Below are 57,671 nucleotides of genomic sequence, written 5' to 3' on the forward strand. Positions count from 1 at the left end.
AGCAACCATTAGTAAATACGATTTTTTCACCGCGCTGGCGCGCTAGCTCAATATGGTGTAGCACTTCTTCAGCTGGTGCTTGATATTGCTCACCGGTATCGCGTAAATACTGGGTTAATTTTGCACTTAACTCTTCAGGTGAAACCGTTGCTGCACCCAATTTTGCAACTACAAGCCCCGCTGCAATATTTGCTATTTCAACCGCTTGTGGTGCTGGCATACCAGTACTTAACATTACCGCCAGTGTTGCAATTACGGTGTCACCTGCGCCCGTTACATCAGACACTTCATGAACTTGCGCAGCAAAATCATGTTTTTCACTTGGTGTTATAAGCGACATGCCCTGCTCAGAGCGAGTTAACAACATCGCGCCTAAACCACATTCAGCCACAATGGTGCGCGCACTTTGTGTAATGATGTCTTCATCACCAACCACGCCACCAGCAGCTTTAAACTCGGTAAGATTTGGTGTGATAAAATCAGCACCACGATAATCGGCAAGTTGCTTTGATTTTGGATCCACTAATACCGTTTTACCAGCAGCTTTAGCCACTGCGATCATTTCTGAAATTAAGTGCAGTGAGCCTTTGTTGTAATCAGAGAAAACAACAAGGTCAAAATCACTAACTATCGCTTTCAACTGTTCAAGTAATAACTGAGAATGTGCTTCGCTAAAGCGCTCTTCTAGATCTAACCTGACTACTTGTTGATGGCGACTAATTACACGCATTTTTGCGATTGTTGGTGCTTCTGATTGGCGAATAAGCAGCGAGTCAATATTTTCAGATTTCAGCAAAGCTTCTAGGCTCTGCCCATTATCATCCTCACCAATAATACCGAGTAAGCTTACTTTACCGTCAAGATGCGCAATGTTTTTCGCAACGTTTGCTGCGCCACCGGCTTTATCTTCAAGGCCACTCACCTTCACAACAGGTACTGGTGCTTCTGGTGAAATACGCCCTGTATCGCCATGCCAATAGCGGTCAAGCATGACATCGCCAACAACTAAAATTTTGCTGCTAGATAATCGATTAAAATATGACAAATCCATAATCAGTACTTAGCTCTTTTGGGCAACTAGCATATCGATGGCTTCACATAACCAATGACCAATAAACATATGCGCTTCTTGAATACGTGCAGTTTCATCGTTAGCAATGATAATCGGCAATGTTGCAATGTCTTTTACCTGACCACCGTCACGACCAGTTAATGCCACAGTATAAGCGCCAATTTTGTTAGCAGCGGCTAAGGCAAGATTAATATTCGCACTGGTACCTGATGTTGTTAAACCGATCACTAAATCTTCTGGTTTACATAAAGCTAAGATTTGACGCTCAAACACGGTGTCAAAATGATAGTCGTTTGAGTGCGCTGTAAGAATTGAGGTATCAGTTGTTAGCGCAATAGATGCGAGTGGTCCACGCTCATTTTTATAACGAACTACAAATTCAGCGGCTAAATGTTGTGAGTCAGCTGCACTGCCGCCATTACCAAACCAAATAACTTTACCACCCTTTTCCAATGTCTCTTGGCAAGCTTGTAAAAGAGAAAGTGATTGCTGTTGATATTGCTCCATAATGGCGAACACATTACGGTGACGTTCTAGGCTGGCTAAATATGAGTTTGTTATCGCTTCCATAGGCCTTTCGATAATTGCTTTTTTTGAATAATTGGCATCATTTTATACCTAATCCACTCAAAATGGCGAGGTTTGTTACCTTTTCTTACCTTTCAGTTTGTTAAATTTTTAAGATCACTACACTTGCCCTAAAGTTGTTTGGTACAATTTAGGCTCATGCGCAGGGAGAATTAAGTGCATTACACAAAGCAATTAACCAATTTGAATACACACACACCAGAAATAACGCTGACTAAAGAAAGCAAAGTCTTGTATATGACTCACCTAGCATTGGGTGATTATGTCTATCAAGGCGCTTTTTTAAAAGCGCTTGCTGATACCTATCCAGGTGTGCAAATTGACGTGTGGATGGATGATTGCCGAAGTCACCAAAAATCATGGCATAGTGGCAGAAATGCTACTCTGCAGCAGTGGCTTACCAAAGAAAGTCACCTCAATGCAATTTACCCAATTGCGCATTCAGAACAACATCGTAATGAACTAATTTCAAAAGCTTCAAAAGAGCAATACGATGTCATTGTATTTGTTGCTACAACCCGTGCGCCTGCTTATTTAAAAGTAGCAAAAGCAATTAATCCTAATGCGCAAGTCGCAGGCACAACACCAAAAGATACGCTGTCACGCTTACTTTATCGCAGCCAATTTAAAGCGCTGAATGTTGCTATTGATTCTAACGTCCTTTCAAAATGTCAGCATATTAGTGATTTTTATAATCATGTGTTTTCGCGGTTATTTGCTGTTTCGCTGGATGATCAACTGCGTTCACGAGAAATAACACCAAACGATACACTCAATGAAAAAAGCAAACAGCAAATTGCGCTGTGGCGAAATCAACTAGGTTTAAGCCAAGGCAATACACTTTTTATTAATCACATTTCAACAAATGAAAAGCGTGATTGGCAAAATACACAACTTGCCGAATTTGCCCACCAGCTTACAAAGCAAGCACCCAACACGCTGTTTGTTTTAAATACACCACCGCATAAATTAGATGAAGTAACAGCTTGGTGTGCAGAGCAAAAAGACATCGCTGTAATTGCCTTTTCAGCAACTGACGATTTTTTTGAACTACCCAGTATGATGTTAGCGTGTGATTTAGTGGTTTCCGTAGAAACTGCCATAATGCACTTAGCCAGCTGCCTTTCATTACCGCAAGTAGCGCTTATCAGAAAGTCGGCTTCAAACTGGCGCCCTTTGCAGGCAAGTAAGGTATTAACAGGGAAGAAACGAGTGGATAATATTGCTGTATCTGAAGTTGTTAAAGCAGCAAGTCAATTATTGTAGCTAGGCCCAGCAAGCACCGAGCCTAACCCATCTTTTACCAGAACATAGTTACAGATAAATAACCATAATCCTCGTCATACACATTTTTACCACCAGTTAAGCTGGTTTCAACACGATACTCACCCACTTTACGGCTGTTAGTTAACGATAAAGAATAAGCTCGCTGATATGCTTCACCATCATTATTTTGTGTACTTGCCTTAAACTGCCAAGAGCTCAGTACTGATTCAAAATAATCGTAATTAAGTGTGTGTACATCTGCAGGCACGCCATCAGCAAAGTTGCGATTATCTGCGCCAAAATGGCCAAATGTGAATCCTTGGTTGGTGTTACCATTTTTGTATAAATGGTGCACATACCAAAGAGTATTCCATTTATTGTATTCGTATCTTAAAGATGAGTTATGCGTAAGCTTTGGTAAATATGTACCAAACGAAATGGTTTGATTGCCAAATTTAAAGTTGCTCTTATGCAATGTATCTTCCGCACCGTATTCAGCGTAAATTTCAACCGGCATACCCCAATCAAAATATACGCTTGAAGTGAATGAGATCATTTGATCGCCAAATTCATCATCGGTACTTAAATCGCCATCCGCATTATCGTTACCTGATGGATCAAAAAACGCTTTAAAAATATCGCTAATATCTGTTTTGCGTGGGCCACCACCAAATTGCATAACGCGATTAAAGCCAATTTTCCAGCCTTGTAACGGTTCAATTGAACCATGCATACCTACTAGCTCTGGGCTGCCATCATGCCACTCGCCTTGATATTGAATACCGTCTTTCACTTCATCTAATTCGGTATAAAACAAATCAAAATCTAGATTCCACCAGTTATTTAGTGGCACAACTGTACTGAGTGAAATACTCATAGGCATTTGTGCATTGTTCGACATAATTTGCGCCGAATTTTTAAAAGGTGAATACCAATGATCTTTGTAGCCAATATCTAGCTGAAGATTAGCCGCAGCCATACTCAACGTTGAGTTATACGCTACTAAGTCTTGTTCTTTAACCCGATAATCAACACCCACTTGCGCTAACATAAAATCATTAGGTCGCCAAACGCCCTCAAAAAAGCCCTGAGCATACTCTTCGCTTGTTAAACCACGTTGATTAGCTATTGGCATTTCATCGCCTGTATTTATGGTTGTACGGAGACCATAACGACTGATTTTATCATTGCCACGGTAACGCTTTAGTTCTGCAACTAAATAACGATAGAGCTGACTATCTTTGTTTTTAACTTGCTTAAGTGCAATATCCACTTCGCTTAATGCATAAGGTTTATGCATTGGCGTACCACGAGTTAATACAAACATGCGGTCGAGTTGACTTTCGAGGTGGGCATCAATGCCTAAAGGTAAATAAACAGTAGGTTTTGCCATGCTTTCAGTAGCAACAAAAGCACTGGCAACTAACAATAAATTACGGAGTTTCATAAGCGCAAAAGTTATAAAATTATGCAACCATGATAACAAAAGGCGATCACTAATCGCAGCAAAAATTGTATAAATATGTTATAACTCGCGGCGATACTGGTTGAGGTAACTATGGCGCGTTTAATTTACAGCTTTGTTTTATATATTCTTTCACCCTTAGTGTTTTTACACCTTTGGTTACGAGGAAAAAAAGCGCCTGAATATCGCAAACGTTGGGCAGAAAGGCTGGCTTTTTATAACGCACATTTAAAACCAGACAGCCTAATTATTCACTGTGCCTCTGTAGGTGAATTGATGGCTGCAAGTAAGCTTATCCATCATCTTAAAGACAATTATTCAATTACACTTACCTGTAATACCCCCACTGGCTCAGCTGAAATTCAAAAGCAATTTGGCAATACTGTGCAGCACGTGTACCTACCGCTCGACTTTCCCTGCGCTATTAGGCGATTTTTTAAAGCTTTAAAGCCCAAAGCCATAATTATTTTAGAAACAGAGCTATGGCCAAATTTAATTATTAAAGCGCAGCAACAACATATACCTGTGTGTGTTATTAATGCCCGTTTATCTGAAAAGTCTCTAAAGGGCTATCAACGTATTTTGCCACTAAGCAAACAAATTATGCGCAGTATTAACCTACTTGCAGCTCACAATAAAGAAGATAGCGAACGTTTTTTACAACTAGGGTTACCGTCAAAAAATAGTAAAATTACTGGCTCAATTAAGTTTGATATTGAACTTAATACCGAGATTGAAGAAAGAATTAGCGCTTTCAAGCCGCAGCTCTCATCTCACGATTTTACTTGGGTTGCAGGCTCTACTCACCCTGGTGAGTATGAACAAGTAATTAATGCACACTTATTACTACTAGAGAAAAAACCAAATGCGCTTTTAATAATTGCACCGCGACACCCAGAGCAATTTAATAAAGTTGCTGATTACCTTAAGCAAAATAACATTTCATTTAGTCAGCGCTCTAAAGAAGAGCATACTGGGCAAAGTGTATTACTTGCCGATACCATGGGTGAAATGTTGGTGTTGTTTGGTGCTGCCGATTGCGCCTTTATTGGCGGTAGTTTGATAGCGCGAGGAGGTCATAACCCATTAGAGGCTGCCGCATTTAATATACCTATTTTAACAGGACCTAGTTACACTAATTTTTTACATGTATACCCACAATTAATTAGTAACAATGCCTGTATTTGTGTTGATTCATCAAAAGCTCTTTTTGACAATTTATTGTCGCTAGCCAACGATGCAGAAAAAAGACAGACACTTGGTAACAACGCATATCAAATTTTAGAAACCAATCGCGGCGCACTTAAACACACCATAGCGCTTATTGAAAATGAGATTTCACATGACACTCTCCCCCGTTGAGCAAACAAAAAACTGGGTTAGCCAAGTTATTGTTGGCTATAACTTTTGCCCATTTGCAAAAAAAGAAGTGGTAAATAACACCATTGAATATGTCGATAGCCAAACTGAATCGCATGAAGATGCGGTGATTGAAATGCTGTCACTGATACAGCAGATGCGTGAAAACGACGAAATAGAAACCTGTTTACATATTTTTAGTAAAGGCTTTCAAAATTTTGACGATTTTTTAGATTTAGTGGATTTAGCCAATGCCATGTTAGTTTCAAGTGGCTATGAAGGGTTTATTCAAATTGCCAACTTTCACCCAGACTATGTATTTGCTGATAGCGATGACAGTGATGCGGCTAACTATACTAATCGCGCACCGTACCCAACGCTACATTTAATCAGAGAAGCATCAATGGCGCGAGTGCTTGGTATTCACCCTGATCCAGAAGGCATTCCAGAAACGAATATCAAACTTGCGAGAGAAAAAGGCATTTCATTTTGGCAGCAATTACTTAATCACTGCCAAACTGGAAAGAAAGATTAAGCGACTGCTTTTTCCACTTCGAGTTGTTTATTTAAATATTCTTGTTGTAGCTTTTTCAACTGTTCAAGCCCTTCGCCGCGGGCATAAGGTTTGAACAGTAATATCACTTTTACAATACCACCAAAAATATCTTGTTTAGTTAGCGAACTATCTTTGCTATGCGCTTTCACATAAGGAGTCCAAAAACTTACCGTCAGCTTTACCATATGAGCAAGCTCTTCAATATCGCAATCATCAATAGCAATTACTTCGGCATATTTTAAACCGTTAATTACAGCAACAACTTGCTCAACTAATTGCGCTTGGTGTACAAGGTATTGCGCTTTCAACTCTTTATCGCGACCTAAAATATCCGTTAAATTGTTATAGAAGAAATTAAATCGCCACATCAACTCAACTAACGAATCAAGGTAGCCCGCAAGCTGCGCCATCACATCCAAATTTTTATCCATTGGGGTGAAGTTTTCTTTTAAATGACTTTGGTACAGACCAAAAATATGACGCAAAATATCTTCTTTATTTTTAAAGTGATAATACAAGTTACCTGGGCTTATACCCATTTCTGATGCGATGTGGTTTGTTGTAATTGCGCGCTCACCATGTTGGTTAAACAACGCAATGCTGGTTTGAATGATCTTATCCTTGGTACTCATAACTATCCTAATTACGCCTGTATTTATACGCCGCAGTATAAACAATCTCACTATGAATACCAATTGGCAAAATAGTCCATCCAGTTAATTGGTATTCCATTTAAAGCTTGATAAAATGCCTGCATCATCACTTAGTTACAAATAACATGAAAGTAAAAGCAATTTATCCAGGCACTTTTGATCCAATCACCAATGGACATACAGACTTAGTTGAACGCGCAGCAAAAATGTTCGATGAAGTTATTTTAGCGGTTGCTCACAACCCAAATAAAAAGCCATTTTTCGAATTAGAACAACGTGTTGAAATTGCAAAATCTATTTTATCGCATCTTGAAAATGTAACTGTGATTGGCTTTTCTGGCTTGCTTGCCGATTTAGCAAAAGAACAAAACGCACCGGTTTTAGTGCGTGGCTTACGCGCTGTTTCAGACTTCGAATTTGAATTTCAACTGGCTAATATGAACCGCCGTTTAAACAAAGAACTTGAAACCGTGTTTTTAACGCCAGCTGAGAAAAACTCGTTTATTTCATCAAGCTTAGTTAAAGAAGTGGCTATTCATGGTGGTGATGTAAGCGAATTTGTAGACCCTATCGTTGTAAACGCCCTTAAGGAAAAGTTGGCAAAATGAAGTTAACCCATATTGCTGCCTCATGTAGTTTAGTATTTGCAGCAAACGTATTTGCCGAGCCTTGGATTGGCACTGACGACCCTTTTTTACGCGCTGCAATCGAACAACTTGTAAGTGAAGGTGCTATTAATCGCCCGGTAAATAGTTACCCACTGATGTGGCAAGGCATCGCACAAGACCTATCTCAGATTAATCGTCAAACCCTCTCTGAAGATGGGCTTTTTGCGCTTCGAAAAGTACAACATGCCCTAAATGTAGCCAAATCTGGTAGTTATTCATCAGTCAGAGTGAGCGGTAATAGCGAACCAAACAGCTTACAAAGTTTTGGCCAGCGCAATAAACATAAAGGCAATATTCAAGGTACTTCGGTACTAATGGGCGACCGCGTAACTGCAAAAGTGTCTATTGGCTATAACAAAGATGCCACCAGCCAAAAAGAACTAAACTATGATGGCTCTTATTTGGCGGTTCTTTATGGCAATTGGAGCGTAAGTGTTGAGCAGGTCAATAAATGGTTTGGCCCAAGCAACGACAATGCACTTTTACTTTCTAACAATGCCGACCCTATTCCGGGGTTGCGCCTTAGCCGTTTAAATACTGACTATTACGGCCCCAAGTTTCTATCATTTATTGGTGCTTGGAACTTCTCTGCTTTTGTAGGGCAAGATAAATACCCAAAAAACGATGATAAAGACAATTTATTTTGGGCGATGCGCTTTTCATCTACGCCAATTAGCGGCTTAGAGATTGGTATCAACCAAACAGCACAGTTTGATAGCCCAAATGCCAACCATGGTTTTGGCGCACTAAGTGACGTAATACTGACTAAAAATAAGCTCGATGATGCTGGCGTTAATGAATACAACCAATTAACAAGCATTGATGCTAAATACAGTACACGACTATTTAATCAATCTGTTGCATTGTATGGTGAATATGCTGGCACTAATGAGCTTAGTTTTTTACCTGAAGATGCCATGTTTAGTATAGGTGCAGAGCATTTCTTTGGCTCTCAAGATTATTTAGTGAAAAGTTACATTGAATATTCCGATACCGAATCAAACTGCACTTTTATTAACGATGTAAACCACTGCCAGTATCAACACCAATACTACGATCAAGGTTATGCTCACTTAGGTGAAAATATCGCAGCCAGTATCGGTGGCAATGTAAAGAGTATCGCTCTCTCAACGAGTTACCAAACAACAAACGGTTATGCGGGTTTTGTTAAATTACGCACGTTAGATTTTGCTAATAAAGGCGAAGCTAATCCAGATACAAATGTATCAGAACGACTGCAACTTGAAGTCGGTTATCAACAAGGGTTATTTGATGGTTTACTAAAACTTAAAGCAACCACATGGCGCGATAAGTTTGAAAGTAAGTCAGAGACAGAGTTTGCAATGAGTGGCAGTTGGGAATATCGTTTCTAATCGCTGTATTTAAAACGATTGCAACTGTAAATAACGAAAAGCGTTTAAGCTTGTAGCATAGCTTGTGACAAACGCTTTTCTTTTTGGGTTTCAATAAAACGTTCTTTTTTAGCAATTGCTTTATTGCGAATAAAGCGGCCAAAACGTACTAAACCAAGCCAATCTCTACCCACAATTAATGTAATAACCATTACATAATCAACAGTATTTACACCAAAAGAGTATACAGTCCAAAACCACCAAGGATCTTGATTGGCTAGAACTTGAATATCTACCCACATCAGATAGAACATTAAACCATTTAATGTAAGGCCAAGATACACATAGTAAGAAGCACGGTGATGTTTAATTTTAAAGATTTTATGGACAATTAAGATAGTGGCTATTGTGAGGATATCTTGTGTCATCCATTCAAGGTATATACTTGTTGTACGAGAGAAATCTACAAACTGCTCACTAAAAAAGTAGGACATGAATACGAGCAAGGCTGTAATGATAATTGAATAACTATCTTTAAAACCTACGACCTTTCCGAACACATTAAACAAAAAAGCAATTAAAAAACCCCATGTCATAAATGCGCCAAAAAAAAAGGCCAAATTCATTTCAAAAAACATTCATGTCCTTAACGGATTAGTCTTCCTCGCGTTTAGTGATAACTTCCCCACCACCGCGACGTAATTCAGGAGTCAAACTCATTGCCTCCGCCGATAAAGTTACCTTATCACTTTGTAGGGTATTTTGTGAAGACTCTGATTTAACTGTATTTGTTTGAGTGTTCTGCATTTGCGCATATTGCATAGCATTTAAGCTGTTTGTACCGTTAATTTGCATTTTTCTATTCCTTATAAAACTAAATTTTAAAGATGACCCTAAGCGTCCTTATTATTTCTTGTTTGTACTCCTAACAAGCCTAGGGGCCTTTAGCTGTCATTTTTCTGACAACTAAACATCAGGTGCACAGTAGTAGCAATTAGCGATCCAGAAATGCGAATGAAACTCAATATACGAACAAAGGATTAATTTTAATTAACTGATTTATATGACCATTTAACAAAATGGCATATAAAACTCAGCGATTAAATTTAGCTATCTCACGCTCGCTACACGTCCCTAATTATTGTACAAACAAAATAATCACCTTAAATAAAACGCAATAAAAAAGCACAACAGTTAACCTGTTGTGCTTTTAATGGCGTTAAATAATAAAGTTTGAAAAATTACTTAGGCAACATTACGGCATTCGATGCGTAATTCATTTGGCTTTGCAATACGGTAGTCCATAGCCACTTCATCGCAGTTGTCTTTTCTAAGGCACAACTCGCAATCTTTCATTACCTTTTCTGGTAACTGAGATTTATGGCTATCGGCAAAACCTAACTTAGTAAAGAAGCCCGGAACCCGAGTAAGTACGATAATCCGTCCTAATGCAAGCTTAGCGCCTTTTTCAATTAAGTGATTTACCAGCGCTCGCCCTTGCCCTTTTACCTCGGTATTCGGGTCTACCCCGAGAGAGCGAATTTCTGCAAGGCCTGTGTCGTAAATATAAAGTGAAGCACACCCTGTTACTTTGCCGTTAACTTCTGTTACTGCAAATTCATTAATGCTGTGGATCATATCGCTTTTTGCGCGCGGTAGGTTTTCGCCTTCTCGTGCCCAATATTGAATAAGCTCAGCGATTGCCTCAACATCGTTAAGTGTTGCATCTCTTACCGTAAATTCAGCGTTTTTTTTTGCGTTGCTAATAGCATATTGAACTTGCGTAGGTGATGTACCACCAAGCGCTAAACGGGCATCTAAACATGCTTGTAGTTCAAGTACAGGATACACATCGTCATCAATCACATCGCACACAGCTTTAAATTGCGAAAGCGATAATTCTTCAAGGTTTTTGCCTTCAGAAATAGCCACTTGTACCAGTTCACCGACAATATGATGCCCTTCGCGGAATGGAATACCTTTGGCAACTAAGTAATCAGCAAGCTCTGTTGCATTAGCATGGCCACCTTGCGCCGCAGCTTTAGTTTTCTCAGCATTAACCTTCACACCTTTAATGCAGGCCTCAGCCATATGAATACATGCAAGCCAGGTTGGCATTGCATCAAAAAGCCCTTCTTTGTCTTCTTGCATATCTTTGTTATACGCAAGCGGCAACGCTTTTAATGTCATCATCATCGCACTGAATGCGCCAAAAACACGGCCGGTTTTACCGCGAATAAGCTCTAACGCATCTGGGTTTTTCTTTTGTGGCATCAAGCTTGAACCTGATGTCACGCTGTCAGCAAGTTCAATAAAACCCGCTTCACCCGAGTTGTAGAAAATCATATCTTCCGCAAGACGCGATAAATGCATCATTGAAATAGATGCGCAGCTCAATAGCTCCACAACAAAATCACGGTCAGATACAGCATCAAGGCTGTTGCGGCTTGCTCTATCAAAACCTAAATTAGCAGCTAATTGTTCACGGTCGATAGCATATGCAGTACCAGCCAGCGCGCCTGAACCTAGCGGACATACATTAATGCGACTAAGCGCGCTTTCTAAACGCGCTTCATCGCGCTCAAGCATTTCAAAATACGCCATGCACCAATGGCTGAACAGCACAGGTTGTGCACGTTGCAAATGAGTATAGCCAGGTAACACAGTACCAAACTCTTTTTCAGCAAGAGTAACTAAGGCATTTTTTAATGACGCTATGGCCGCAAGTAATTGCTTCGCAGTTTTTCGACTCCACAAGCGAAAATCAGTGGCAACTTGATCATTTCGGCTACGACCTGTGTGCAGCTTTTTACCAAGATCGCCCACTTTTTCAATCAGCTTCGCTTCCACGTACGAGTGGATATCCTCATCCCCAGCCGTCGCAATTGCATTTGGATTTTGCTGAACTTCAAATAATAGTTCATTCAATCCTGCCACCAATTTTTGATGTTCTTGTGTTGTAAGTACATCAACCTGCTGTAACGCGCCAGCCCACGCAATTGAACCAATAATATCCTCTTCTGCCATTTGGTAATCAAAAGGTAACGAGTCATTAAATTGCTTAAATGCGTGATCTGGTCCCGAAGAAAAACGTCCGCCCCACAGTGCCATAGCTCAATCCTCTAAAAAATACTCGGCAAGATTACTTGTTATTCATTGCAGAAATTCTACTGCTTAATGAAAATAGACGAATAAATCCTTCGGCATGTGATTGATCGTAAACATCATCTTCGCCGAAAGTGGCAAAGTCTTCGCTGTACAACGAGTTTTGAGACTGCTTTTGCACTGCTGTAACTTGGCCTTTATAAAGTTTCAATACCACTTCGCCTGTTGCCAGTGTCGAAAATGCTTCTGCTGCCGCTAAGATTGAATCTTTCAGTGGCGTAAACCAACGACCATCATAAACAAGGTGCGAAAATTCATTGGCTAGGGTGTCTTTCCACTTACGGCTGGTTTTATCAAGCACTAACTCATCAATCGCTTGTAGCGCCGCCATGATTACTGTGCCCCCTGGGGTTTCATAACAACCGCGTGACTTCATACCCACTAAACGGTTTTCAACAATATCAACACGGCCAATGCCATGTGGTGCTGCAATTTCGTTTAGCGTAGTAAGCACTTGAAACGGTGACATTTGCTCACCATTGACCGCAACTACTTCACCATTTTTGACACTTAACTGCACAAACTGCGATTCATTAGGCGCTTGCTCTGGTGAATTTGTCCATGTCCATACTTGGTCGCTTGGTTGACACCACGGATCTTCAAGCTCTCCACCTTCGTGTGAAATGTGCCATGCGTTTGCATCACGGCTATAAATTTTAGTAGCCGACGCTGCACATGGAATATTACGTTCAGCAAGGTAATCAAGCAGAGATTCACGGCTTGATAAATCCCATTCACGCCAAGGCGCAATCACTTTTAAATCAGGTGCAAGGGCTGCAAAACAACTTTCAAAACGTACTTGGTCATTACCTTTACCGGTACAGCCGTGAGAAAGTGCATCAGCACCTACTTTACGCGCAACTTCAACTTGTGCTTTTGCAATAATTGGGCGCGCCATTGACGTACCTAATAAGTAGGTACCTTCGTAAATCGCGCCAGTTTTAAGTGTTGGGTAAATATAATCAGCAACTAGCTCATCTTTTAAATCAACGATATGACATTCAGATGCACCTGATGCAATCGCTTTTGCTTCTACGCCTTCTAATTCTTCAGCGCCTTGCCCTACATCGGCAACAAATGCCACTACTTCGCAGTTATAGTTTTCTTTTAACCATGGCACGATAGCCGATGTATCAAGACCACCTGAGTATGCTAATACAACTTTTTTAATAGAACTCATGTTACCGATTCCTTACACAAAATTTGGATTTAATAAACTAACAAGCAATGCATTTTGCGCATGCATACGATTTTCTGCTTGTTGTATTATGAATGATTTGTCACCGTCCATTACCTCTGAGGTAATTTCAAATTCACGGTGTGCTGGCTGACAATGCAGTACGCTTGAGGCACCTGTCATATCAACCAGTTTTTGATTAATTTGGTACGGCATGTACTTTTCTTTTACTTGTTCAAGTGGCGTGTTATCGCCCATTGATACCCAAGTATCAGCATAGAGTGCATTTGAACCAACTGCCGCTTCAATACGGTCACTTACCAGAACTGATGCGCCATTTTGCGCTGCAATTGCTTCTGCCTGTTTGACAATTTGTGCATCAGGTGATGCACCTTTAGGGCACACAGCCACAAAGTCAGTACCGAGACTTGCCGCTAGTAACATCAGCGAGTGTGTTACATTGTTACCTTCACCTAAATAAGCCAGTTTTAATTGGCTAACGTCGCCGTAAATTTCAGTTAGTGTCAAAAAATCGGCGAGTGCTTGGCATGGGTGGTATAAGTCACACAAGCTGTTCACCACAGGCACTGATGAAAACTCACTAAGTGTTTCTAATGTACTGTGCGCCATTACCCGAGCCACAATGCCATCTGCCCAAGTAGAAATATTAAGGGCAAAATCTTTTACTGATTCACGCTGCCCCATGGCACCATTTTGTTGATCAAGATACACCGCATGACCACCGAGCTTGTTAATACCAATATCGAATGACAAACGGGTGCGTAAACTTGGTTTTTCAAACAAGGTTACTACAGATTTACCTTTTAGCGATTCAGCGAAATCCGTTGGGTTATTTTTAATTTGTAGTGCTAAGTTAAGTAATTTTAAGTTGGCTTCTTTGTTTAGTTCTAAGCCTGTTATAAATTGTTGAGTCATTATTTTTCCTATGGCGTAATCTTGGTTCCAACATGCTCACCATTGAGCAATGCGATTAAGTTTTCTGGCTTTTGCCAGCTCGAGATATAAACGCCACGTCGTAAATGTTGAGCAGCTTGCAAGCTGGTATTTACTTTTACCTGCATGCCGCCTTTAATGACTCCTTCTTCAATAAGTTTAGAAATTTCATCACTTGATAACTGATGTAATGGATTGAGTTTATGATCTAAAACTGCTTCCACATCTGTCATAAAAATAAGTTCTGCATCAAGCAATTGCGCAATACTGGCTGCTGCTTCATCAGCATTCACATTGTACCAATTGCCTTCTAAGTCATAACCAATCGAGCTCACAATTGGAAAACAGCCCGCATCGAGTAACGACTTAATCACGCTGGCATCGTTTTCAACACAGGTGCCCACTTGGCCAAGGGCTTTAAGTTTTTGTTCGCTAACAAGACCCGCTTCAAAAAGACTTAAACCAACAGGTTTAAAACCATTACTAATTGCAGCGCCCATCAGTTGTTTATTTGCACAACCCGCTAACGCACCCACAATGTAAGGCATTTGTTCACGCGGGCTAATACGCAGACCAAGGTGTTTTGAGGTTACAAACCCTGCATCGCTTAACCAGCTATCAACAAGCGATCCACCGCCATGCACTAAAATAAATTTGTCTTTTGGCTTTTGATGTAATACATCAATAAGTGCTTTTGCTGCATCAATGTTATTTAATACGGCACCGCCCAGCTTTATTACCCAGTTAGCCATGTTTCACTCCTTGAAAGCCAGTATGAGCTGGCAAGCCTAAAGTTAAATTAATGCATTGCAGCGCTTGGCCAGAGGCGCCTTTAAGTAAGTTATCTATCGCAGAAATAACAATGAGTTGGTCGCCCTGTAGCTGCCAGCCAATGTCAACAAACGGCGTGTTTTCAACGCCTTTAATTGATGGAATAACATCGCCAAGTAAGCGAATTAAAGGTTCATCAGCAAGCACTTGATATGACTCTGCAATTTGCTTTGCAGTAGTGCCTGGTTTTACTTTGACATAGATGGTTTCAAGAATGCCGCGTTTAAAATTGCCTAAATGCGGTGTAAACAGCACCTTGTGGCCAAGGTATTTTTCAATTTCAGGGCCGTGTCTGTGATTAAATAAACCGTAAGGCTTTAGGCTCACTTCGCAAAAGTGGGTTGCCACATTAGCTTTTCGACCAGCACCCGTCACCCCAGAAACCGCATTGATAATCACAGTATCATCAGTAAGTAAACCGGCCTGTTTTAATGGTTTAAGGGCATTGAGTGCAGCGGTAGGATAACAACCAGGTACCGCAATCAACTGCGCATCTTTAATTTGGTCTTTTTGCCATTCAACTAGGCCATAAACGGCTTGTTCTAATAACTCAGGGCTGGTGTGCTTAAAGCCATAATAGGTTTCATAATCATCATTTAAAGACAAACGAAAACCTCCTGATAAATCGAATACTTTCTTGCCCATCGCTAAAAACTTAGGCGCAAGTTCCACGCTTACTGAATGTTCAGTACACAGGCAAACAGCATCAGCATGTTGATTAATATAGTCAAACGCCTCTGGCGTAAGTGGCGAAAGTGCCCCTTCCACTACGCCATTTAATTCAGGATAGAGGCTGGCAAGCGTCTTACCTTTATCTAGGCTATTTTCAGACACAAACATGCCCGTTAAATTTAACAAATCATGCAGTGATATTAATTTGGCAAGTTCAGCACCTGAATAACCGCTTGCACCAACGATAACGATATTCATATTTACTCCAAAAAACTAAAAAAGGGTTATTAATACAAATTTTAAAAAAGTGTTATCGTCGTAAAGTTGATTTATGCATGCTGTTAGTCTCGGTACTAATTATTTCAAAATAATGAATTGAATCGCAGAATAAACCAATGTAAATTTATATTCAACTTTTTTGCATAATTATTTATAAACTTTTTGAGTAGATAATGTCACACATGAATTTTATGGAAATGTATCGCGCGTTAATTGCAGCCCCCTCAATTAGCGCCACGGTGCCATCACTCGATATGAGCAACCGCGAAGTGATTAATTTGTTAGCCACTTGGTGCGAGTCACTTGGCTTTACAATTGAAATAACAGAACTTGAATCAAGCCCAGGAAAATATAATTTAGCGGCAAAATTGGGTGATGGTGATGGCGGCTTAATGCTTGCAGGTCATACCGATACAGTGCCATTTGATGATAGTCGATGGCAGTTTGATCCGTTTAAGCTCAGTGAACAAGACAATAAACTTTTCGGTTTAGGTAGCATTGACATGAAAGGATTTTTTGCATTTGTTATTAATGCATTGCAAGAAATTGATGCTGAGATAGGAATTAAAAACATCAAGCAACCTATCACGCTTTTAGCGACCGCAGACGAAGAAACCACAATGTCTGGTGCAATTGAAATTGCCAAGCAAAACAAATTAAGACCTAGCCGCTGCATTATTGGTGAACCAACTGATATGGTACCTGTGTATACACACAAAGGGCATATGTCGACGGCCATTCGCATTACAGGCAAGGCAGGTCACAGTTCCGATCCTGATGCAGGTCTAAATGCGATTGAAGTTATGCATTTAGTAATAGCACAGCTATTAAAATTAAAAGAAGATATAAAGAATAAATATTCATTTCCAGACTTTAAGATTCCTTACCCAACATTAAACCTTGGACATATTCATGGTGGCGACAATGCCAACCGCATCTGCGGCTGTTGTGAACTGCACATTGATATGCGGCCGATACCGGGCATTAGTATTGCTGAACTTCAAGCCATGTTGTTGCAGGCGGTTGCACCTATCAATGACAAATACCCTAATGCCGTTGCGGTTATTGATTTACACGACCCAATTCCGGCGTTTTCTGGCTCTACCGATAGTAGTTTAGTGAAGCTTGCTGAGAAGCTCTCAGGTGAAAAAGCACAAGCGGTTAATTACTGTACCGAAGCACCTTTTTTACAACAATTAGGCTGCGAAACGATTGTTATGGGGCCTGGTTCAATCCAGCAAGCGCATCAGCCTGATGAATTTTTAGCGATGGAAAAAATAAAACCCAGCCAAGAAATAATTAAGCAATTGATTTTTCAGTCTTGTTTTGAATAGCTCATCAAATAGCTTGTTCATGAAGCTTTAAAAACGCATTAAAAATTAGCTCATCAATATCACAAAATGGTGAGCTATCTATTACGCCTGTAATGAACTCAATTTTGTTATCGTAGTTTTTTGCATGACTTAATTGATTTAACTGCTTTACTAAATCATTAACTTTGCTTTGCGTATTAATTTTATTTGCATTGCTAACCAGTGCCACAAAACTATTCTCATCATAATGGGCGATTAGATCAGTCGCACGTAAATTAGCTTTAAATACATCCGCAGTGGTGCGTAAAAACGTATTATACTTTTCGATATCTTGCTTGTAGCTTAATAACCCCTTCATAAAGAGATACACCACTGATACCTTGAGGTTTAATTTCTGACAAACCTTCAAACTAACAGGAGCTAGCAATTTAAAACCAGCCTTATTTGAAAGACCCGATACTTCATCCATGGTATTTGCAATCTTATGAACAAGCTCTAACTCAACTAATACAGCCAGCTCACGTAGTAACGAAATATCATCTGTGCTGAAATCACGAGGTTTTGTATCAATAATGCATAAGGTTCCCAAACGCTCGCCATTATCATGGGCAAGCGGTATGCCAGCATAAAAACGAATAAACGGCGCACCTGTTACTAACGGATTATCTGCAAAACGAATGTCATTAAGCGTGTCATTCACCACAAACGCTTGATCACTCAAGATTGCATGGCCGCAAAATGAAATATCACGCGGAGTTTCATTGACTTCTAGCCCAATACACGACTTAAACCACTGTCGTTCATTATCAACTAAGGATACTAACGCGATTGGTACATTAAACATATTGGCAGCTATTTGGGTAATTCTATCCAAACGTTCTTCAGCAGGGGTGTCGAGCACATTCAAACTTTGCAGCGTTTTTATTCTAATATTTTCATTGGCCAGAGTGTCAGGTGGCAGCATAAAAAGTCCTCTTTTTTCAATACATCAAGTATAGACTGTGTAAAAAAAAGACAACAAACGAAGTTCTTATCATTCACTTTAAAGTATGATCGTGCTATTATCTCAAAAAATAGAACGAGCGTACTTTTATGAGTAAAGGCCAAGAAACCAAACAGCAAATTCTTGCTACGGCTTTAAAAATCGCAACACAGTCAAGTTTAGATAACCTCACTATTGGCGGTCTTGCAGTTGCTACTGGCATGTCAAAATCAGGGTTATTTTCACACTTTAAATCTAAAGAGACATTGCAACTAAACGTGCTTGAATTTGCTAACGATCTATTTCAAAACATTGTTATAAAACCAATAGATCGCGAATTAGATCCACTTAACCAATTACTTTCATTATGTAAAAACTGGTTAGGTTGGTACGAAGAGCAAGCAAAAACCTGCATTTTTATTTCAGCTGCGGTTGAGTTTGATGATCAGCCTGGCGCAATTCACGACCAAGTAAAGCAAGACCTTGCGAATTGGTTAAGCTATTTAACTCACAAAGTTAACTTGGTTATCAAAAGCGGTCAATTCAAAGCAGATGTAAACGCAGAGCAGTTTGTATTTGAACTATACGCCCTTTATTTAGGCAGCCAAAGTATGTCGTGGCTCGGTGTTGAAGATGAAAATCACAGCCGCTTTAACCACGCATTTAATCAACTTATTGAACGTCATCGAGCTTAAACTATTATGAGCAGTAAAATTTATTTTTCTTCTTCGGCAAATAGAAAACCTTTTGCCTATTATTTGATTAAAGCGGCATCGACTTCGGCTTTAAAAATTGCACCAAACTTTGCTCTTAAGCAAACAAAGAAGTTATTACTAACACCAGCAAAAAGGCGCAAGCAAGCAAAGTTAAAGTCACCTTTTTTAGAACATAAATTGAAAACAGACTATGGCAATCTTAATCTGACTTCAATTGGTCAAGGCCCTGAAATCATTTTTACACACGGCTGGTCTGGCAGTGGCAGGCAGTTTTTACCATTGATGGAAAAAGTAGCTCAAGCTGGCTTTAAAGCAACCGCATTTGATCATTATGCACATGGCGAAAGTGAAGGGAAATTCGCTAATTTACCGCTTTTTATCAAAGGCCTACGTTCGGTGATAAATAGTATCGAAAGCCCTAAAGCGATTGTTAGTCATTCGATGGGCACAGTTGCAGCACTCAATGTGAGTAAACAACTCCCCCATTTACTAATTGCACCCACTTTTGGTTTTTACGATTCATTTGAACAGCGCATTTTAAATTCGGGTATTAATAAACGATTGTTTAAAGGCGTGCTATCAAGTGTTGAACAAGAGCATCAAATGCAATTTGAACAAATTTTGCCTGAGCTCCACATTAAACAACATGCCCACCCAGTGCATATAATTCATGATAAGAATGATAAATTTGCCAATTTCGCTTTAGCATATGAGCAAGCAAAACAACATGGACACATTAGGCTAAAAGCAGTGGATAAACTTGGCCATGGTCGCATTATCAACTCTGATGAAACATGGCAATTTATGAAGCAAAGCTTACTCGCTTAATGCGATTAATGTGCCTTCAATAGAGCGTACATATGCAAGGTTTTTACCTTCCATTTCATTGGGTGCACTAAGCGGCTCGGCGCCTGCATCCACTGCTTTGGTAAACGCTAGATTAATATCCTCTACGTGCAATACTAACTCAAAGCCCAAAGCGGGTTGTTTTGGTTGTGCACGAATGTAGCTCTGTTTGAAGTGAGATTGCGCTAATGGGTGGGCAGCAAAAGCAATGCGAGCACCTTGAAAGTCTAATTCGCCATACTGGCCATCTTCGTCCAACTGCGCGGTATTAATGGCAAATGCCTGGTAGTAGAAATCGAGTGTTTCTTCAACATTATCAACGTAGATAACTGTTTTTAAGTAATCCATTATGAAGTGATGATTAATTATTCTTATTGTCTAATTATTAGCACAGAATTGTGTTTTATTGCAGCTATTTCCATCACTTGATACGAAAAAAGCACCATCAAGGTGCTTTTTTAAACAAATCTAAAAGTATTACTTTTTCGTATACATTTTAGAAATGCGTTTGCGCTGACGCTGCTGTGACAACGTCATTTTATTAGTACGGCCAGCGTAAGGGTTATCGCCTTCTCTAAATTCAATCTTGATTGGCGTGCCCATTACTTTCAATGCTTTGCGATAGTAATTCATCATATAACGCTTATATGAATCTGGCAGGTCTTTTACTTGGTTACCGTGAATAACGATAATCGGAGGGTTATAACCCCCTGCGTGCGCATATTTAAGCTTAACACGACGACCACGCACTAATGGTGGCTGGTGATCCGCTTGTGCCATGTCCATAATTCGGCGCAGCATCGCAGTACTGATACGTTTGGTAGCAGACTCATACGCTTCATCAACTGATTCAAATAAATGGCCAACACCAGTGCCATGAAGTGCAGAGATAAAGTGAATACGGGCAAAATCAATAAAGCCTAAACGACGATCTAGTTCTGATTTAATACGCTCTTTCACGTCCGTATCTAGTCCATCCCACTTGTTCACAGCAATTACCAATGAACGACCTGCATTTAGCGTATAACCTAATAAACTTAAGTCTTGGTCGCTGATACCTTCGCGGGCATCAATTACCAATAATACAACGTTTGCATCTTCAATAGCTTTCAGGGTTTTAATTACCGAGAACTTTTCAACAACGTCTGATACTTTTTTACGCTTACGCACACCTGCAGTATCAATCAGTACGTATTCTTTTTCATTGCGCGTCATTGGAATATACACAGAGTCACGAGTGGTGCCTGGCATATCGTACACAATTACGCGTTCTTCACCTAAAATACGGTTAGTGAGTGTTGATTTACCTACGTTTGGACGACCAATAATCGCAAGCTTAACCGGCTTGTCTGGGCGCTCACCGTCAACGTCTTCCCCTTCATTCTCATCGTCATAAAGTGAATCAACTAATTCATCTTCGAATTCTTCAGGGTTTGCTGCACGGTATGCCTCAGCATATTCAGCAATTACTGGCTGTAATGCAGTATCAAGTAATGATGTAATACCACGGCCATGAGCTGCAGCAATTTGATACACTTCGCCTAATGCGAGCTGATAAAATTCAGCACAGTTAGAGTCAGCATCAATACCGTCAATTTTATTAGCAACAACGAATACTTTCTTTTGTTGTTTACGTAAGTGGTCTGCAATGCCAAGATCAGACGCAGTTAAACCTGCTCTGGCATCCACTAAAAACATCACGATATCCGCTTCTTCAATCGCTAACAGCGATTGTTCAGCCATTTCAGATTCAATGCCCTGTTCAGAACCATCAATACCGCCAGTATCAACTAGAATGAATTCATAATCTTCATAACTTGCTTGGCCATATTTACGATCACGTGTTAGACCTGGGAAGTCCGCAACAAGGGCGTCACGCGTACGCGTTAACCGATTAAATAATGTTGATTTCCCAACATTAGGACGACCCACAAGGGCAATCACAGGAAGCATATTCAACCTCTTAAATAAACAACAAAAGGCTTCGTCCAGAGCAAGCCGTAACGAAGCCTTTAATTTGCCAAGTAACACTTGGCAATAAACTATTAATTCGCTAGTGGTAAGTTAACTAAGCTAACTTCACCGTCACGAGTGATAACAATTAACTTATCACCCGCAGTTACTGGTTCTACATAAAAACCAGAACTATCGAATTCACTACGCGAAACAAGATCACCTGTTTCTTTATCTAACCAGTGCAGATTACCTTCCTGATCACCAGTTACTAAGTAGTTACCAAATACCGTAGGGCCTGTTAAGAACCAACCATTAAGTGCTGGCTGACTCCAACGTTCAATACCTGAGCTTGCATCTAAAGCATAGATAGAACCTTGGCTATCTACCAAATAGATGTTACGACCATCGATAGTAAAATCACGATAACCACTGTATTCACGTTTCCAAAGTACGTTTCCACTACGTACATCCACAGCTACTAAATTGCCATTGTAAGCCAATGAGTAAACTGTTGAACCTTGGATAATTGGCTGCGTATCAACATCCGCTAAACGCTCAAATTCAGAAGTACCTTGCGGCACTGCTACATCAGCTTGCCATGCTAAAAAGCCGTTTTCCGCAATAACTACTGAAAGCTTGCCATTTTCTTCACCGAAAATAACACCGCCATTAGCAGACTGCGGTGAACTAATACCACGCAGAGTTAACGCTGGTACTTCATGCTCATATACCCAGCGCTGTTCACCTTCATCAGGGTGAAGTGCGACAAGTTTGCCTGAGCCTAAATTCACATAAATTAAGCCATCACCTGCTGCTGGCGCTGAAAGCGCTTCGCCTGGCACTTTTTTGCGCCATGCAAGCTCACCTGTTTCACGGTCAAGTGCAATCACTTCACCACGCTCAGTGCCGACAAAAATTTTGCCGTACGCTTCACTTAAACCACCGGAAAGTTTTGCACTGTCGTCATCTGCCCATGGCCAAAACGCTGGGTTTTCACGTAAGTCAGCACGCCACAATTGCTTACCAGTATTAATGTCTATCGCTTTTACTTCACCACCGCGTGATGCAACAAAAACAGTGTCTTTGTAAACCACAGGTGAAAGACGCGAAAAGTAATGTTCAACACCTGAACCAACACTGGTTTGCCAAACGCTATCGGCTTCAAATTGATTTACAATTTCAGGCAGCTTTAACTCATCTTCCTCGTCATCACTCGACGAACATCCTGCTAACCCTAAGGTGAGTAATAGCAAACTAGCTAAGGTAATTTTTTTCATAAATCACCTACAGCGACTGTGCAACGGCAAGATTATCCAATTTAACTTGAAGAAGTTGGCTTGGCGCTTCGCCCGCAGCATCAATCGCTGCTTGATACGCTAAACGGGCATTGTCTTTATCTTCTTTTGCTAGATAAATATCACCTTTTAACTCTTCAACTTGTGATTTAAATGCCTCTGGTAATGTCGTATTTAACTTCGCTAGCGCAGCATCAAAGTTACCTTCAGCCAGTTCAATACGTGCAATGCGTGTTGTCGCTACTGCTTTTAGTTCAGCTTGTGATGAATTAGTAACAATCCACTCTAGCTTTTCTTTCGCAGCTGCGTAATTCTTTGCATCAACCGCTTCACGTGCAGTTACAAATGCAGCAAGTACTGCATAGCTTGAATCTTTATATTCAGCTAAAAACGCGTCAGACTTTGCTAGCACGTCTGAATCATCTTGACCTGCTTTAGAAATTAATTGCGTATAAGCGTCAGATGCAGCTTCTGCACTATCAATTTGCGATTGGTTATAAGCTTTCCAGCCATATAAACCACCTAAACCAATTACTACACCGGCAATTAAAGATGTGCCATTTTCACGGAAAAATCGTTTTATTGCTTCTGCTTGTTGTTCTTCTGTTGAATAAATTTCCATTCTAACCTCTTATACCAAGCCTTTTAGCAACTCGGCTGCTTGATCTAAATCTAGTGTTTGTTGTTCTTGATGCTCACGTAAGTGCTTTACTGTCACTTGATTGTTCTCAAGTTCACTTTCACCAATAATTAGTGCGTAAACCGCATCACTTTTATCTGCTCGTTTTAATTGTTTCTTAAAGTTACCGCCACCGGCATGCACAATAATGCGAATACCAGGTACTTTAACACGTAACTTTTCAGCAATTACTGGCGCTTGAATGCTCGCTGCATCGCCCATTGCTGCGATATAAACATCACTGGTACGACGAATTTCACCAACGCAGTTAAGCTCTTGCAGTAATAGAACTAAACGTTCCATACCCATTGCAAAACCAACTGCAGGCGTTGCTTTACCACCTAATTGCTCTACTAAGCCATCGTAACGACCGCCAGCACAAACGGTACCCTGAGCACCTAAGCTTTCGGTTACCCATTCAAAAACTGTGCGATTGTAATAATCTAAACCACGAACCAGCTTTTCATTAACCTGATATTCGATACCCGCTGCATCTAAACGTTCACATAAATTTGCAAAATGTTGTTGTGATTCTTCATCTAAATGCTCTGACAGTTTAGGTGCGTTCACTAAAACAGCTTGTACATCTGGGTTTTTGCTATCGAGTACACGTAATGGATTTGAGTGCATACGGCGCTTTGAATCTTCATCTAAAGCATCAATATTTTGTTCAAGGTAAGCAACTAATGCATCACGGTATTTAGCACGCGCCTCATTTGAACCAAGTGAGTTCAGCTCTAAACGCACATGATCACTGATACCAAACGCTTGCCATAAACGCGCCGTTAAAATAATTACTTCTGCGTCAATGTCTGCAGTTTCAAAACCAAATACTTCCAAGCCAAACTGGTGAAACTGACGGTAGCGCCCTTTTTGTGGTCTTTCGTGACGGAACATTGGTCCCATATACCAAAGTCGTTGTTCTTGGTTGTAAAGAAGGCCGTTTTGATTACCTGCGCGTACGCATACAGCTGTACCTTCAGGGCGTAACGTAAGGCTGTCACCGTTACGGTCTTCAAAGGTGTACATTTCCTTTTCAACGATATCCGTAACTTCACCAATTGAGCGCTTAAACAAATCAGTTGATTCAACAATTGGGAAACGAATTTCTTGATAGCCATATGATGCAACTGTTTCGCGTAAAATATTTTCTACTTTCTGCCATACCTGAGTATCACCTGGTACACAGTCATTCATGCCGCGAACTGCTTGGATTTGTTTTGCCACGCTGCCTTACCTTACCCTAATGCTAATTAAATGCATGGGGCGAAATCGCCCCAGAAAAAGAAGATTGTCAATTATACCCAACGAGACTACTTACTCAACTAACTTAACGTCTATTTGTTGTTCAGTACTCTTTTTAGCGATGTAATCGCGAATTTGTGTTTCTAATTGGTCAACAATTTGATTGTTATCAATCCGTGTTTTTTGACGCTCACCATTGATATATAAGCCTGAACGCTTATTCGCGCCCGCCAAGCCTAAATCACTGACAAGCGCCTCGCCTGGGCCATTTACCACACAGCCAATAACAGAAACAGTTACAGGCTCAATAACGTCTTCTAAGCGCTCTTCCAGTTGGTTCATGGTGCTAACAACATCAAACTCTTGACGTGAACAACTTGGACAAGCAATGAAGTTAATACCACGCGAACGAATACGCAGAGACTTTAAAATATCAAAACCAACTTTGATCTCTTGAACAGGATCAGCCGCAAGCGATACACGTAGCGTATCACCAATGCCCTCGGCAAGTAACATGCCTAGTCCAACTGCAGATTTAACTGAGCCAGCTCTAAAACCACCCGCTTCAGTAATGCCTAAATGCAGCGGTTGTTCTATTTCTTTTGCTAATAAGCGGTACGCACCAACAGCTAGAAAAACATCAGACGCTTTAACCGATACTTTGAAGTTTTCAAAATTTAAGCGTTTTAGAATATTGACATGGCGCATTGCTGATTCAAGTAACGCCTCAGGTGTAGGTTCACCGTACTTTTCTTGAATATCACGCTCTAGCGAGCCGCCATTAACACCAATGCGAATTGGAATATTCTTTTCACGCGCAGCATCTACCACGGCTTGGATTCGCTCTTCGCTGCCAATATTACCTGGGTTGATACGTAAACAGTCAGCACCGTATTCAGCAACTTTTAATGCGATGCGGTAATCAAAGTGAATATCTGCAACTAATGGGATATCTACTTGTTGCTTGATTTCTTTAAATGCTTCAGCTGCATCCATGGTTGGTACAGATACGCGCACAATATCAGCACCAGCATCTTGAATCGCTTTGATTTGCGCAACAGTAGCGGCAACATCTGTAGTTTCAGTATTGGTCATTGATTGCACAGCAATGGGTGCACCATCACCAATCGGTACATTTCCTACATAAATGCGTTTCGATTTACGACGTTTTATTGGAGATTCTGAAAACATACTTATTACTCACTCAACGGCAGGCTAAATTTGGCTAAACGGTTAGTTGGAAAATGCGAAATATCAATTAAATCGCCATTAAATTTAACATCAACAATATAATGCTTACCGAGTACCACGTTGAACGGCGCCTTACCTTCAAGCGTCATTACATAGCCTTTTTTCTTGACACCAAACGCGACACGCTCGCCATCAGCGTCAAAAATCTCAACCCAACTATCATCTTTAAAAGTCATTGTAATGGTATCAACATTAGTAGCACGCTTAGTCGGCACACTCTTGTTTTCAACCGTTTTAGTCACTGGCTGCGCTTCTATTTGTTCTAGAGACTTATCTACCTGAGTATTGCTGATCTCAACATCATTAGCAGCAAGTTTTAGAGGCTCTAACGTGTCGGCTTGCTGAATTGGCAATCTATCGCTTTTTACAGCTTCAATCTCTTCATTATCGCTCGTTTGCGCCACAGTTTGTTTTTCTGAGGCGATAGGCGCAACGTCTCGATTTTGCCACCAAATAAACAAAGAAGAACCGATGATCAAGGCGATAATGGCATAGCTAAACAGCATTAATCTATTATCTTTCGCTTCACGCTCAGTGCGACGTGAGAAGCTTTGCATGCGCTTTTCTGCCTCTTCACGTTGATGCGAAAATAGTGTCATTAAATCCGCTTCATTAAGTGAAAATTCGCGGCAATAACTGCGAATATAGCCCTTCACAAATGTAACTGGGCCTAACTGGCTATAATCTTCACCTTCCAGTGCTTCAATTTGTTTTGCGGTTAGTTTTAACTTGTGCGCCATTTCATCAACCGAAACATTAAATTGTTCACGTGCGTTTGAAAGTTGCACGCCTAACTTGATGCTTGGCTGTTGCTCTAATACTTCTTCGGTCATAGTGCGTAAGTTTTTGGATTCACTAATATAATTTTATTGCCAGGGCTTAAAGTTGCCGATTCTTGTATATCGTTCCACTCAGCCAGTGATTTCATGCGTAAGTTATACTTCACAGAAATGCTAAATAACGTATCGCCATCTTTAACTAAGTGGTACACATTCGGATTATTTAGATAGATTTTTGTGCCTGCAAAAACAGGATCGTTTTCTGTTAAACCATTCCACTCAAGCAGTTTTGCCAGTTTCACATTGTATTTAACCGATACTGAGAATAAGTTTTCGCCACCTTTCATTATGTGATAAGGCGTTTCAACAAGTTTTAATGGCGTTGCAACCTGATCTACCGCTTCGCCTGCATCTTCAGCTTTTTTAGCTTGCGCTAAAACAACTTCATTTTTAGTTACTTGTTGAATCGGTTTTGCCACTTCAACTTGTGCTTGCGGTTCGATATCTACTTTTTCAGAAACGGTTACTTGTGCTTCTTCAGCTGGAGTTTTGCGTTTAACCACTTTAACTTTTGGTTTTTTAACAACCGCTTCACCATCTGGATTAAGCTCTTTTTTCAGTTTACTGATTTCATTTTTACGGTATCTTTCGCGCAGGCGCTCGAACTCACTGTCAGCGGTTTTCTTTTGTTTAATTTGCTTCGCTTCAATTGAGTTACCATACGTTTGATGTAACGTAAGCGCTATGGTACTGGCCTTTTCAATATGACCCATACGGCTTTCAATTAAGTATGACAACATCAACGAACGAGAAGAAATACGGCCTGATTTTTCATAGCGGTTCATAAACGTTTGCGCACGATGTAAATCACTTTTAGCGTAATAAATCGCAGACAAGTTGACCAATGAAGAACCACGCGAAGGGCTGTGCTTAACAGATGCTTCTAGATACTCCTCCGCTTCATCGAATTCGTTATTTTCAATGGCACAAAGGGCTAGGTTTTCATAACTTTGCGAAACACGTAGATAGCTTGGTACTTCAATCGCACGTAAAATGTACTCTGATGCTTCATCGTATTCACCTAAGCCACATAAAAATACACCATAGTTATTCAGGGTATTTGGGTCATTTGGTGCAATGTCAATTGCGCGCAGGTAAGAGTCTTTAGCAAGCTCATTTTCACCCACTTGCTGATAATAATAAGCAGTGGTGTAATGCACTTCAGGAAGCTTTGGTGAAAATTTTGCAGCACGCTCAAGGTTATATTTTGCTTGTGTACTATCGCCTGACGCTAAATATTTTAATGCCAGAGAGATACGTGTTCTTGCAGCTTCATCATTATCGATGCGATTTTCTACAACCGGTTTATCGCTGCCTACATACACACTTTCGGTTACACATCCTGTTGTTGCAAGCACTGCAACACCTACTAATATTGAACGACGCATAGTTATACTCATTTTCTGACAATTACCTTAATTCTACCCGAATTAGCGTTGGGATCATCTAATTTTTTATTAGTACCAATTATGGGTTAACTGTATTTACAGCGATTTTATTATCATCAAGCTGCTTTTTCTTCATAACACGTTTAGTACGGTCAACCACATCACCCACTAATTGACCACACGCTGCATCAATATCATCACCGCGAGTACGGCGCACAATACAAGTTAAGCCAGCAGCTTGAAGCACCTTCGAGAAGCGGTCAATACGGCTATTGCTTGAACGGCCATATTCATTACCTGGGAATGGGTTAAACGGAATAAGGTTAATTTTTGATGGAGTACCTTTTAGCACTTTAACCAGCTCATGGGCATGATCAGTGCTGTCATTTACACCTTGCAACATAACATATTCAATTGTCACATCTTTGTTTGCTTTTGAACCATCAATGTAACGACGACATGCAGCTAGAAACTCTTCAATTGGGTACTTTTTATTGATAGGTACTAGTACATCACGCAGTTCGTTGTTAGGTGCGTGAAGCGAAATAGCCAATGCAACATCAATTTTTTCTTTTAGAATATCCAGTGCAGGTACAACACCTGAAGTACTCAATGTTACGCGACGCTTGGAAAGGCCAAACGCCCAATCATCCATCATCAGTTCCATTGCTGGTACAACATTATTGATGTTTAACAGTGGCTCACCCATACCCATCATTACCACATTGGTAATAGGACGTTTTGTTGAGTCACCGTGTAAACCGATATCTTTTGCTACGCGCCAAACCTGACCAATGATTTCAGATACTTTTAAGTTACGGTTAAAACCCTGCTGTGCTGTTGAGCAGAAGGTACATTCAAGGGCACAACCTACTTGTGACGAAACACACAAGGTTGCACGGTCTTTTTCTGGGATCCATACAGTTTCAACTTCTTGACCACCTTCAAGTACCAATGCGTACTTAATAGTGCCGTCTGAAGCCACTTGTTTTACAGAGATTTCAGGCGCTTTAATTTCACACTCAGCGTGTAATTTAGCTTTTAGCTTTTTGTTGATATTTGACATCTCGTCAAAGTTATCAATGCCGAAATGGTACATCCATTTCATTACCTGATCGCCACGGAACGGCTTTTCACCCCACGAAACAAATAACTCACGCATTCCTTCACGGGTTAAATCCAGTAAATTAATTTTCTTTTCCGCAGCACTCATAACTCAGACCCCAGTACGTAACACAACTCAATATTAGTCGAAATATCAACTTTGCTTTACTTTTATACACCTTCAAATGGAATGTGATGTCAGTAAGGCGTATTTATAAATTTAAAGCAAAGGTGACAATTTGAATGAAATTCTTGGCTTTAGTTCAAAATGACAAGAAAAGGGCTAAAGAGCCCTTTTCTCCTGCATCACAAAGTTAATGCAGCTTGTCTACGTCGTTAGAATTAACGAGTACGTGGACAGATTTCTTCGTCAGAGAAGAAGTACGCGATTTCACGTGCAGCTGATTCTACAGCGTCTGAACCGTGAACAGCGTTTTCGTCGATGCTGTCTGCGTAGTCAGCACGTAAAGTACCAGCTAGTGCTTCAGCAGGGTTAGTAGCACCCATGATTTCACGGTTTTTAAGTACTGCGTTCTCACCTTCAAGAACAGTAACCATTACTGGACCAGATGTCATGAACTCAACTAAAGCACCGAAGAAAGGACGCTCGCTGTGCTCAGCGTAGAAACCTTCAGCTTTTTCTTTTGAAAGGTGAACCATTTTAGCTGCAACGATTTTAAGACCAGCAGTTTCGAAACGGTTGTAGATAGCACCGATGTGGTTTTTAGCAACTGCATCAGGTTTTACGATAGAAAAAGTACGCTCTAAAGCCATCTTTTATGCTCCATAAATAATTAATGATTTTAACGGCCGCGAATTATACGCATATTTGTGTGAAAATCCTATTAAAACCGAAAATATTCTGCTCATTTTTCCATCAAAAAAGAATTTTTCCTATTAATCCGCTTAGTTTTGCGCGTTTTGATGACGCTATCGCAAGCTCCTTTGAAAAGTTGATCTACATCAACATCCGTTAATTTGCTCTTTGATAAAATTGCGCGCTTTTTTAATCATGCAACTGGCCAGAACCCAGTTCGATGTATGAGGATATCCAAATGAACAAACCTTTTGTGCCTGAATTATTATCGCCAGCAGGCAGCCTTAAAAATATGCGTTATGCCTTTGCCTATGGTTCAGATGCAGTCTACGCAGGTCAACCACGTTACAGTTTGCGCGTGCGTAATAACGAGTTCGACCTTGATAATTTAGCGCTCGGGATCAATGAAGCACACGATTTAGGTAAAAAACTGTATGTGGTATCAAATATTGCGCCACACAACGCTAAGGTAAATACCTACCTACGTGATATTGAACCAGTAATTGAAATGGGCCCTGATGCCTTGATTATGTCTGATCCTGGTTTAATTATGTTGGTTCGTGAAAAATGGCCAGATATGCCGATTCACTTATCGGTTCAAGCTAATGCGGTAAACTATGCAACGGTTAAGTTCTGGGCGCAGCAAGGGGTTGAACGGGTTATTTTATCACGCGAATTATCGCTAGAAGAAATCGGCCAAATTCGAGAGTTATGCCCTGAAACCGAATTGGAAGTGTTTGTTCACGGTGCATTATGCATGGCGTACTCTGGTCGCTGTTTGCTTTCAGGATACATCAATAAGCGCGACCCAAATCAAGGTACCTGCACCAATGCATGTCGTTGGGAATACGATGTAAAACCGGGTAAAGAAACCGAAACCGGTGATGTTGTGCATAAAATTGACCCAAGCTCAGTGATCCCAACGTTAGGTGAAGGTGCACCAACAAACGAAGTATTTATGCTGGAAGAGCAAGGTCGCCCTGGCGAATATATGCCTGCGTTTGAAGATGAGCATGGCACTTACATAATGAATTCGAAAGATTTACGTGCAGTACAGTACGTTGATCAACTTACCAAAATGGGTGTACATAGTTTAAAGATTGAAGGACGCACTAAGTCGTTCTACTACGTTGCACGAACTGCACAGGTTTATCGTAAAGCGATTGATGATGCAGTTGCTGGTAAGCCGTTTGATCCAAACTTAATGCGCACCTTAGAAAACCTCGCACACCGCGGTTATACCGAAGGCTTCTTAAAGCGTCATGTACATCAAGAGTATCAAAACTATGAATATGGTCACTCAGTTTCAGATAAACAACAATTCGTGGGGGAAGTGTTAGGTCGTCACAACAATGGTTTGGTTGAAATTGATGTGAAAAATAAGTTCTGTACAGGCCACTCAATGGAACTTATGACACCACAAGGCAACATCCAGTTTACCTTAGATCATATGGAAAATAAGAAAGGTGAACGTATCGATGATGCAAAAGGCTCAGGTCATATTGTAAAAATTCCATTGCCGGAAGATATTGACCTTGATAAAGCGATTTTATTACGTAATTTAGATTCAGACCAAGATACGCGTAACCCTTTTAAAAAGGCCTAATATCATGGCGTTGATGATAAATTCGAAGTGTATCAATTGTGATATGTGCGACCCTGAATGCCCTAATCAGGCAATTTACATGGGTGAAAAAATTTATCAAATTGATCCCAATAAATGCACTGAGTGTGTTGGCCACTATGACCAACCAACCTGTGTAAGTGTGTGCCCAATTGACTGCATTAAAAAAGACCCTGAACACAATGAAACACTTGATGAGTTAGCTGAGAAGTTTATTCGCTTAACTTCAAGCTAAAACATGACAGTTATATTTAAACACATAATAAAAAACCGAGCTAAGATGCTCGGTTTTTTTATGTGTGAATGGTTTAATTGGATTCAACAGGTTCTAATTGAAGCTTGCTCGCAATTAACACCGCTTGGGTACGATTATACACGCCAAGCTTTCTAAAAATTGCGGTGATATGTGCTTTCACTGTAGCTTCTGAAATGTTTAGCTCGTAAGCGATTTGCTTATTGAGTAAACCTTCATGTAAATAACTTAAAACTTTGTATTGCTGTGGTGTGAGTGATGCAACTTGCTGCGCAAGCTCTGCGTCTTGCTCAATCACTTCTTCCACTTTATCTGCCATTGATGTTGGTAACCAAGTTTCACCATCTAAAATTTCTTCAATAGCTTCAGCTATTTGTGCTGATGAGGATGATTTAGGAATAAAACCAAGGGCACCATAACTCATCACTTTAGAAACAACTTGAATATCTTCAGTGCCTGAGACAACGGCAATAGGTAAATCGGGGTAATCTTCACGAATGCGAATTAAACCGTACAAATCACCACTGCCTGGCATATGTAGGTCTAATAATAGTAAATCGAGCTCTTGTTGTTGTTCTAGTACATTGAGCGTTGTATCAAAATTCTCTGATTCAAAGATTTCTAAATCATCGAAACTGCCATTTAAAGCCCCTTTAAGTGCTTCGCGAAACAAAGGGTGATCATCCGCTATCAAAAACTTGCTCATATATGACTCCTAATAAAAAGGCTGTTATCACTGATAACAGCCTTCATGTTACTGCGAGTTTAGTCGATTCTCAAACCTAATTAACGGTTTAAGCGGTTTTCGATTAACTCCTCAACAACACTCGGATCTGCTAGCGTTGATGTATCACCTAACTGTTGGTATTCATTTGCAGCGATCTTACGTAAAATACGACGCATAATCTTACCTGAGCGTGTTTTTGGTAAACCTGGAGACCATTGGATCATATCTGGTGTTGCAATTGGGCTTAGTTCTTTACGTACCCAATTACGTACTTCTTTGGTCAACTCATCACTTACTGCAACACCATCATTCGGTGTAATGTATACGTAAATCCCCTGACCCTTAATATCGTGTGGGAAACCAACAACCGCAGCTTCAGCAACCGCTTCATGGGCTACAAGTGCACTTTCGATTTCTGCTGTACCTAGGCGGTGACCTGATACGTTTAATACGTCATCAACACGTCCAGTGATCCAGTAGTAACCATCTTCATCACGGCGACAACCATCACCTGTGAAATACACACCTGGGTAGGCTGAGAAATACGTTTGTTCAAAGCGTTCATGGTCGCCATAAACTGTGCGCGCTTGTGATGGCCAACTATCAAGAATAACTAAGTTACCCTCTGTTGCACCTTGCAGTGTTTCACCTTCTGCATCAAATAATGCTGGTAAAATACCAAAGAATGGACGCGTTGCTGAGCCTGGTTTAAGATCTGTTGCACCCGGTAGTGGTGTAATCATCACACCGCCAGTTTCAGTTTGCCACCAAGTATCGACAATTGGACACTTACTGTTACCAATGTTCTCGTAATACCAAGCCCATGCTTCAGGGTTAATTGGTTCGCCAACTGAACCTAAAATACGTAATGATTCACGCTTAGACGAAGCTGTAGGCTCATCACCTTTCGCCATTAGCGCACGAATTGCTGTAGGTGCAGTATAAAGAATCGTTACATTATGCTTATCAACTACTTCACCCATACGACCTGATGACGGATAGGTTGGTACACCTTCAAAAATAACCTGAGTACAGCCATTAGCAAGCGGGCCATAAGCAATATAACTGTGACCTGTGATCCAACCCACATCGGCACTACACCAATAAATATCGTCTTCTTGTAAGTCAAAAACGTATTGATGGGTAAGCGAGGTATACACTAAATAACCTGCAGAGCTGTGAACTACGCCCTTTGGTTGGCCAGTAGAGCCAGATGTATAAAGGATAAAGAGCGGATCTTCTGCATCCATAATTTCTGGTTCACATGTTGTTGCTTGATCAGCAACTAAGTCATGCCACCAAACATCAACATCATTCCAAGCAACATCGCCAGCAGTGAGCTGGTGAACAACAACCGCTTCGACTGTATCTACGCCCGGTTGTGCTAATGCTTCATCAACATTGGCTTTAAGTGGTACCGCATTACCACCGCGGCGGCCTTGATCCGACGTGATTACTACTTTAGCGCCAGAGTCTTTAATACGATCTGCAATAGCTGAAGGTGAGAAGCCACCAAAAACTACAGAATGAACAGCACCAATACGCGCACATGCTTGCATTGCATATACAGCTTGTGGCGTCATTGGCATATAGATAGCAACTCGGTCGCCCTTTTTAACACCAAGCTTTTTCAAACCATTTGCTAATTTACACACTTCATCATGCAGTTGCTGATAAGTAATATTTTCAGATTGCTCAGGGTTGTCACCTTCCCAAATTAAAGCAACTTTGTCGGCTTTATCTTTCAGGTGACGATCAATACAGTTATAAGAGACATTAAGTTGGCCATCTTCATACCAACGAATATTTACATGGCCTTTATCAAATGAGGTATTTTTAACTTTAGTAAATGGCTTAATCCAATCAAGACGCTTACCTTGCTCACCCCAAAATGCTTCAGGGTCGTCAATCGACCATTGATATAATTCATTGTATTTTGCTTCGTCGATTAACGCAGCTTCTTTAACTGAAGCCGGTACTGGATAGATTTCTTGTGACATGTGTTGTCCCCTTTTAACTTTGTTGCTAGTTGCTTAAATGCAACCTAGACCAATACCCTCAAGCATTACTCAGCTAGGTAGTATAAAGAATTAGACCTTAGTAGCATCTCAATTTAAATATAAGTAGTACCTAATCAAGATCATCTTTTTAACAACTAGTTATACTACAGAAAATTAAATTGTCTTTTATATTCAGATTATTAAATATTAATTTTGCCATTTTTTAGGTTTACTGCAAAAAAGTAACTATATTCTTAACAAAATATTCACATTTTCAGTAACTTCCATACGTTTAATGGAATAAACGCTCTGTAATATGCAAATTAGCTATACCTTAGTCGTATAGACCAATGGGTAATTGAGCAAAATCTGAACATGGCCAAAAGTGAAGATGTTAACTTAATCGGGATACAGTTATGAAAAACAATAAACTAACAACAACAGCGCTTAGCGTTTTAGCAGTATTGTTCGGTGCGTCTGCCCATGCGGGTGTTTTAGAATCAACAGATGTTAAATACGGTGGTTACGTAAAATTAGATGCAATGTGGAGTGATTGGTCAGCAGGTACAGTGGGTGGCACAAGCATTGGGCGTGATTTTTACGTACCTAGCACAACACCTGTTGGAGCAGATGCTGATAATGATCCAGTATTTGATATGCATGCACGTCAATCACGTTTCAACTTAGCTACATCGACTAAACTAGACAACGGCCAGTCGATTAATACCAAAATTGAACTTGATTTTATGGCGTCCCCTGGTGGTAATGAACGTGTTTCTAACTCTTACGCACCTCGTATTCGTCAAGCATTTGTAACTTACAACGGCTTCTTATTCGGTCAAGCATGGTCAAACTTCCAAAACGTTAGTGCTTTACCAGAAACCCTTGATTTCGTAGGCCCTGCTGAAGGTACGGTGTTCGTTCGACAAGCCATGATTAAATATACCTCTGGCGGTTTCTCTGTGTCTGCAGAAAACCCAGAGAGTACAATTACAACTACAGGTGGAGTTCGAAACGAAACTGACGATTCTAGCTTACCTGATATCACGGCTCGCTATACTTTTAAAGGTGATTGGGGCCACTTTACCGTTGCCGGTCTTGCAAGACAACTTACCTATAAAGCCGGTGGTGCTGATGCATCAACTTCATCTTTTGGTGTGAGTGCATCTGGTCGACTTGATTTTGGTAAGAATAACTTAAAGTACATGGTAACCACAGGTAAAGGCTTAGGCCGTTATGTCGGTCTTAATGTTGCACATGGTGCAGTGTTAAATGGTAACGATCTTGATGCAATCGATTCAATTTCAGGCTTTGTTGGTTACCAACATCACTGGAGTGACAAGCTTCGTTCGACCTTCTTAGCGTCTTATTTCAGTGCGGATAATAACCGTGATTTACTTGCGATTTCCGGTGACCCTACAAAAACATCAATGAGCTACAGTGCTAACCTTCTGTATTCACCAGAGAAGAAAATGACGTTTGGTGTTGAGTATAAAGTAGGTGAACGCGAAACTGAAAGCGGTGCTGATGGCGATATCAACCGCCTACAACTTTCTGCTAAGTATGTTTTTTAAAACATATTTGCAAACCAGTTAACTTAGATTGCTTCCTAAGTTGTTGTCAGTAATAAGCGACCAATTGGTCGCTTATTTTTTATCTTTGCCCATCACCAAAAAAGTAAATCAGTGATAAGTTATATGCATCGTCGTGGTTGCTATATTTACTATTAAAATAACGTTTCGCATCCAGTTGTAATGCAAAGTTATTATTGATTTTGTAATGTAAACCCAGCCCCGCATTTAGTGCGAAGGTGCTATCACCATTTTCTTCTTTGTTTTTAGCGTAGAGCATTTCACCAGCACCAGCACTAACAAAAGGTCTCCAATCACTTTCTGTATTAAAGTAGTAGTTAGCGCCCACATTGAACTGCTCAAATGTCACGTTTTTTTGGCTATTTTCATTTACTAACTCACCTTTAAGGTAATCTAGTTTCATTGAAAATTTAGGTGAATAATAAAGTCCTAAACTCCAGCCATCTGCTGCATCTTGCTCTAAGCCCCAATGTTTACCTGGTTTAAACCCACCGTAATTCAAACCAAGACCAATAACGCCAATATCTACAGGGTCTTTTATGCTGATGTAATTCTTCTGATAAGTAGGTGCTTGGTACGCTTTACCTGAACCAAGTTGATAGTTCACGTTCAATTGAACCTGATCTTCATACTCGCCATTTGGTAGTGGCATTTTGGCAAAATTAATTCCACCAGTGCCCGCTTTAACTACTTCAGTGCCAAATAAATTATTAATACCTTTACCTGCAGCATCAATCGGGTCGAGTAATACAAGTGAAATATCACCTAACGTTCTTGAACCCCACACTTCGCCGCCGCGGCTGCGAATTTCCATCTCTTTTTGATACGCCCATTCACCGTAGGCCCAGCCCATTACAGGTGTAATCACTAGATCTTGCATTGATGGCACTTCTGCAAATGCTTCAATACCATATTCCCAATAGAAGGTACTCATAGTGAATGAATAAAGAAACGCATCCCACTGACGATAGCCTGATTTACGCGCAACTTGGTAGTACACACCACCAAAATACGGGTGCCCGACCCAATTTAACCACCAAACATCACGATCCCAAGTTGGACCTTCTTTTATATTCTCGTTCCATTTTGTAAATACGCCATTTTCCTTATCCCATTTCGAGATATCTTCTGGCAACATAAGAATAAAGCCAGCTACACCAAAACCGTATGCCATTACCGATTTAGTTTGTGACCATAAACGCTCACTGTCTTGTCCGTATTCGGCAGAAAATAAATTGACTTGGTAAGGAGATTGATAAAAATCTTCTGGTACAGGGTGTAAGTTCCAATCACTATTACTTGGCAAATTGTAGCTTGGCACTTCAATCGCTTTAATAGCATCATTTGTTGTATTTGTGTTAATTGGGGTTAGCTCTTCCTGTTGAGCAAGTAAAGGCTGAGTCAGCGCGCTGGAAATAAGCGCTAACTTAATCATTTGAGTGAGCATTTTCATTGACTGTAAGTGCGTCCGTTCTTGGGCAAGCTACAAAAAAACGACATTTTAGCCGCTTTTACCTAGTATGACACTTAAACTTAGCAAAAAAATGTAAACATAAACGCAAAAAAGGCCACATATGTGACCTTTTTTAAATAGTGATGCCCTTATAGTTCTAAGTCATCTTCAGCTAAGCTTTTTGCTTCACCTTCTTCAGGTTGAATTGTTGCTTGAAGAAGTAACATGTCACGAAGCTTTTGCTCAATCTCATTGGCAATCTCAACGTTCTCTTTTAAGAACTTAATTGAGTTAGCTTTACCTTGACCAATCTTGCTACCTTTGTAGCTAAACCATGCTCCGGCTTTATCAACTAGGTTATGTTTAACACCTAAATCAATTAGCTCACCTTCTTTTGAGATACCTTGACCGTACATGATAATAAATTCAGCTTGCTTAAATGGCGGTGCAACTTTGTTTTTAACAATTTTAACTCGCGTCTCGTTACCAACAACTTCATCACCTTCTTTCACTGAACCCGTACGTCGGATATCAATACGAACTGAAGAGTAGAATTTAAGTGCATTACCACCCGTTGTAGTTTCTGGGTTGCCAAACATTACACCAATCTTCATACGAATTTGGTTAATGAAAATACAAAGTGTGTTTGAACGCTTGATGTTACCCGTTAACTTACGCAGTGCTTGCGACATTAAACGCGCTTGCAAACCAACATGGGTATCACCCATATCGCCTTCAATTTCCGCTTTTGGAGTTAATGCTGCAACAGAGTCAACAATCACCACATCTACCGCACCAGAACGTACTAACATATCGCAGATTTCTAATGCTTGTTCACCTGTATCAGGTTGAGAAACTAAAAGCTCGTCAACATTTACACCTAATTTTTCAGCATAAACTGGGTCTAGGGCATGTTCCGCATCAACGAAAGCACAGGTTTTACCTTCTTTTTGAGCTGATGCAATTACTTGTAATGTTAACGTTGTTTTACCTGATGATTCTGGACCATAAATTTCAACAATTCGGCCTGTTGGTAAACCGCCAATGCCTAATGCGATATCAATACCTAGCGAACCAGTTGAAATAGCTTCAATATCAAGTGCTTGGCTATCGCCTAGCTTCATAATTGAGCCTTTACCAAATTGGCGTTCAATTTGTGATAGCGCAGCTGTTAGGGCCTTTTGTTTATTATCGTCCATTTGACTCTCCAAATCTCTGTTATGCAGCAAAGTATACTGTATAGATTACCAGTATCAAGTGTTTTTTATGAGTTTATTAGCTCAATTGCTTTTTCTAACGAATATTCAATAACTTGCAGTCTAACTTCGGCACGATCACCGGTGAATAAACAGTGATTAAGCGATAGTTTATCCAGTACTTTTATCGCAATCCATACAGTACCAACAGGTTTTTCAACACTGCCACCACCAGGACCTGCGATGCCAGAAACAGCAATTCCCACATCAGCATTAGCAGCTTGCATTGCACCAACCACCATTTGTTCTACGGTTTCTTTGCTTACCGCGCCAAATTGCTCAAGTACATCAGTGTTTACACCTAGTAACTCATGCTTTGCCTCATTGCTATAGGTAACAAAACAGCGATCAACATAAGCAGAGCTACCTGCGGTATCGGTCAATGCATAGCTAATGCCACCACCAGTACATGATTCAGCAGTAGTGATCCAAAGCTTTTTATTGGTTAAACTAGCACCCAACTTTGCCGCTAGCTCAGAAATATGAGCGGGTAATATCATTTTTTTACCTTTTACATAACAACTATTAGTCAATTATGCCGTTAGATTTATATTCAGACCATACTATCAGCCAACAAACGCCAATGATGCAGCAATATTTAAAAATTAAGGCTGAGCATCGAGATATTCTCGTTTTCTATCGCATGGGCGACTTTTACGAACTGTTTTTTGATGATGCCAAGCGCGCTGCCGAATTACTTGATATTTCGCAAACTCATCGCGGTAAAGCTGGCGGTGATCCTATCCCTATGGCGGGCGTGCCTTATCACGCGGTTGAAAACTACCTTGCACGCTTAGTGCAAATGGGCGAATCAGTTGCGATATGCGAACAAGTCGGCGATCCTGCCACCAGCAAAGGGCCTGTTGAGCGCAAAGTGGTACGTATTATCACACCAGGCACGATTTCAGACGAAGCCTTATTAAAAGAGCGTCAAGACAATCTACTATGCGCTATTTCGCACAACGACAAAGGCGCCTATGGTATTGCATATCTAGATATTAACTCTGGACGTTTTCGTATTTTAGAAGTTGATAATGACGAAGCACTGACATCGAGCTTGCAGCGTATTTCACCTGCTGAATTGTTATATCCAGAAACCCTCGAAAATACCCGTATCATTGAGCAATATAATGGTCTGCGCCGTCGCCCAATATGGGAGTTCGATTTAGACAGCGCGAAAACCGCATTAAATAAACAATTTGGCACTAAAGATTTAGTTGGGTTTGGCGTTGAAAATGCTGCGCTTGCGCTGCAAGCTGCGGGCTGCTTAATGCAATATGTAAAAGATACCCAGCGCACGACATTACCGCATCTAAATGCGATTGGCCTTGAGCAAAATGAGCAAAATGTCATTCTTGATGCGGCAACCCGTAAAAATTTAGAGCTTACTGTCAATCTATCGGGCGGTTTTGATAACACTCTTGCGCAAGTGCTTGATAAAACAGCGACGCCAATGGGCTCTCGTTTACTAAAGCGTCGCCTGCATAGCCCAATTCGCGATCAACAAGAATTAAACAATCGCCTTGATGCACTCGGTGAAATCCACGACTTAGCCATTAACCATGAACTGCACGATACACTTAAACAAGTTGGCGATTTGGAGCGTATTATTGCGCGCTTAGCGCTGCGTTCAGCAAGGCCTCGTGATTTGTCGCGTTTGCGTTTAGCGCTGCAAACATTACACCCAATTCATGACTTAATTAACGATGCGAGCAGCACGCGCCTAACGCAAATCAAGCAAGCCACTCCTATTTTATCTGAGTTACAAGACTTACTTGAGCAAGCGATTATCGACAATCCACCAGTATTAATTCGCGATGGCGGTGTGATTGCCCCAGGCTACAATCAGGAGCTTGATCAATGGCGTAATTTAAGCAAAGGCGCCACTGATATTCTCGAGCAAATGGAAATTCGTGAGCGTGAGCGCACAGGTATTGCCACCTTAAAAATTAGCTATAACAAGGTACATGGTTATTACATCGAAGTAAGTAAAGCCAATGCAAGTAATGTCCCTGCAGATTACGTACGCAGGCAAACACTGAAAAATAACGAGCGCTATATCATTCCTGAATTAAAGGAACATGAAGATAAAGTATTGAGCAGCCAATCTAATGCGCTAGCCCTTGAAAAACGCCTCTACGAAGAACTGTTCGATATTATTTTGCCGCAAATTGATGTGTTGCAAAAAATGGCAGCAGCTCTAAGTGAGTTAGACGTAATCAATAATCTTGCAGAACGTGCAGAATCTCTCGATTATGTCAGACCAACGCTTAGTAATAATAATTGTATTGATATTAAAGGCGGCCGCCACCCTGTGGTTGAATTTGTTATGCAACAGCCGTTTATCGCCAACCCAACTTACCTTGATGATAAACGTAAAATGCTGATTATTACTGGGCCAAATATGGGTGGTAAATCAACTTATATGCGTCAAACAGCACTCATTGTTTTAATGGCACATATCGGTTCATATATTCCGGCAGAATCTGCCAGTATTGGCATCACCGATCGTATTTTCACACGCATCGGTGCGAGCGATGACCTTGCCTCAGGTCGTTCAACCTTTATGGTAGAAATGACCGAAACCGCCAATATTCTCAATAATGCCACCGAAAACTCGCTGGTATTAATGGACGAAATTGGTCGCGGTACCAGTACTTACGATGGTCTATCACTGGCATGGGCAACGGCAGAATATTTAGCAAAGAACATTGCTGCGAAAACCCTGTTTGCAACGCACTATTTTGAATTGACCGAACTGGTAGAGCAGCTCGACATTCTTGCCAACGTGCATCTTGATGCAATTGAATATCAAGATACCATAGCGTTTAAACACACAGTACTTGATGGCGCGGCAAGTAAAAGCTTTGGTTTACAAGTGGCAAGCCTTGCGGGTGTACCTAAGGCGGTGATAAACCGTGCCAAACAAAAGTTGTCGTTACTAGAGCAGCATCAAAGTGTCAGTGAAATGCCATTAACAAATGTTGCCAGCGCGCCACTTTCGCAACAGGCGAGTTTATTTGACGCACCGAACCCAGTGTTAGAAGAACTTGCTGCAATTGACCCTAACGAGTTAACCCCTCGTCAGGCGCTTGATTTAATCTACCAACTTAAGCAGCTTGCTAAAAATAGCTAGGATCTATTGGCCTGTTGCAAAACAGGCCGACTTATAAACGAATGTATAGTTAAGCTGAGCTCAAGTTAATTAAGTAGCGCTTGTCCTTTTTCCGACAAGCTTACTTTTACCCCATGATAAAATTCAATTTCTTGGTGTAATAAACTCTCTTGCGTGGATATACATAAGTACTCACGCATTTCTTCAATTTGGCACCAAAAGCTTAAATCGCCCATAAATGGCACTTCTTCCAAATCTTGATTTGCACCAAACAACTGTGCCAATGAGAGCGTTTGACCATTTAAACAATCTAAAACTTGCCACTGAGTACGATTTAACCCCATATCATCGGGTTGTTCTTGTAAAAAGCGTTGAATCGATGTTTTAAGGTTCGGCCAGTGTTTAAAGTCGAGTGTTAAACAAGTCTCTAACGCAGCTATATTTGTAGTTAATGCCTGCCAAACCAGAGAGGTTAATTCAAAAAATGCATCACTCGGGCTAAAGCGTGTTTTGTAATACTGGGCAACTTGCGCTGCATCTAATTCACGCGGGGGTAAGTGATCAGGCAGAAGTACGATAAATAAGTTACGTGTTGATTCAAATTGCGCGCGGTACCATGCAATAAACTGTAAGCCAATTAAACTGTCAAAGAGTTCTGGCGTAAGCCACAAGGTGACTTCACTACTCTCTTCAATACTATCGAGTAAGGCATTTCGCTGTGCAAACTTGGTTTGCACATCTTTTAATGGCAAACAAAAATAATCAGCTAAAAAAGCTGCGCGGTAATCACTCATTGCAGGTAGTGTAAGCTGCGACGATATCGGGCCATGATGAAGCACATCTTGCCAAGCAACAAACTGCCCTTGAATACCAATTCGTTTTAAAAATAAGTTTGCGCTATCGCCATTGGTAATATGAAACATATAATAACCTCAACTAATAATATTCAGTTGAAACTAATCCACTAAATAATATTCAATGCTTGAAACCACTCGCACCTGTTTAATGTGCGGCGAGTTCGAATCACGATCTGCAATACTAAACTGACCTTGACGTGCAGACTTGATTTTACCGAGTGTTGAATTTGAATCCGTTGCAAATTTCTCAGCAACTTCACGCGCCTTTTCTGTTGCTTGCTGAATCATTTCAGGCTTGATGTCATTCAGGCCGGTAAAAATATACTGCACTTTTGCGTCATAGCGGTCACTAGAAATAGCAATACCTTGTTTAGCGAGCTGCGTTACTTTAGTGAGTGCATGGCGTACTTTCTCTGGCTCATGGCTATACACTGTGATACTCGACATTACAAAATAGCGCATTTGGCCTTTTTCTAATTGTGCGTAAGGCTGAGCAAGTTTGTCGGCAACATTTGGCGGTGCAATTGACACTTCATCATCACTAAAACCATGCAGTGTCAAAAATGCGCGCACAGCTTGGTTCTTTGCTTCTAACTCACCAATTAGTTTGGTTAAATCATTTCCCGCTAGCGAATAATTTATTGGCCAAATTACGGTGTTTGCCATTACCTCTTTTTCAGCTAACCCTTTTACCGCAACGCTACGATCAAGCGTTTTAAATTCAATAATGCCCTGTTTTAAAATCAGGCTGGCAATAATCAGCGCAAGCGCAAGGATTAAAGAAGTCGCTATTGTTGGTTTATTCATGTTCGCTCACTAGATGTTTGTCTTTGCCGAAGTATTCTGGCGTTTGTGTTGAGAGCACTTTTAAAGGCTGTTGGGATGTGACCGTTACACCATGCGGCGTATTCTCATCAATTTTTACAAAATCACCTTTTTTAATCGTAAAGGACTTATCGCCCAACTGCATTTTCCCTTCACCATCGACAATATACACCATTTCACTGTGTTCTTTATGCAGGTGCTGCGGTACTGATTTCTTTATAAAAATAAGAAACTGGCTGGCATCTTGATTGCTTGCAAGCTGCACCACTTTAACATTTTCAAGATCACTTGGTGCTACCATTTGTTCAATGTTTATTGGTGCACTACTGATAGCAGCACTTAGCAATAATAGGGTCATAATTAACGGTCCATATTCATTCTCAAAGAAGCATAACAAGACCCTGTTTTATATCAAGTATCTTGTCTGAATATTGCTTTATACTTATAGACGAATTTTATACTATACGAGTAACTCAACTCTGGTGAAAAGCTATGACGGTAAAAAGGATAAGCCAATTTTTCAACCCTAAGTCAGTTGCAGTGATTGGGGCATCAAACCGCACCAATCGAGCTGGTTATGTGGTAATGCGTAACTTACTGCAAGGGGGATTTAACGGTCCAATAATGCCTGTAACGCCTAAATATAAAGCGGTACACGGTGTGCTTGCCTACCCAACCATTGATGCGTTACCACAAGTACCAGACCTTGCGGTTATTTGTACTAACAAAGATCATTGCAATCAAATCGTCGAGCAACTCGGGCAAAAAGGCTGTAAAAATGCCATTATCATTGCCTCTGGGTTTGATAAAACACTAAAACAAACCCTTATAGAAACCGCCAAAAAAGCCGATGTGAATATTCTCGGCCCTAATAGCCTAGGTTTACTTATTCCACGTATTGGCCTTAACGCAAGCTTCTCACATATGGTTGCAAAGCCTGGCAAAATTGCATTTGTATCGCAATCGGCTGCCGTATGTTCAACCATTTTAGATTGGGCAAAAACCAAAGACATTGGTTTTTCATACTTTGTTTCTGTAGGCGATTGTGGCGATATCGATTTTGATGAGCTAGTCGACTTTTTAGGTCGCGATGCCAATACCCAAGCCATTTTGTTGTATATCGATAACATTGAACATACTCGCCAGTTTATTTCTGCAGCAAGGGCTGCGGCATTTAGTAAACCTGTGATTGCAATTAAAACAGGCAAAACGGCAGCTGGAGCCGATGCAGCTATGGCTCACACTGGTGGCAATCAAGGCTCAGATGCAGTTTATGATGCCATGTTCCAACGCGCCGGTATGCTTCGAGTAAACGATTTACGCGAGCTCTTTGCCGCTACACAAACCCTTGCGTTACACCCTAAGTTATTAAAACAAGAAGCACTCACTATTTTAACTAATGGCGGTGGCCCTGGTGTGATGTCGGTTGATACACTGATTCAAAGTTCTGGCAAACTCGCTGAGTTATCTAAAGAAACCATTACTAAATTAAATCAGGTATTACCTCAGCATACTTCATTTGCTAATCCGGTCGATATTTATGGCGATTCAGATCCAAGACGTTATCAAAAAGCCGTTGAAATTTTAGTGCAAGCACCAGAAGTTGATAACTTGCTTATTTTGCACAGCCCTTCAGCACTTGCCCCAAGTGAAGAATTTGCCAATGTTATTGCAGAAACGGTGAACAAGATCCCCAAAATGCAGCGCCCTTATGTAATGACCAACTTTATGGGTGAAACAGCCGCCTATGCTGCACGAAAAGTATGCCAAGCAGCAGGGATCCCAACCTATCGTACACCTGAAGGTGCCGTTGCCGCATATATGCACTTAATTCAATATCGCCGCAACCAAAAACACTTAACGCAAACACCTGAGTCATTACTTGATTCAAATAATATCCATAGCGAAAAAGCTGCATCACTGATTGAAAATAACCTGCAAGATAAAATGCATTACTTGCCTACTCATGACGCAGCACCGCTTTTAAATTGCTACCAAATTAATTGCATTGCTACAGAGCATGCATACACCCCAAGTGAAGCCCGTGAGTTTGCCCAAAAGATAGGATTTCCCGTTGCACTTAAGTTAGTTAGCCCTAACATTCCGTCAAAATCTGATGTTGGCGGTGTTGTGTTAAACCTTAACGATGGCGATGAAGTAGAACAAACGGCATTTAACATGTTGTTGCGCATTAATGAAACGTATCCAGATGCGCAAATTGATGGTTTTGCACTACAGCGTATGGCAACCCGTGCAGGCGGCCAAGAGTTACGCATTGCGGTTAAAACCGACCCAAATTTTGGCCCTGTGATTTTACTCGGAGAAGCAGGCACTGCGCTTAATTTTGATTTAGCAGCCGTTGCCCTTCCGCCGCTTAATATGAACTTGGCGAAGTATTTAATTGCCGCGGCTAGCGATAAAGGGTTTATCAAAGAAAAACACCTGCCAACAAAAATTGATAAGTACACACTTTGCGCCATGCTCACGCGGGTATCGCAAATGGTTGTTGAAAACCCCGATATCAAATCGCTAGAGCTAAACCCTGTACTCGCTTTGCAAGGAAAGTTTTTAGTGTTAGATGCGTGCATTGAGCTTGAAAAATATCAAGCAACAAGCCGCGCTAAACGCTTAGCAATTAAACCTTATCCAAAAGAACTTGAACAAGAAATCACCCTAAAAGATGGCTCACTTGCTATGCTGCGCCCTATTCGCCCAGAAGATGAAGAAGCCCACCGCGAGTTTGATAATAAACTCACGAAAGAAGACAGATATAAACGCTTCTTTGGCGAGATGCCACAGTTTAGTCATGAGCAACTGGCAAAAATGACGCAAATTGATTACGACCGAGAAATGGCATTTATAGTTACACAAAGACGTGATGATGTTTGGCAAACACTTGGGGTGTCAAGGGTGTTAATGGATCCTGATAATCTCGTTGCGGAGTTTGCCGTTGTAGTTCGCTCAGATATAAAAGGCTTAGGTTTAGGGCGCATTTTAATGCAATCGGTTATCGACCATTGTAAACGTCAAAAAGTACAAAAAATTGAAGGTCTCACCTTGCCTGAAAATGCCGGCATGATTGGCCTTGCCAAAAAACTCGGCTTTAAAGTAAGCCGTGATTTTGAAGAAGGCACTATTGTTATGACCATGCCATTAAATTAAGAGGCTCACGTGAATCAATTACGACTCAGCATTGCACAAGTACTTGAAAGTTCTGGTGAGGGGTTACGCCTTGGCCGCTTAATTGATGGCTTATTAATTTTACTGATTATCGGTAACGTCGTAGCCATAGTATTTGAGTCAGTTGAAGAAATCGCCTTAGCCCATCATCAACTGTTTATTAGCATTGAAATTTTTTCAGTGGGTATTTTTACCATCGAATACTTATTACGCCTTTGGGTCTGTGTGGATAAAGAACATTACCGTGATTTACCTATGCCTAATTGGCGTAAACGCCTTCGTTATTTACGTTCCCCTCTGGCAATTATTGATTTACTCGCCATATTGCCTACCTATTTAATGTTATTTGTCAGTTTTGACTTACGCTTTTTACGCGTATTCAGGCTGTTACGCGTATTCAAACTCACTCGCTACTCGCGCGCGATGCAATTATTACTGCAAAGTATTCGTGAAGAAAAAGGCCCCTTACTTGCTGCCTTTTTCATTATGAGTGTGGCGTTAATTACCGCCTCTTGCGGTATTTATCTTATTGAACACGACGAACAACCCGATAAATTCGGCTCAATTCCAGACGCAATGTGGTGGGCAATGGCCACACTGACTACCGTAGGGTATGGCGATGTTGTGCCAATAACACCGCTCGGTCGCTTTTTTGGCGGCATGATCACTGTGCTAAGTATGGGCATGGTTGCTATTCCAACAGGTTTACTGGCATCGAGTTTTTCAGATCAACTCAGACGCCGCCGTGTTAAGTTTGCACAGTATGTTGCGTTATGTTCTCGCGATGGTGAAATTTGTGAAAAAGACCAAGCACAAATTGAAGAAATGCGTATTGAGCTCGGGTTAAGTAAAAAAGAAGCGCAAATCGCAATTCGCAGAAAAATGGAAGAAATAAAACACATTAACTACTGTGCTAATTGTGGCCATAAAATCCCCTAGCTAAAAGTTAGGGGCTGTAAATTTTGGTAAAACAACAGACTCAAAGGTTTGTAACAATCAATTCTAAAATGAACGCGCATTTAATTGCCTGTAAACTTTGAAGGCTCATTTTAGCTTTATTACAAACTACTGATATCCGTTATCACCACAACAAAGTTATCAACCTCAGCGCGCTCATTAGCAACAGCAGTCACTTTAATTAAGCACTTAAACTGTTCGCCTTCTGGGTTGGTTATGGTCTCTTCCGATTGATAATGCTCACCGGCATTTAGCTTAGCTAGCTCACGCAAGTATTGGGTACGGCGTTTTGCACTCAAACCAAGTGATAACTTGCGTGATGAGTCTTTACTTATATCAAATTGATGACTTTCTCTAAGCGCCTTATTAATGGCTAAAATTTTGAAGTCACTATCCATAACAAACACCCAGTCACGGGTATGTTCGAATGCGGTGCTGAATAATCGTGCACTGCTTTCTAAGTCTCGTTCACGTGTGAAATTGGTATACGTGCCCGTTACCCGCTGTGGCAAGTCACCATCCCACTCAATTACACGGCCTACATCTTTGTACCAGCGCCAATGGCCTTGATTGTGACGCACCCGATAAGTGAGATTGAACTCCCCTTTTTGAGTACTAACAAATTCCAACCATTCTATGCGATATTTAGCCCTGTCATCAGGATGTATTTTGGCTAAGTATTCATCTAGCGTCACGTTTTGCTTATCAAAGCCTAATTCATTGCGTAAACGCGGCTGATAAATATCGCCTACACCACTTTGCCATTCCCAAACACCTGATTGGCTACTTTCAAGTGCCAGCTTTAAGCGTGTTTCATTTTCACTACTTTGCTTATGTGCAGCCAACAAACGTTGTTGATAGCGATGGCGGCGCAAAAACCAAACTGAAGTCAAACTCGCGATTAAAACAAAGTAAATTGCAAACGCCGCCGGTGAGCGCCAAGGTGGGTAATGCACTTGAATAGTAAAACTTTTAAAATCTGTATAACTCCCATTTAGCGGGTCGCGCGCGCGCACATAAAAAGTGTGTTTGCCCGGTGCAATTCGCGCAAAAGCGACCTTGTTGTTTTCAGTGCGTACCAGCGGAGAATCATCTAAACGGTATTCATACTCAACACGGTCTTGGTATTTAAATAGCATGGCTGAAAAACCGATTTCAAGCCCGATATCATCGTAATCAAGTTCCAGTAAATTTTGCTGAATAATTGATTCGGCTTCTAACTTACGTGACATCAAAGTAATGGAGGTAATATTTACACGCTCTGAAATTTGCTCGTTAATATCATTACGCTCGGGGAAAAAACTCGTAATGCCCTTAATCGAACCAAAAATGATTCGCCCATCCGAGTAGGTTAATTTTGAGCCCGAGTTAAACTCGTTTACTGTTATGCCATCATCAACCGTGTATTGCCTAAAATGCATAGTATTGGGATTAAAGCGCCAAATACCACTGTGACTTGCCATCCAAATCATGCCTCGTTGATCTTTGGTTAAGCTGTAGAACAATGAGCCACGAGTATCGAACTTATCTTCAATACGGTATTTCTCTTCAAATGTATGACTATCAATTCCAACAAGGCCATAGCTATAGTATGAAAGCCACATAACACCATTATTATCTACCACGTAAGATGTCATTTCTAAGTACTCAACATCGTCTTTTACTGGCGGTGTATAAAGGTGTTTTACGCTGTTATCAGGTAGAAGTTGATAAAGTGATTTACTGTGGAAAAAAAAGGGTAATTGGTCGTCTTTCATAGGCGGTAAAAAATACCCTGAAAGCGTATCGTCAATTACCGGTATGGCAGGTTCAATTTTGATTAATTCTTGGCTATGAGTATTAAATTTAAAGTAGCCATGTTTAAAGCTTTTAAAATACATTTCACCGCTTTGGCTGAAATGACCAACAATAAGTTGCTTTTGAAATATATCTTTGTACTTTTCAACGGCAACCTCCACCGCTGAAATGGTTAACGTAGTTAAATCAAATTTAAAAAAGCCACGACTTGTCGACAACCACAAGATATTGTTATGTTCAAAAATTTGATAAACATGAAATTCGTGGTTGATACGATCTGCAAAATAACCTTCCAAATAGGTTTGGCTTTGATAGGTGTGTGGATTGATTTTGGTAATTCCGTCGCTGGTTGCAAGCCAAATATCTTTGTTGTGCTCAACCATGCCCCACACATTGTTATGCGATAAGCCGCCATACAAGGTATCGCGATTATAGTTTTGAAATAGGTAATTATTTTTAGCAACAAAATACGCGCCATCAGACTTACTTGCTAACCACATTGATCCATCTTCAGAGATCAACATATCAACAATACTGTTGTCGCTCAGTTCGTAATCTGAATTATCTAGCTCGGTGCTTTTGATAAGCTGATCGTCATCTGCAAAATAGTTATATACGCCTTCGTTAGTCGCCAGTTTTAAGCCTGACTTAAACTGCATAATTTTCCAAATATTTAGATCTGCTATACGCATTTCACTGGGCAGTTTGTCTAACTCTCCAGCCACTAATCGTTCAATATTATCAAGCTCAACCGAGTGCAAACCTTGCACCGTACCTAACCATAATTGCGAACCCACAATATGAAATGACTTCGCATTATTTTGGTCATGATGCTGCGCCGGCTCATTGAGATACTTAAGCTCAACTACTTTTTGTGTATTGGTGTCCATAACATAAACACCTTCAGAAGTACCAATCAGCAAGTAGTGTTTGTAGTACTTTAATGCGCGCACATACGCGTATTTAAAATCACCCGGAATTTCAAAAACATGCTTCACTTCGCCTGTTTTACTATTCAGTAAGGCCAAATTTCGCGTGCGCCCTAACCAATAAAATCCTGGTTGGTGCGTTTCTAACATTACAATCGGTGAATGACTGCGATCAGTTTTAAACTCGAGCACCCTTTCGAGTTTATAAGCGTCTGTATCATAGCGATAAAGCCCTGAGTAAGTAGTCGATATCCAAATATCATTTTGTTTATCTTCATATAGAAAATCGATCGACTTATCTCGCAACGTGCCTTCTGGACCTGTCATAGTAGAAAGCTGATAACCGTCGTAGCGATTAACCCCCGCTTCCGTGCCAATCCATAAATAGCCATTTTTGTCTACCAGCATGCCGGTAACGTAGGACTGGGCGAGACCTTCATTGGGAGAAAAACGACGCACATTCGGGTTATCAAGGGCTAAAGCCCCAGCCGAAAACACTAAACACAGCAACAATATAAAGCGATTCATTACAACTCCAGATTAGTTACCATGCAGCGAATATCTCGCCCTTGGCGGACATAAGCTTGAAATATTGATTGAAGCTCTGGTGGTGGCTCACTTAAATGAAAAGCGCAGCGGGTATACCAGTCAACAAGGTGTGAATATGCAAAGGTATAAATTGGCAGCTGATAATAGGATGAAATGTGTTTAATTAACTGTGATGCCAAATTTTTACCGCGATGAAGCGGCACCGTAAACACCCCAGTTAATAAATAATGCTCTTCTTTCAAAGTAAGCTTTGCTGTGGCAGCAATTTGGTTATCAATTTTAATCAGCCAAACCTTATCATGGCTTTTAGCACGACCGCGCACATTGTGCTGTTGATAAAATTTATTTACCAAAGGCGTCATGATTGGGTCGAGTGATTCACATGCTATTTGGTTCACGACATTGTCGCTAAATACCGCTCAAAGCGTTGCTTTAGCTCACCTTGCTCTGATTGTGGGCGCTGCAAAATAGCTGAATAAATTTGGTCTCGCGTACTTTTACCACGCTTTACTTTAAACGCCCAAAAAGAGGCTTCATAATCTAATTGGATTAAATATTTTTCCTGACGAGGTAAATTACATAAGTTAAAAGACATGTTCTTTTTATACAGCAAATTAAATAGTATGTTATGGTAGCAATGTACCATATAGGTTTCGCCGATCAATACTAAAATGAATTCTGTAATGCGTCAGATAACAACTAAAACACATGCTTTATTGGGTTTAACACTAACTGGCTTTTTACTTGCAGCTACGTTGTTACTTGCCAAACCGATTATGGCTGAGCAAAGCACCACCACTTTAATTTTCAATAAACCACTAGATACCGAAGTGTCTCGCATGCTTATAGAGCGTTTAAACAACGCTTATCGCGCTATTGGTATTGAGATTAAAATTATCGACTTTGACCATAAAAGCTCGCTAAAAGCGGCAAACGCAGGTGAACTTGATGGGCAAATTGGTCGCGTAATTGGTATTTCAAACGATTACCCTAATTTGGTAGCGAGCATCACACCATTGATGCATTTAAACCTCGTACTTATAACCAATAAAGGCGTCTGTTCAAATTGCCAATTAAACAACCTGAAAACCATTAGTCATAATGCCAGCTACCCATTTGCGCAAAAATACATAGAGCAAGAAAGCTACCAAGGCGAAGTGATTACCAACAGTAACCTTACCAGTCAATTGCATATGCTTCGTAATGGCACTATTGATGGCATATTAGTATTAGAGTACTTGCTTGATCATCAAATTGAGCAGCAAACCTTCGAGTATTTTGACAGACAAATCGTCTCGCAAAAGCCTATTCATCACTACTTACATAAAAAGCACAAAGCCATTTTAGCCAAACTTGATGAGCAATTTATGCAAAACTCATGGGCAAAATTAGATCACAAAAAACCCAAGTAACCTACTCATACACAACATCAAAAGTCTAAATTGGTTTGCTCTGAAGCACCGTTTCCGCCGTCTTGTTGTTGCGCTAAACTTTGGCGAATGCGCTTTTCACGCTGTGCACATAGCCGAATAACATGCTTCTTTTGTGCATTGGAAAGCTGGTTCCAATGAAAGCGTTCTTCGCGCGAACGAAAACAACCTAAGCAATAACCTCGGTTATTCACCTGACATACCCCTTTGCATGGACTGGGTATCTCAAAAATTTCGATTTGCTCAATAATTTGTTTTTGTTCAGCCATTTATTATGTAAATCCGCTTTAAAAAACAAAGCAGACTTGGTCTATTTTTACGCACTCATAAATACAGTTTAACTATTTTTTGCACAAAAAAAACCAGAGTATTCACTCTGGTTTATTGAAAAATTTTATTCTTGCGTAAAAGCAAAGCGATTGATTACTTTTGATTTAACACCGGTTTTGCATAAATTTGCTTTATAAACTCATGTAATTCAGGGGCTACATCATCAAAACGACTTTGATAAACACGTTTCGCATCTTCGCTTATTTGTTCTGCTTCTTTATTTGCCGCTAAGTAATTGTTTGGATGCAGGAAGTAATTGGCATGAATGTAGTTATCAATGGTCTGCGCTAATTGTTCTGGCGTATCACAGTTATCGCTAATTGGCTCACCAAACGACAAGTGAACATGCCCTTTGTTAGTTGCAAAGCCCTCAATAATGCTAGCGATATCTTCGCCCTGTGCTTTTTTGTATTCACCGAATGTGGCTTTATGATATTGCTCTTTTGCTTTGGCTTTTTCGCATGGTTCAAACTCGTACGAAATCGCCACTGGCACGACGTTAATCGATTTAACATAGTCAGCAAATTCCATTTTTAATTTACGACCATGTAATTGCAGCATTTTAATTAATGCCGGATCAGTTACATCGTTACCGTCTTTGGCACGACCTTCTTTTTGTGCAATCCATACTGAGTTTCCACTGTCGAGCGAATCATAAATATAGTGCGAAAGGGTCGTCAGTGTTTTTAGCATTTCTTTTGGCGACTTTACCGAGCGCTTTACAATAAAGCTTTTATTTAAGCGCATTAGCTCCGTCATATAAGGTACTTGCAACAGGTTGTCGCCAATTGCAATACGCACTGTTTTCATATCACTTTGGAACAAACCATAGTTAACAAAGGCTGGATCCAGCGCGATATCACGGTGATTTGAGATAAATAAATACGCTTTATTTTTATCAAGCTTATCTAATCCAGAAAACGTTACTTTAGATGTAGTGCGCTTTACTAAAATCTCCAGATAACGAGCAACAGCTTGTTGCACTTCATCAACGGTTTTAAATTTTCCATATTTGTTGCGTAACTTAGATTTAACTAAGTAATTGCCAAGAAATGGGATAGCACGCAACCAAGATGGCAAGTTATGCTCTGCAATTACAGAGATAAATGCATCATCATTTAAAAGTCGCGAAACAGATGCGGCTACTTCGTCATCATTATAAGGGCGAATATCTGCAAATTTATCGTTTGAAATAGTCATAACTTGGTTTACTGCATATGAAAAGGGCGAACATTTTACCTGTCATTATTGTTTTTGGCTAAATTTAACATCTCTTACCAGTTAAGAGTAAATTAAATGGTTGTCGAACCGCAATGCTTGTAACTGAAAAAGAGGTAATTTTTCATTGCTACTTACAACCTGCCCTTTGCCATTAGTAACAATAAATGACTCATGCGTGTTTGCCACTCCCGCACAATCTGCAAAACGTTGATGACTTATCAAGTGATGATTATCGAGCTGCCAAAACGCCACAATCCCACCTCGCGGTGAAGTAACTGCAATACGATTCTCTTTATCATTTATCGAGATGCTTGCGATGTATTGATTAAACGCCAACCAAAAATCTGGTTCTGCGCCAAGAGGCTTGAGCACATCTCCCCGCTTGTGACTAAATACCAGCGGCCAGGTATCGCGATAATTACCTTGATACTGTGCGCCGACAATTACTTCACCACTTTTAGCAACTGCCAAATGGCGTAAGCTCAATTGAAAATGCGGCGGTGTCACTGTTTCAACAACTTTTCCTGAATTCAAATGCACATAACTGAGATTGGGTGCCATCGTATCGAGATTAAGTTTCTCGCGACCTTTTTCTGGATGAGTTTTAATTCCGCCATTAGCAACCACAATATGCTCACCATCAGGCATTAATGCCAATTGGTGTGGGCCAATCCCGCCGCTTTCAACTCGTTTTACAACTTCAAACGACGTTGCATCACGAAACACTAAATAGCCCTTAGCACTTTCTATGTGATTTTCTGTCGTGATCAATAAGTTGCGCGTTTCGTCAAATACCCCATGCCCATAAAAATGAAAGCCATTTTCAGCATTCAAGGTATTTTCTAAAGTGTTTTCCTTAAGGTCGACAATAAATAACTTGGTAAATGGGCGACGTGAAAACGCCACCACACGCTCATTATTGAGGATCAGTAGATCATGGCCTCGGTTAGCAATTTTCACCTGATTTAATAAATTACCAGCATCATCAAATGCCACCACAAAATGCTCACCTTGATGATTTGACGCCGCACTAACAAAGCGTGATTGCTTGGTTGTTGTGCATGCCACCAAATTTGCCCCAACCGACAAACTCAAGCCACAAAGCGCTAGGCTTTTTAAAAACGTTCTACGCTCCATACTTAATCACCATCATTAGAATTAAAGTTTGGATTTAGCGCAGTTAACTGAATAAAGTCAGTTGAAAGGTAAAGCCTAAACTCTTCAATTTTAGTGATAAGTGGTGATAACTTATTGCGACTTTCTTGGATTGTAACTGCTTGAGATAAAGGTTTATCAATTGCATTTAACTGTGTTTCAAGCTCATTAAAGTAAGCCAAGATTTTTTCATTTACGCTGGTATTTTGATGAATGTCTTTTAAGTACTCATCAAAGCCATAGCCGTCGCCTGCAAGATAAGCCGCCTTTAACGCTGCTACATTCATCTTAATATTTTCAAGTGATGATAAGCTGTAATGGGCTTCTGCCTTTTCTGGATAGCCCGGAATAAGCGTGCCTTTCACATTGTTCAATTTGTTATCTTTAATCACTTCAATTAACTCAAACCAGTTGGTCACGAAGTCTTCAAGTACCGCTTGTTTAGTATCATAATCACCTGTGCCGTTTTTAAAATCATTTACAAACCCTGTGGTTTGCTGCTGCCAAGCCGTTAAGATTTCCGTTGCGATAGTTTTAACATTGGCAGCAATCGCCATTACCGCTAAACAGCGGTCTTCTTTATTTTGAGCAGTGAGCAGTGCTGTTTCTTCATCGTTGTTAAAAATTAATAACTCAAGTGCTGGCAATCCTTGCGCACCGTCTTGTAAGCTTGCTACCGCATTGGCATCAATAACTTGTGCTGCTAAAAGAGAAGCTACACCGCGACTTACAGCGTTGTTATTATCCGGCCAAAATTGCATGCGGTAATGACGGAACTCCTCTGACTCTGGGCCCATTTTAACTGCTTTAGCAAACTGCCACGCTTTACTCACGTTAAGCCAAGCAGTTTTAAGTGTCGCCAATTCATTTTCGCTCGGTGACGGGTAAGCACAAAATGTAATGCTTGCTGCATCTAATTTGTCAGCTTCATCCACCAGCGCTGAGTAGGCAGGTAAAATATAGTGATCAGCTTGTGCTTCTAGTAACTGAGTCATCGCCTGATCTTTTGTCAGTGAAACAACGGGTGGTGTAACTGTCGGTGTTTCTTTTGTGGTTTCACTGCCACCACCGCCACATGCGGTTAATAGCGATGCGGTTATCAATACTGTAAGTGCCTTAAATTTCATTTGGTTACCCTTAAATTTGTTTTAAAAAGTAAATCAACGCATCGCGCTGTTGTTGATCAAAATTCACAAATGCCAACTTTGCTTGTTCGGCTTCACCGCCATGCCATAAAATAGCTTCGGCGATTGTTTTCGCTCTACCGTCGTGGAGGAATGCTTGGTAGCCTTGTACTTTTTGCTGAAGCCCGATGCCCCAAAGAGGAGGTGTGCGCCACTCGCGGCCATTCGCTAACCCCTCGGCTTTGTGATCTGCCAGCCCTTCGCCCATATCATGCAAGGCTAAGTTGGTGTAGGGCCAAATAGTTTGATTAGCGAGCTCTTTAATCGGGTAATCTCGCTTGGTTGTATAACTTGGCGTATGGCAGCTATGGCAATTCGCTAAATAAAAAAGCGCTCTACCCTGCTGTGCTTTTTTTGAAGTTAACTTACGGGTTGGTTGCACAGCGACATGCGCTCCCATAAATACTGTGAGTTTGTGTAGCTTTTCGGGGATCTCAAGCGCAGTATCATGACCACCCATAAATGAGGCTTGTTGACACAATAATTGCGATTGAGTGCAGGTATCCTGAGTAAAAAGTGGATTGGTAATGCCAATATCATTCACAAAGGCGGCTGCAGTTTGAGATGCTAAACTGACCTGACTTGCTTTAAAACCAAACCTGCCTAGTTCGCGCTGCTGTGTTTTTGGATTCACTACACGGTTGTATTTAGCCGAGATACCATCCTTGTTTTGGTCATTAATATCTTGTTGCGACAGTAAGTCAGCTTCACTGATCGCATCTAATAACCCCATGCCATAAAGTGCTGGT

The 57,671-nt window shown here is 40.7% G+C and carries 53 protein-coding genes (2 of these 53 cut by a window edge); 15 read left to right on the forward strand and 38 right to left on the reverse strand.

All coding sequences use genetic code 11. From position 1 onward, the window contains the following. Nucleotides 1-1,051 carry the 5' portion of a bifunctional D-glycero-beta-D-manno-heptose-7-phosphate kinase/D-glycero-beta-D-manno-heptose 1-phosphate adenylyltransferase HldE gene (gene hldE / locus AAEU29_RS06530; RefSeq protein WP_421972569.1) on the reverse strand. 395 nt of this gene lie to the left of the window's left edge, so the window shows 1,051 of its 1,446 coding nt (coding positions 1-1,051); its start codon is at nucleotides 1,049-1,051; the stop codon falls past the left edge of the window. Nucleotides 1,052-1,060: 9 nt separating this feature from the next. Further along, a complete protein-coding gene (locus AAEU29_RS06535) occupies nucleotides 1,061-1,642 on the reverse strand; it encodes an SIS domain-containing protein (RefSeq protein ID WP_372768018.1) in 582 nt (193 codons plus the stop codon). Between the two features lie 174 nt (nucleotides 1,643-1,816). Between AAEU29_RS06535 and AAEU29_RS06540 the strand changes: the two genes are divergently transcribed. Beyond that, nucleotides 1,817-2,926, forward strand: coding sequence for a glycosyltransferase family 9 protein (locus AAEU29_RS06540; RefSeq protein ID WP_421972570.1), 1,110 nt, complete (start codon nucleotides 1,817-1,819; stop codon nucleotides 2,924-2,926). 34 nt (nucleotides 2,927-2,960) lie between these two features. Here the strand turns inward: AAEU29_RS06540 and AAEU29_RS06545 are convergent, their stop codons facing one another. Next, nucleotides 2,961-4,373 (reverse strand): capsule assembly Wzi family protein, encoded by a 1,413-nt coding sequence (locus tag AAEU29_RS06545; protein WP_421972571.1) that lies wholly within the window; start codon nucleotides 4,371-4,373, stop codon nucleotides 2,961-2,963. A gap of 111 nt (nucleotides 4,374-4,484) precedes the next feature. Between AAEU29_RS06545 and waaA the strand changes: the two genes are divergently transcribed. Together waaA and AAEU29_RS06555 are read left to right on the forward strand one after the other, a co-directional pair. After that, nucleotides 4,485-5,753: a lipid IV(A) 3-deoxy-D-manno-octulosonic acid transferase gene (gene waaA, locus AAEU29_RS06550; protein ID WP_421972572.1), complete on the forward strand. Its 1,269-nt coding sequence runs from the start codon at nucleotides 4,485-4,487 to the stop codon at nucleotides 5,751-5,753. Continuing rightward, on the forward strand, nucleotides 5,734-6,285 hold the full coding sequence (locus AAEU29_RS06555) for a DUF1415 domain-containing protein (RefSeq protein ID WP_421972573.1): 552 nt from the start codon (nucleotides 5,734-5,736) through the stop codon (nucleotides 6,283-6,285). The genes waaA and AAEU29_RS06555 overlap by 20 nt, the downstream gene beginning before the upstream one ends. Here the strand turns inward: AAEU29_RS06555 and AAEU29_RS06560 are convergent. Next, nucleotides 6,282-6,938 (reverse strand): TetR/AcrR family transcriptional regulator, encoded by a 657-nt coding sequence (locus AAEU29_RS06560; RefSeq protein ID WP_421972574.1) that lies wholly within the window; start codon nucleotides 6,936-6,938, stop codon nucleotides 6,282-6,284. The two genes, AAEU29_RS06555 and AAEU29_RS06560, sit on opposite strands and share 4 nt — an antisense overlap. Nucleotides 6,939-7,084: 146 nt before the next feature. Here AAEU29_RS06560 and coaD point away from each other — a divergent pair, with 146 nt between their 5' ends. Further along, entirely contained in the window at nucleotides 7,085-7,567 is a 483-nt protein-coding gene (coaD, locus tag AAEU29_RS06565; protein ID WP_274762335.1) for a pantetheine-phosphate adenylyltransferase, read from the forward strand. Then, a complete protein-coding gene (locus AAEU29_RS06570; RefSeq protein WP_421972575.1) occupies nucleotides 7,564-9,000 on the forward strand; it encodes a capsule assembly Wzi family protein in 1,437 nt (478 codons plus the stop codon). The genes coaD and AAEU29_RS06570 overlap by 4 nt, the downstream gene beginning before the upstream one ends. A gap of 44 nt (nucleotides 9,001-9,044) precedes the next feature. Here AAEU29_RS06570 and AAEU29_RS06575 read toward each other — a convergent pair whose 3' ends face one another. The 7 genes from AAEU29_RS06575 to argC form a co-directional block, all read right to left on the reverse strand. Beyond that, nucleotides 9,045-9,575, reverse strand: a complete 531-nt coding sequence (locus tag AAEU29_RS06575) for a hypothetical protein (RefSeq protein WP_421972576.1) — start codon at nucleotides 9,573-9,575, stop codon at nucleotides 9,045-9,047. Between the two features lie 58 nt (nucleotides 9,576-9,633). After that, the gene (locus tag AAEU29_RS06580) at nucleotides 9,634-9,834 is read right to left on the reverse strand and encodes a hypothetical protein (protein ID WP_421972577.1); all 201 of its coding nucleotides are present in this window, start codon (nucleotides 9,832-9,834) and stop codon (nucleotides 9,634-9,636) included. A 390-nt stretch (nucleotides 9,835-10,224) separates the two neighbouring features. Continuing rightward, entirely contained in the window at nucleotides 10,225-12,090 is a 1,866-nt protein-coding gene (argH, locus tag AAEU29_RS06585; RefSeq protein WP_421972578.1) for an argininosuccinate lyase, read from the reverse strand. A 31-nt stretch (nucleotides 12,091-12,121) separates the two neighbouring features. Continuing rightward, on the reverse strand, nucleotides 12,122-13,324 hold the full coding sequence (locus tag AAEU29_RS06590) for an argininosuccinate synthase (RefSeq protein ID WP_421972579.1): 1,203 nt from the start codon (nucleotides 13,322-13,324) through the stop codon (nucleotides 12,122-12,124). A gap of 12 nt (nucleotides 13,325-13,336) precedes the next feature. Beyond that, nucleotides 13,337-14,257: an ornithine carbamoyltransferase gene (locus AAEU29_RS06595; RefSeq protein ID WP_421972580.1), complete on the reverse strand. Its 921-nt coding sequence runs from the start codon at nucleotides 14,255-14,257 to the stop codon at nucleotides 13,337-13,339. Between the two features lie 8 nt (nucleotides 14,258-14,265). Further along, a complete protein-coding gene (gene argB / locus AAEU29_RS06600; RefSeq protein WP_421972581.1) occupies nucleotides 14,266-15,027 on the reverse strand; it encodes an acetylglutamate kinase in 762 nt (253 codons plus the stop codon). After that, nucleotides 15,020-16,036 carry an N-acetyl-gamma-glutamyl-phosphate reductase gene (argC, locus tag AAEU29_RS06605; protein WP_421972582.1) on the reverse strand — a complete coding sequence of 339 codons (1,017 nt, stop codon included), beginning with the start codon at nucleotides 16,034-16,036 and terminating at the stop codon, nucleotides 15,020-15,022. The genes argB and argC overlap by 8 nt, the downstream gene beginning before the upstream one ends. A 194-nt stretch (nucleotides 16,037-16,230) precedes the next feature. On the opposite strand from argC, the gene argE reads away from it, so the two are divergent. Beyond that, nucleotides 16,231-17,391: an acetylornithine deacetylase gene (gene argE / locus AAEU29_RS06610; protein ID WP_421972583.1), complete on the forward strand. Its 1,161-nt coding sequence runs from the start codon at nucleotides 16,231-16,233 to the stop codon at nucleotides 17,389-17,391. Between the two features lie 4 nt (nucleotides 17,392-17,395). Here argE and AAEU29_RS06615 read toward each other — a convergent pair whose 3' ends face one another. Then, nucleotides 17,396-18,334 carry a GAF domain-containing protein gene (locus AAEU29_RS06615; protein ID WP_421972584.1) on the reverse strand — a complete coding sequence of 313 codons (939 nt, stop codon included), beginning with the start codon at nucleotides 18,332-18,334 and terminating at the stop codon, nucleotides 17,396-17,398. 128 nt (nucleotides 18,335-18,462) lie between these two features. Here AAEU29_RS06615 and AAEU29_RS06620 point away from each other — a divergent pair, with 128 nt between their 5' ends. Further along, the gene (locus tag AAEU29_RS06620) at nucleotides 18,463-19,047 is read left to right on the forward strand and encodes a TetR/AcrR family transcriptional regulator (RefSeq protein WP_421972585.1); all 585 of its coding nucleotides are present in this window, start codon (nucleotides 18,463-18,465) and stop codon (nucleotides 19,045-19,047) included. A 6-nt stretch (nucleotides 19,048-19,053) separates the two neighbouring features. Next, nucleotides 19,054-19,896, forward strand: coding sequence for an alpha/beta fold hydrolase (locus AAEU29_RS06625; protein WP_421972586.1), 843 nt, complete (start codon nucleotides 19,054-19,056; stop codon nucleotides 19,894-19,896). Here the strand turns inward: AAEU29_RS06625 and AAEU29_RS06630 are convergent. The 10 genes from AAEU29_RS06630 to ndk form a co-directional block, all read right to left on the reverse strand. Further along, nucleotides 19,885-20,262, reverse strand: coding sequence for a VOC family protein (locus tag AAEU29_RS06630; protein WP_372770451.1), 378 nt, complete (start codon nucleotides 20,260-20,262; stop codon nucleotides 19,885-19,887). The genes AAEU29_RS06625 and AAEU29_RS06630 overlap by 12 nt on opposite strands. 129 nt (nucleotides 20,263-20,391) lie before the next feature. Then, nucleotides 20,392-21,867, reverse strand: a complete 1,476-nt coding sequence (gene der, locus AAEU29_RS06635) for a ribosome biogenesis GTPase Der (protein ID WP_372770453.1) — start codon at nucleotides 21,865-21,867, stop codon at nucleotides 20,392-20,394. Between the two features lie 92 nt (nucleotides 21,868-21,959). Continuing rightward, nucleotides 21,960-23,147, reverse strand: a complete 1,188-nt coding sequence (gene bamB, locus AAEU29_RS06640; protein WP_421972587.1) for an outer membrane protein assembly factor BamB — start codon at nucleotides 23,145-23,147, stop codon at nucleotides 21,960-21,962. A 7-nt stretch (nucleotides 23,148-23,154) separates the two neighbouring features. Continuing rightward, nucleotides 23,155-23,787, reverse strand: coding sequence for a YfgM family protein (locus AAEU29_RS06645; protein ID WP_421972588.1), 633 nt, complete (start codon nucleotides 23,785-23,787; stop codon nucleotides 23,155-23,157). A gap of 9 nt (nucleotides 23,788-23,796) precedes the next feature. Next, nucleotides 23,797-25,071 carry a histidine--tRNA ligase gene (gene hisS, locus AAEU29_RS06650; protein WP_421972589.1) on the reverse strand — a complete coding sequence of 425 codons (1,275 nt, stop codon included), beginning with the start codon at nucleotides 25,069-25,071 and terminating at the stop codon, nucleotides 23,797-23,799. Nucleotides 25,072-25,161: 90 nt separating this feature from the next. Beyond that, on the reverse strand, nucleotides 25,162-26,280 hold the full coding sequence (gene ispG / locus AAEU29_RS06655) for a flavodoxin-dependent (E)-4-hydroxy-3-methylbut-2-enyl-diphosphate synthase (protein ID WP_421972590.1): 1,119 nt from the start codon (nucleotides 26,278-26,280) through the stop codon (nucleotides 25,162-25,164). 5 nt (nucleotides 26,281-26,285) lie between these two features. Further along, nucleotides 26,286-27,173 (reverse strand): RodZ domain-containing protein, encoded by an 888-nt coding sequence (locus AAEU29_RS06660; RefSeq protein ID WP_421972591.1) that lies wholly within the window; start codon nucleotides 27,171-27,173, stop codon nucleotides 26,286-26,288. After that, entirely contained in the window at nucleotides 27,170-28,567 is a 1,398-nt protein-coding gene (pilW, locus tag AAEU29_RS06665) for a type IV pilus biogenesis/stability protein PilW (protein WP_421972592.1), read from the reverse strand. Before pilW ends, AAEU29_RS06660 begins: the two co-directional genes overlap by 4 nt. A 79-nt stretch (nucleotides 28,568-28,646) precedes the next feature. Beyond that, complete coding sequence (gene rlmN / locus AAEU29_RS06670) at nucleotides 28,647-29,780, reverse strand: dual-specificity RNA methyltransferase RlmN (protein ID WP_421972593.1); 1,134 nt, start codon at nucleotides 29,778-29,780, stop codon at nucleotides 28,647-28,649. Between the two features lie 233 nt (nucleotides 29,781-30,013). Continuing rightward, entirely contained in the window at nucleotides 30,014-30,445 is a 432-nt protein-coding gene (ndk, locus tag AAEU29_RS06675) for a nucleoside-diphosphate kinase (RefSeq protein WP_010560883.1), read from the reverse strand. Nucleotides 30,446-30,726: 281 nt separating this feature from the next. Here ndk and trhP point away from each other — a divergent pair, with 281 nt between their 5' ends. Together trhP and AAEU29_RS06685 are read left to right on the forward strand one after the other, a co-directional pair. After that, on the forward strand, nucleotides 30,727-32,094 hold the full coding sequence (gene trhP, locus AAEU29_RS06680) for a prephenate-dependent tRNA uridine(34) hydroxylase TrhP (protein WP_274762890.1): 1,368 nt from the start codon (nucleotides 30,727-30,729) through the stop codon (nucleotides 32,092-32,094). Between the two features lie 4 nt (nucleotides 32,095-32,098). Beyond that, the gene (locus AAEU29_RS06685) at nucleotides 32,099-32,347 is read left to right on the forward strand and encodes a YfhL family 4Fe-4S dicluster ferredoxin (protein WP_274762891.1); all 249 of its coding nucleotides are present in this window, start codon (nucleotides 32,099-32,101) and stop codon (nucleotides 32,345-32,347) included. A gap of 73 nt (nucleotides 32,348-32,420) precedes the next feature. Here the strand turns inward: AAEU29_RS06685 and AAEU29_RS06690 are convergent, their stop codons facing one another. Continuing rightward, nucleotides 32,421-33,071 carry a LuxR C-terminal-related transcriptional regulator gene (locus AAEU29_RS06690; protein ID WP_421972594.1) on the reverse strand — a complete coding sequence of 217 codons (651 nt, stop codon included), beginning with the start codon at nucleotides 33,069-33,071 and terminating at the stop codon, nucleotides 32,421-32,423. Between the two features lie 80 nt (nucleotides 33,072-33,151). Then, nucleotides 33,152-35,092, reverse strand: coding sequence for an acetate--CoA ligase (acs, locus tag AAEU29_RS06695; protein WP_421972595.1), 1,941 nt, complete (start codon nucleotides 35,090-35,092; stop codon nucleotides 33,152-33,154). Between the two features lie 416 nt (nucleotides 35,093-35,508). Here acs and AAEU29_RS06700 point away from each other — a divergent pair, with 416 nt between their 5' ends. Continuing rightward, nucleotides 35,509-36,666, forward strand: coding sequence for a DcaP family trimeric outer membrane transporter (locus tag AAEU29_RS06700; protein WP_421972596.1), 1,158 nt, complete (start codon nucleotides 35,509-35,511; stop codon nucleotides 36,664-36,666). A gap of 79 nt (nucleotides 36,667-36,745) precedes the next feature. Here the strand turns inward: AAEU29_RS06700 and AAEU29_RS06705 are convergent, their stop codons facing one another. The 3 genes from AAEU29_RS06705 to AAEU29_RS06715 all read right to left on the reverse strand — a co-directional run bounded on the left by AAEU29_RS06705 (nucleotide 36,746) and on the right by AAEU29_RS06715 (nucleotide 39,893). Continuing rightward, nucleotides 36,746-38,119, reverse strand: coding sequence for a DUF3943 domain-containing protein (locus AAEU29_RS06705; protein ID WP_421972597.1), 1,374 nt, complete (start codon nucleotides 38,117-38,119; stop codon nucleotides 36,746-36,748). Between the two features lie 167 nt (nucleotides 38,120-38,286). Beyond that, nucleotides 38,287-39,336, reverse strand: a complete 1,050-nt coding sequence (gene recA, locus AAEU29_RS06710) for a recombinase RecA (protein ID WP_421972598.1) — start codon at nucleotides 39,334-39,336, stop codon at nucleotides 38,287-38,289. A 65-nt stretch (nucleotides 39,337-39,401) separates the two neighbouring features. Next, nucleotides 39,402-39,893, reverse strand: a complete 492-nt coding sequence (locus AAEU29_RS06715; RefSeq protein ID WP_421972599.1) for a CinA family protein — start codon at nucleotides 39,891-39,893, stop codon at nucleotides 39,402-39,404. Nucleotides 39,894-39,928: 35 nt separating this feature from the next. On the opposite strand from AAEU29_RS06715, the gene mutS reads away from it, so the two are divergent. Then, complete coding sequence (gene mutS, locus AAEU29_RS06720; protein ID WP_421972600.1) at nucleotides 39,929-42,529, forward strand: DNA mismatch repair protein MutS; 2,601 nt, start codon at nucleotides 39,929-39,931, stop codon at nucleotides 42,527-42,529. A gap of 65 nt (nucleotides 42,530-42,594) precedes the next feature. Here mutS and AAEU29_RS06725 read toward each other — a convergent pair whose 3' ends face one another. The 3 genes from AAEU29_RS06725 to AAEU29_RS06735 are packed head-to-tail and all read right to left on the reverse strand — an operon-like array spanning nucleotide 42,595 to nucleotide 44,548. After that, nucleotides 42,595-43,431 (reverse strand): DUF1835 domain-containing protein, encoded by an 837-nt coding sequence (locus tag AAEU29_RS06725; protein WP_421972601.1) that lies wholly within the window; start codon nucleotides 43,429-43,431, stop codon nucleotides 42,595-42,597. 33 nt (nucleotides 43,432-43,464) lie between these two features. Next, entirely contained in the window at nucleotides 43,465-44,172 is a 708-nt protein-coding gene (locus tag AAEU29_RS06730) for an SIMPL domain-containing protein (protein ID WP_274763423.1), read from the reverse strand. Then, nucleotides 44,165-44,548, reverse strand: a complete 384-nt coding sequence (locus AAEU29_RS06735) for a cupin domain-containing protein (RefSeq protein ID WP_421972602.1) — start codon at nucleotides 44,546-44,548, stop codon at nucleotides 44,165-44,167. The genes AAEU29_RS06730 and AAEU29_RS06735 overlap by 8 nt, the downstream gene beginning before the upstream one ends. Nucleotides 44,549-44,682: 134 nt before the next feature. Between AAEU29_RS06735 and AAEU29_RS06740 the strand changes: the two genes are divergently transcribed. Both AAEU29_RS06740 and AAEU29_RS06745 read left to right on the forward strand, forming a co-directional pair. Then, nucleotides 44,683-47,352, forward strand: a complete 2,670-nt coding sequence (locus AAEU29_RS06740; protein WP_421972603.1) for a bifunctional acetate--CoA ligase family protein/GNAT family N-acetyltransferase — start codon at nucleotides 44,683-44,685, stop codon at nucleotides 47,350-47,352. Nucleotides 47,353-47,361: 9 nt separating this feature from the next. Continuing rightward, nucleotides 47,362-48,309 carry an ion transporter gene (locus AAEU29_RS06745; RefSeq protein WP_421972604.1) on the forward strand — a complete coding sequence of 316 codons (948 nt, stop codon included), beginning with the start codon at nucleotides 47,362-47,364 and terminating at the stop codon, nucleotides 48,307-48,309. A 119-nt stretch (nucleotides 48,310-48,428) separates the two neighbouring features. Here the strand turns inward: AAEU29_RS06745 and AAEU29_RS06750 are convergent, their stop codons facing one another. The 3 genes from AAEU29_RS06750 to AAEU29_RS06760 are packed head-to-tail and all read right to left on the reverse strand — an operon-like array spanning nucleotide 48,429 to nucleotide 52,197. Next, on the reverse strand, nucleotides 48,429-51,581 hold the full coding sequence (locus tag AAEU29_RS06750; protein WP_421972605.1) for a two-component regulator propeller domain-containing protein: 3,153 nt from the start codon (nucleotides 51,579-51,581) through the stop codon (nucleotides 48,429-48,431). Beyond that, nucleotides 51,581-52,000, reverse strand: a complete 420-nt coding sequence (locus tag AAEU29_RS06755) for a GNAT family N-acetyltransferase (RefSeq protein ID WP_421972606.1) — start codon at nucleotides 51,998-52,000, stop codon at nucleotides 51,581-51,583. Before AAEU29_RS06755 ends, AAEU29_RS06750 begins: the two co-directional genes overlap by 1 nt. Beyond that, nucleotides 51,997-52,197, reverse strand: coding sequence for a DUF3283 family protein (locus tag AAEU29_RS06760; protein ID WP_274763429.1), 201 nt, complete (start codon nucleotides 52,195-52,197; stop codon nucleotides 51,997-51,999). Before AAEU29_RS06760 ends, AAEU29_RS06755 begins: the two co-directional genes overlap by 4 nt. 88 nt (nucleotides 52,198-52,285) lie before the next feature. Here AAEU29_RS06760 and AAEU29_RS06765 point away from each other — a divergent pair, with 88 nt between their 5' ends. Beyond that, a complete protein-coding gene (locus AAEU29_RS06765; RefSeq protein WP_421972607.1) occupies nucleotides 52,286-53,014 on the forward strand; it encodes a transporter substrate-binding domain-containing protein in 729 nt (242 codons plus the stop codon). 17 nt (nucleotides 53,015-53,031) lie between these two features. On the opposite strand, the gene AAEU29_RS06770 is transcribed toward AAEU29_RS06765, so the two are convergent. The 5 genes from AAEU29_RS06770 to AAEU29_RS06790 all read right to left on the reverse strand — a co-directional run. Beyond that, nucleotides 53,032-53,280, reverse strand: coding sequence for a DUF1289 domain-containing protein (locus tag AAEU29_RS06770; protein ID WP_421972804.1), 249 nt, complete (start codon nucleotides 53,278-53,280; stop codon nucleotides 53,032-53,034). A 175-nt stretch (nucleotides 53,281-53,455) separates the two neighbouring features. Further along, nucleotides 53,456-54,562 carry a 1-acyl-sn-glycerol-3-phosphate acyltransferase gene (locus AAEU29_RS06775; RefSeq protein WP_421972608.1) on the reverse strand — a complete coding sequence of 369 codons (1,107 nt, stop codon included), beginning with the start codon at nucleotides 54,560-54,562 and terminating at the stop codon, nucleotides 53,456-53,458. Nucleotides 54,563-54,643: 81 nt separating this feature from the next. Beyond that, nucleotides 54,644-55,720: a DUF1513 domain-containing protein gene (locus AAEU29_RS06780; protein WP_421972609.1), complete on the reverse strand. Its 1,077-nt coding sequence runs from the start codon at nucleotides 55,718-55,720 to the stop codon at nucleotides 54,644-54,646. Between the two features lie 2 nt (nucleotides 55,721-55,722). Continuing rightward, a complete protein-coding gene (locus AAEU29_RS06785; protein ID WP_421972610.1) occupies nucleotides 55,723-56,865 on the reverse strand; it encodes an imelysin family protein in 1,143 nt (380 codons plus the stop codon). A 10-nt stretch (nucleotides 56,866-56,875) separates the two neighbouring features. After that, nucleotides 56,876-57,671: the 3' portion of a di-heme oxidoreductase family protein gene (locus AAEU29_RS06790; protein ID WP_421972611.1), read on the reverse strand. 611 nt of this gene lie beyond the right edge of the window; 796 of the gene's 1,407 nt are visible here — the last part of the coding sequence; its start codon lies beyond the right edge, outside the window — the gene reads right to left on this strand; it ends in the stop codon at nucleotides 56,876-56,878.

It is taken from the genome of Pseudoalteromonas aquimarina (assembly GCF_049257255.1).
Classification (GTDB): Bacteria; Pseudomonadota; Gammaproteobacteria; order Enterobacterales; family Alteromonadaceae; genus Pseudoalteromonas.

Bases quoted from the DNA above. Each gene is read 5' to 3' on its own strand.
- acs (WP_421972595.1), bottom strand. From the start codon at position 35,092: ATGTCACAAGAAATCTATCCAGTACCGGCTTCAGTTAAAGAAGCTGCG.
- AAEU29_RS06700 (WP_421972596.1), top strand. From the start codon at position 35,509: ATGAAAAACAATAAACTAACAACAACAGCGCTTAGCGTTTTAGCAGTA.
- AAEU29_RS06590 (WP_421972579.1), bottom strand. From the start codon at position 13,324: ATGAGTTCTATTAAAAAAGTTGTATTAGCATACTCAGGTGGTCTTGAT.
- ispG (WP_421972590.1), bottom strand. From the start codon at position 26,280: ATGTTTTCAGAATCTCCAATAAAACGTCGTAAATCGAAACGCATTTAT.
- AAEU29_RS06735 (WP_421972602.1), bottom strand. From the start codon at position 44,548: ATGACCCTATTATTGCTAAGTGCTGCTATCAGTAGTGCACCAATAAAC.
- recA (WP_421972598.1), bottom strand. From the start codon at position 39,336: ATGGACGATAATAAACAAAAGGCCCTAACAGCTGCGCTATCACAAATT.
- mutS (WP_421972600.1), top strand. From the start codon at position 39,929: ATGCCGTTAGATTTATATTCAGACCATACTATCAGCCAACAAACGCCA.
- waaA (WP_421972572.1), top strand. From the start codon at position 4,485: ATGGCGCGTTTAATTTACAGCTTTGTTTTATATATTCTTTCACCCTTA.
- argB (WP_421972581.1), bottom strand. From the start codon at position 15,027: ATGGCTAACTGGGTAATAAAGCTGGGCGGTGCCGTATTAAATAACATT.
- der (WP_372770453.1), bottom strand. From the start codon at position 21,867: ATGCTTCCTGTGATTGCCCTTGTGGGTCGTCCTAATGTTGGGAAATCA.
- rlmN (WP_421972593.1), bottom strand. From the start codon at position 29,780: ATGAGTGCTGCGGAAAAGAAAATTAATTTACTGGATTTAACCCGTGAA.
- AAEU29_RS06630 (WP_372770451.1), bottom strand. From the start codon at position 20,262: ATGGATTACTTAAAAACAGTTATCTACGTTGATAATGTTGAAGAAACA.
- argE (WP_421972583.1), top strand. From the start codon at position 16,231: ATGTCACACATGAATTTTATGGAAATGTATCGCGCGTTAATTGCAGCC.
- AAEU29_RS06765 (WP_421972607.1), top strand. From the start codon at position 52,286: ATGCGTCAGATAACAACTAAAACACATGCTTTATTGGGTTTAACACTA.
- AAEU29_RS06780 (WP_421972609.1), bottom strand. From the start codon at position 55,720: ATGGAGCGTAGAACGTTTTTAAAAAGCCTAGCGCTTTGTGGCTTGAGT.
- AAEU29_RS06705 (WP_421972597.1), bottom strand. From the start codon at position 38,119: ATGATTAAGTTAGCGCTTATTTCCAGCGCGCTGACTCAGCCTTTACTT.
- AAEU29_RS06555 (WP_421972573.1), top strand. From the start codon at position 5,734: ATGACACTCTCCCCCGTTGAGCAAACAAAAAACTGGGTTAGCCAAGTT.
- AAEU29_RS06575 (WP_421972576.1), bottom strand. From the start codon at position 9,575: ATGACATGGGGTTTTTTAATTGCTTTTTTGTTTAATGTGTTCGGAAAG.
- AAEU29_RS06785 (WP_421972610.1), bottom strand. From the start codon at position 56,865: ATGAAATTTAAGGCACTTACAGTATTGATAACCGCATCGCTATTAACC.
- AAEU29_RS06560 (WP_421972574.1), bottom strand. From the start codon at position 6,938: ATGAGTACCAAGGATAAGATCATTCAAACCAGCATTGCGTTGTTTAAC.
- AAEU29_RS06545 (WP_421972571.1), bottom strand. From the start codon at position 4,373: ATGAAACTCCGTAATTTATTGTTAGTTGCCAGTGCTTTTGTTGCTACT.
- AAEU29_RS06595 (WP_421972580.1), bottom strand. From the start codon at position 14,257: ATGACTCAACAATTTATAACAGGCTTAGAACTAAACAAAGAAGCCAAC.
- AAEU29_RS06615 (WP_421972584.1), bottom strand. From the start codon at position 18,334: ATGCTGCCACCTGACACTCTGGCCAATGAAAATATTAGAATAAAAACG.
- pilW (WP_421972592.1), bottom strand. From the start codon at position 28,567: ATGCGTCGTTCAATATTAGTAGGTGTTGCAGTGCTTGCAACAACAGGA.
- AAEU29_RS06725 (WP_421972601.1), bottom strand. From the start codon at position 43,431: ATGTTTCATATTACCAATGGCGATAGCGCAAACTTATTTTTAAAACGA.
- AAEU29_RS06645 (WP_421972588.1), bottom strand. From the start codon at position 23,787: ATGGAAATTTATTCAACAGAAGAACAACAAGCAGAAGCAATAAAACGA.
- AAEU29_RS06535 (WP_372768018.1), bottom strand. From the start codon at position 1,642: ATGGAAGCGATAACAAACTCATATTTAGCCAGCCTAGAACGTCACCGT.
- AAEU29_RS06570 (WP_421972575.1), top strand. From the start codon at position 7,564: ATGAAGTTAACCCATATTGCTGCCTCATGTAGTTTAGTATTTGCAGCA.
- AAEU29_RS06685 (WP_274762891.1), top strand. From the start codon at position 32,099: ATGGCGTTGATGATAAATTCGAAGTGTATCAATTGTGATATGTGCGAC.
- coaD (WP_274762335.1), top strand. From the start codon at position 7,085: ATGAAAGTAAAAGCAATTTATCCAGGCACTTTTGATCCAATCACCAAT.
- AAEU29_RS06580 (WP_421972577.1), bottom strand. From the start codon at position 9,834: ATGCAAATTAACGGTACAAACAGCTTAAATGCTATGCAATATGCGCAA.
- AAEU29_RS06715 (WP_421972599.1), bottom strand. From the start codon at position 39,893: ATGATATTACCCGCTCATATTTCTGAGCTAGCGGCAAAGTTGGGTGCT.
- AAEU29_RS06690 (WP_421972594.1), bottom strand. From the start codon at position 33,071: ATGAGCAAGTTTTTGATAGCGGATGATCACCCTTTGTTTCGCGAAGCA.
- argH (WP_421972578.1), bottom strand. From the start codon at position 12,090: ATGGCACTGTGGGGCGGACGTTTTTCTTCGGGACCAGATCACGCATTT.
- ndk (WP_010560883.1), bottom strand. From the start codon at position 30,445: ATGGCTTTAGAGCGTACTTTTTCTATCGTAAAACCTGATGCAGTTGCT.
- AAEU29_RS06620 (WP_421972585.1), top strand. From the start codon at position 18,463: ATGAGTAAAGGCCAAGAAACCAAACAGCAAATTCTTGCTACGGCTTTA.
- AAEU29_RS06775 (WP_421972608.1), bottom strand. From the start codon at position 54,562: ATGACTATTTCAAACGATAAATTTGCAGATATTCGCCCTTATAATGAT.
- AAEU29_RS06760 (WP_274763429.1), bottom strand. From the start codon at position 52,197: ATGTCTTTTAACTTATGTAATTTACCTCGTCAGGAAAAATATTTAATC.
- bamB (WP_421972587.1), bottom strand. From the start codon at position 23,147: ATGAAAAAAATTACCTTAGCTAGTTTGCTATTACTCACCTTAGGGTTA.
- AAEU29_RS06730 (WP_274763423.1), bottom strand. From the start codon at position 44,172: ATGAATAAACCAACAATAGCGACTTCTTTAATCCTTGCGCTTGCGCTG.
- argC (WP_421972582.1), bottom strand. From the start codon at position 16,036: ATGAATATCGTTATCGTTGGTGCAAGCGGTTATTCAGGTGCTGAACTT.
- AAEU29_RS06750 (WP_421972605.1), bottom strand. From the start codon at position 51,581: ATGAATCGCTTTATATTGTTGCTGTGTTTAGTGTTTTCGGCTGGGGCT.
- trhP (WP_274762890.1), top strand. From the start codon at position 30,727: ATGAACAAACCTTTTGTGCCTGAATTATTATCGCCAGCAGGCAGCCTT.
- AAEU29_RS06660 (WP_421972591.1), bottom strand. From the start codon at position 27,173: ATGACCGAAGAAGTATTAGAGCAACAGCCAAGCATCAAGTTAGGCGTG.
- AAEU29_RS06740 (WP_421972603.1), top strand. From the start codon at position 44,683: ATGACGGTAAAAAGGATAAGCCAATTTTTCAACCCTAAGTCAGTTGCA.
- AAEU29_RS06625 (WP_421972586.1), top strand. From the start codon at position 19,054: ATGAGCAGTAAAATTTATTTTTCTTCTTCGGCAAATAGAAAACCTTTT.